We start from the raw sequence: 56575 nt of genomic DNA, 5'->3' as shown, positions 1-56575 counted from the left end.
TTTCCAGCAGGACTTTCAGCGACATCGGCAGCTTGTCGATATTGCCCAGGCTTTTGGCAGCATCCGGCAGGCTGAAATAGTGGTAAGTCTTGTCATCGACTTTGAGGGTTTTCAGAGAATTCAGACTATCGAGGGACGGCATTACGATCACTCCTTTGAATCCGCACGGCTACGGATTGAGGGGACGGGCAGAGCTATCAACGTAGCCCTGTTTTCAGTAGCTGGCTAATAACTGGACTCTATGGACAGAACCAAGGTTCCGACATGGGCTATCATGCGCCGGTTTTCGTGACAGGCTTTGCTTCAACGCAGGGTCTGGGCATCGCGCAGGGGATGAATGATCGCCCTCTGCCCAGGAGTAAGAATGAACACCCTATTCATGCATTGCCGGCCAGGCTTCGAAGGCGAAGTCTGCTCGGAGATTTCCGACCTCGCCGCTCAACTGAACGTGGCCGGCTACGCCAAGGCCAAACCGGCCACCGCTTGCGCCGAGTTTGTCTGCACCGAAGAAGACGGTGCCGAGCGCCTGATGCGCGGCCAGCGTTTCGCCGAGCTGATCTTCCCGCGCCAGTGGGCGCGCGGGTTTTTCATCGATCTGCCGGAAACCGACCGCATCAGCGTAATCCTCGCGCACATGGCCGAATTCCCGGTGTGTGGCAGCCTGTGGCTGGAAGTCGTCGACACCAACGACGGCAAGGAACTGTCGAACTTCTGCAAGAAGTTCGAAGGCCCACTGCGCAAGGCCCTGACCGGCGCCGGCAAACTGGTGGAAGACGCCAGCAAGCCGCGTCTGCTGCTGACCTTCAAGAGCGGTCGTGAGGTGTTCCTCGGTCTCGCCGATGCCGGTAACTCGGCGATGTGGCCGATGGGCATTCCGCGCCTGAAGTTCCCGCGCGAGGCGCCGAGCCGTTCGACCCTGAAACTGGAAGAGGCCTGGCACCACTTCATCCCCCGCGATCAGTGGGAAGATCGCCTGCACAGCGACATGACCGGCGTCGACCTCGGCGCGGCGCCGGGCGGCTGGACCTGGCAGCTGGTCAATCGCGGCATGCTGGTGACCGCCATCGACAACGGCCCGATGGCCGAAAGCCTTATGGATACCGGTCTGGTGCAGCACTTGATGGCTGACGGTTTCACCTTCAAACCGAAGCAACCGGTGGACTGGATGGTCTGCGACATCGTCGAGAAGCCGGCGCGCAACGCCGCGATGCTCGAAGAGTGGATCGGCGAGGGGCATTGCCGGGAAGCGGTGGTCAACCTCAAGTTGCCGATGAAGCAGCGTTACGCCGAAGTGAAGCGCTTGCTCGAACGCATCGCCGACGGTTTCAAGGCCCGCGGGATCAAGGTCGACATCGGCTGCAAGCAGCTGTACCACGACCGCGAGGAAGTGACCTGCCATTTGCGCCGCCATGACGTGAAGAAAGCCAAAGCCCGCTGAGCGCGCGACAGGTGACCGAACACCCGGCATTGGGCGACAATGCCGGCCAGTTTCAGGAGTGAATCATGAGTGAAATGATCAATACGCCGGTCGACGGCACCCTCGACGCTACGGGCCTCAACTGCCCGGAGCCGGTGATGATGCTGCACCAGCACATCCGTGACCTGGTGCCCGGCGGCCTGCTCAAGGTGATCGCCACCGACCCGTCGACCCGTCGCGACATCCCCAAGTTCTGCGTGTTTCTCGACCATGAACTGGTGGGGCAGCACGAAGAAGCCGGGACCTATCTGTACTGGATTCGCAAGAAGTCCGGTTGATCGGAAGGCAAAAAAAGACCTGCATGTGCAGGTCTTTTTTTATGGCCGGTCAGCCCATCGAACGGCTGATGCGAATGCGTTTGCGTGCACTGCGCGTCAGGCGGATCGACAGCATCAGCGCCGCGCAGCTCAGGCCGACGATCAGGCCTTCCCACAAGCCGCTCGGGCCGCGTGGCTCGCCGAGCCAGTCGGTCAGGCCGAGGGCGTAACCTACCGGCAGGCCGATGCCCCAATAGGCGAACAGGGTCAGAATCATCGTCACGCGAGTGTCCTGATAACCGCGCAGGGCGCCGGCGGCGGTGACCTGAATCGCGTCGGAAAACTGGAACAGCGCCGAATACACGATCAGCATCGCCGCGATGTGAATCACCATCGGATCCGACGTGTAGATCGCCGCAATGTGTTCGCGCATCAGCAGCATCATGCTCGCCGACAGGCAGGCGTAGGCCAGCGCGGTGCCCATGCCGACACCCGCGGCGAAACGTGCTTCGCGCGGTTCTTCACGGCCCAGGGCCTGGCCGACGCGCACGGTCACGGCCATGCCCAGCGAATACGGAATCATGAACACCAGCGAGCTGACGTTCAGCGCGATCTGATGCCCGGCCACCACCGTGGCGCCAAGGCTGCCGATCAGCAGCGCAATCACCGCGAAGATGCTCGACTCGGCAAACACCGCGACGCCGATCGGCAGACCGATGGCCAGCAAACGCTTGATCACTGCCCATTGCGGCCAGTCGAAACGGCTGAACAGTTCGCTCGACTTGTAGGCCGGCGCCCAGCGCTCGTAACCGGCCAGACCCAGTGCCATCACCCACATCACGATGGCTGTAGCCCAGCCGCAGCCGACGCCGCCCATGGCCGGCACGCCAAAGTGGCCATAAATGAACACGTAGTTGAGCGGAATGTTCAGCGCCAGGCCGCACAGGCCCAGCACCATCGCCGGGCGGGTACGACCGAGGCCGTCACTGGTGCAGCGCAGCACATGGTAGAAGGCCACCGCTGGCAGGCCGCTGGCGATACCGTGCAGGTATTGCATGCACGGGCCGATCAGCTCCGGATCGACTTTCATCAGGTGCAGGATCGGTTCGGCGCTGAACAGCATGGTGGTCGCCATCAGGCCCACCACCAGTGCCAGCCACAAGGCCTGGCGCACGATCGGGCCGATTTCGCTGTGGGTGCCGGCGCCGAAGCGTTGGGCGACTTTCGGCGTGGTGGCCAACAGGGTGCCGGTCATCAGCAGGAACACCGGCACCCAGATCGAGTTGCCCAGCGCCACGGCCGCGAGATCCTTCGGCCCGACGCGCCCGGCCATCACCGCATCGACGAAGCCCATGGCGGTGGTCGCCAGTTGCGCGATCATGATCGGCAGGGCCAGGCCGAGCAGATTCTTCAGCTCCAGGCGAACCCGGGCAGGGCGGTTGAGGGAAACGGCAGCGGGGCGGTCAGTCACGGAATTCACAGGCAAAGCGTCCACAGGGGTTGATGCGCAAGGCCGGGCATTCTACGCCGCTGACGTTGTGGTCAGGAAAAATCCTCTGTTGCGGATTTGTAATCGCCTTCGACCGATCAAGAAAGAACAGCCTGCTGGCTCATCGCAGTCCCAGCGCCTACACTGCCGATCCGTCCAAGGAGCCCCGCCATGCTGATTGTTGCCGACGAAAATATCCCGCTGCTCGATGCCTTTTTTGCCGGTTTCGGTGAGATTCGCCGGGTACCGGGCCGTTCCATCGACCGGGCCACGGTCGAACAGGCCGATGTATTGCTGGTGCGCTCGGTGACCAACGTCAACCGCGCACTGCTTGAAGGCAGCAAGGTGCGTTTTGTCGGCACCTGCACCATCGGCACCGATCATCTGGATCTCGATTACTTCAATGAGGCCGGGATCACCTGGTCCAGCGCGCCCGGCTGCAATGCCCGGGGCGTGGTCGATTACGTGCTCGGCAGCCTGATGACCCTGGCTGAAATCGAAGGCGTCGATTTGCGTGAGCGCACTTACGGTGTGATCGGCGCCGGTGAAGTCGGTGGTCGCCTGATCAAGGTGCTCAAAGGCCTGGGCTGGAACGTGAAAGTCTGCGATCCGCCACGTCAGGCGGTCGAGGGCGGCGACTATGTCAGTCTGGAGCAGGTCATCGCGCAGTGCGACGTGATCAGCCTGCACACCCCGCTGACCCGCAGCGGCGACGGGGCGACCTGGCATTTGTTCGACGAGCAGCGTTTGCAGCAGCTCAAGCCCGGCGCCTGGCTGATCAACGCGGCTCGCGGTCCGGTGGTGGATAACACCGCGCTGCGCGAAGTGCTGCTGGAGCGTGAAGACTTGCAAGCGGTGCTCGATGTCTGGGAAGCCGAGCCGCAAGTCGATGTCGCGCTGGCCGAACTCTGCGTGCTGGCAACGCCGCACATTGCCGGTTACAGCCTCGACGGCAAACAGCGCGGCACCGCGCAGATCTATCAGGCGTACTGCGAATTTATCGGTGAGCCCGCCAGCATTCAGCTCGGTGATCTGCTGCCGGCACCATGGTTGTCGGAAGTTTCCCTGCATGCCGACAGCGATCCGGCCTGGGCGCTGGCGATGTTGTGCCGTGGCGTGTACGACCCGCGCCGGGACGACGCGGATTTCCGTCGCACGCTGCTGGGCAGCGTCGGTGAGCAACGTGCCGCGTTTGATTTGCTGCGCAAACAGTATCCGTCGCGACGCGAGATCGAAGGTTTGAAAGTGCGGATCGACGGTGATTCGCCGGCCTTGCGCCAGATCGTGACTGCGTTGGGCGCTGTGGCCGTATAAACAGCGGGCAGAAAAAACCCGGCCTGCAGGGGCCGGGTCAGGAAGACGGTGGCGATATCACTCTTGTTCGGCAGGCTTGACCAATCGCTTCTCCAGTTCGCGGCAGGCGTCCTGGATCATGTCTTCAGTGATTGGCACTTCGCGCCCATCCTTATCGATGATCGAGCAACCCAGAGGTTGGCCGGGCTTGGTGCGGATCACTTCAATTTTGTCATCGCTGCTGTTTTGCAAGGACATGGCCTGTCTCCTCATCAGGTTGTGTGCCTAGATTAAAACCGTCAGGTGACCAGGCTGTGACAACTCCCTGCGGTCGGTCCGGAACGGCATCTCCACTCAAACAGAAATGACCGTCTGTCTCAACCCGGACCTTAGACCAATAGCATCTAGGGAGTAGTCGGACCGGTCATATTTAACCTGACTCATTGTGATTTACAGAGTTCCACCCCATTTGAGTCTGTAGGCTGGCCCTATCCATCAGCACACGACGTGAATCTGAATGATCCCGATGCTTTCCTCGCGCCACCGCCGGGCCTTGCGCCTGACCAGTCATTTCCTTGCTCCCTATCGCTGGCCGGCCTTCGGCGCACTGCTCGCGCTGATCGTCACGGCCGGCATTACCCTGTCGATGGGGCAGGGCATCAAGTTGCTGGTCGATCGAGGGTTTATGACCCAGTCGCCGCACCTGCTCAATCAATCCATAGGCCTGTTCATGCTTTTGGTATTCGGCTTGGCGGTCGGCACGTTTGCGCGGTTTTATCTGGTGTCGTGGATCGGTGAGCGCGTGGTGGCGGACATCCGTCGACAGGTATTCAACCATCTGGTGTACCTGCATCCCGGGTTTTACGAGGACAACCGCAGTTCGGAAATCCAGTCGCGGCTGACCGCTGACACCACGCTGCTGCAATCGGTGATCGGCTCGTCGCTGTCGCTGTTCCTGCGCAATTTGCTGATGGTCATCGGCGGTGTGGTGCTGCTGTTCATCACCAACCCCAAGCTCACCAGCATCGTGGTGATCGCACTGCCGCTGGTGATTGCGCCGATCCTGATTTTCGGCCGCCGCGTGCGTAACCTCTCCCGGCTGAGTCAGGACCGGATCGCCGACATTGGCAGCTATGTTTCGGAGACTCTTGGCCAGATCAAGACCGTACAGGCCTACAACCATCAGGTGCAGGATGAAGAGCGTTTCGCCAGTACCGTCGAGCAGGCGTTCGAGACCGCGCGCAAACGGATTTTCCAGCGGGCCTGGCTGATCACGCTGGTGATCGTGCTGGTGCTCGGCGCCGTCGCGGTGATGTTGTGGGTTGGCGGCATGGACGTGATTGCCGGGCGGATTTCGGCGGGGGAACTGGCGGCGTTCGTGTTTTACAGCCTGATTGTTGGCAGTGCGTTCGGCACGTTGAGCGAAGTGATTGGCGAGTTGCAGCGAGCAGCCGGCGCCGCCGAGCGCATCGCCGAACTGCTGCGTTCGGAGAACATCATCCAGCCACCGACCACGGGATTGGTGACTCTTCCGGAACGGGTCAAAGGCGAGCTGGAACTGCAGGAAGTGCGTTTTTCCTACCCTTCGCGTCCCGAAAGCCTCGCCGTCGATGGCTTGAGTCTGACGATCAACGCCGGCGAAACCCTCGCGCTCGTAGGGCCGTCCGGCGCGGGCAAGTCCACGGTGTATGACTTGTTGCTGCGTTTCTACGATCCCCGGGAAGGACGGATCCTGATCGATGGCGTGCCGCTGACGAGCCTTGATCCGCTGGACCTGCGTCGCTGCTTCGCGCTGGTCTCGCAAACTCCGGCGCTGTTCTTCGGCAGTGTCGAAGAGAACATCCGTTATGGCTGCCCGACCGCCACGCTGGAGCAGGTGCGGGAAGCTGCGAAAATTGCCCACGCCCACGACTTCATCGAACAGATGCCCGACGGCTACCAGACCCACCTGGGCGACGGCGGCCTCGGCCTGTCAGGCGGTCAACGCCAGCGCCTGGCCATTGCCCGGGCGCTACTGGTTGACGCGCCGATCCTGCTGCTCGACGAAGCCACCAGCGCCCTCGACGCCCAGAGCGAACACCTGATCCAGCAAGCGCTGCCGAGCCTGATGCAAAACCGCACCACACTGGTGATCGCCCACCGGTTGGCCACGGTGAAAAACGCCGACCGGATCGCGGTGATGGATCAGGGCAAACTGGTTGCGATCGGCACGCATCAGGAGCTGATTGCGAGTAATCCGTTGTATGCGCGGTTGGCGGCGTTGCAGTTCAGTGATGGTCGTCAGGTTTCAACCGACCCTGTAACCGACTAAGTAACCGACCTAGTAGAACGCCATAAAAATGCCCGCATCTCTCGATGCGGGCATTTTTGTTTACGTCGATCTATCGGCGAAACACGCCCCGATCACTGATCGTCGAAATACCGCTCATGCCAATCCACCAGCGGTTGCGGCGAGTTGAGTTTCTGGCCGTAGATCACCGAGTAGGACAGCACGTTCTGTACGTACTGGCGGGTTTCGTCGAACGGGATGCTTTCCACCCACACGTCGAAGCTCAGGTGGTCGGCGCCACGCAGCCACTGGCGCACGCGGCCGGGGCCGGCGTTGTAGGCGGCGGAGGCGAGCACGCGGTTACCGTTGAACTGGCTGTGCACCTGGCTCAGGTAAGCGGCGCCGAGCTGGATGTTTTTATCCGGATCGAGCACCTGCTGTGGCGAGGCCAATGGAATGCTGAACTTGCGCGCGGTTTCCTTGGCGGTGCCGGGCATCAGTTGCATCAGGCCGCTGGCGCCGACGCTGGAGCGGGCGTCGTCCATGAATGCACTTTCCTGACGGGTGATGGCGAACACCCAGCTCGAATGCAGGCCGCGCACCTTGGCTTCGCGCACCAGAGTGTCGCGGTGGGCCATCGGGAAGCGGATGTCCAGATCATCCCAGTACTGCGCCTGACTGATGGTGCGGATCGCCGGGAAATACCATTTCAGGTCGTAGGCCAGTTTCGCCTGGGCAACCATTTCGTCGCGGCTGAAATGCCGGCTGACGTGATACCACTCGCGGCGGCCGTCGACGATCTGCCCACGGGCGTGGAACTCCAGCGCACGACGCACGCCTGGGGTGTTGCGCACCTTGTTGATCAGCGCCTGACTGAGCACCAGCGGCTTGTTGTTCAGCGAGTACGGCGATTGTGAGCGGTCAGCGGCGAGGAAACCGTAGAAATCCCGTTCCCGCGACAGATTTTTGTACAGCGTCTGCGCTTCCGGGTTTTGCGGTTGTGCCAGTTCCAGACTGCGGGCCTGCCAGTAGCGCCAGCGGTTGGTGGTGGCCAGATCCTGCGGCAGACGGCGGGTCAGTTGATAGGCGTCGTCCCAGCGCGCCAGGCGCAGCAGCAGTCGCAGGCGCCATTCGGACACGGTGTTGTCGCGCAGTTCCGGATCGTATTTGGTCATCACGTCCAGCGCGCGGCTGTCGAAGCGGCGGGCGAGGGTCAGGCCGATTTCCCGGGCGATCGCGACTTTTTCATCGCGGGAGAAATGCATGCTGCTGGCATAACCGTCGAGCAGGGCCATGGCCTTGTCCGGGTCTTGACGCGCGAGGCGGCGCAGGCCGAGGCTGACCACGTCCGACATCGGTTCATCGGCCGGCGTGAACCGCGAAGGCTGATTGAGCAGTTCCGGTTTCTGCGCCACGTCCACCAGCAGGCGGCCGCGCGGGGCGAGGGTGGTCAGGCCGTTGACCAGGCTGTTGGCCAGTGGGTAGTTGCGGTGCTGGGCGGCGAGTTTGGCGCGTTCCCAGCGTTTCTGTTCGGTCAACTGACCTTCGGCGGCCCACATGCCGAACAGCGCATCGCAGGCGGCGGGCTGGGATTTGCCGGTCAGCCAAAGCTTCTCGGCATTGGCGTAGCCCTCGGCCTTCTTGTTGTGGCTGATCTGGTACTGCGCGTTCAGGCAGTCGAGTTCGGTGAAATTCAGCTTAGGGTCGTAATACTTGACGAACGTCGCCCAGTCGCCGCGATCGGCCAGCCAGCGCAGCCAACGCAACTTCATCCAGTTGGCCTGGGGCAGGTCACCGTGTTCGGCGAGGAATTTTTCGATCTCCGCGTTGCTCGCGGTTTTCAGCCGGGCGGTCAGCTCGTCGTAAGCCAGGTATGGTTCCAGCGGATAATCGGCGAGGGCCTGGCTGTAACGGAAATACGGGCCGGTGTCGCCCTTGGCCAGGGCGCGCTTGGCTTCATCGTAATACTGGCGTTGGGTGGACAGGTCCACCGCCTGGGCGGATTGAACGGCAGCGGCGGAAAGCAGCAAACATGACAAAACACTGAAGAGGCGACTGCGCATGAGACATCCGGGCAGAGAAATCATGACAAGTGCCGGCCCAAAACCCGCACTGAATTGTCTGTAGCTTAGCCTTTTGCCAGCAGGCGGCGAAAGCTTTGCCGGCCTTGCAGCACAAGTTCGCAACAATTGTTGTGCAGAGTGCGTCAGCGGCGAAATTGCCGGCCTGCTCGGGCCCCGATTCAGGTAGAATGCGCGCCCGGTTTTTGGAGAAGCTCATGACCCTGCTCAAATTCAGCGATGTGTCCCTTGCATTCGGCGCGATGCCGTTGTTGGACAAGGTGTCCTGGCAGATCGCCCGTGGTGAGCGGGTGTGCATCATCGGCCGCAACGGCACTGGCAAATCCAGCATGATGAAACTGGTCAAGGGCGACCAGAAGCCTGATGACGGCTCGGTGTGGCGTGCCCCCGGTCTGAAAATCGGTGAATTGCCACAGGAATTGCCGGTGGCCGACGAGCGGACAGTGTTCGACGTGGTTGCCGAAGGCCTCGACGGCGTCGGCGCCTTGCTCGCCGAATACCATCACCTGAGCCAGAACATCGTCACCGATGCCGATCTGGACAAGCTGATGCACGTTCAGCACGACCTCGAAGCCCGCGATGGCTGGCGCTTGCAGACCCTGGTCGACAGCACCCTGAGCCGCCTGCAATTGCCGGCCGACAAGACCCTCGCCGAACTGTCCGGTGGCTGGCGTCGTCGCGTCCTGCTGGCGCAGGCGCTGGTGTCCGAGCCGGATCTGCTGCTGCTCGACGAACCGACCAACCACCTGGACATCGGTGCGATTGCCTGGCTTGAAGAAGCGCTGAAGGATTTCCAGGGCGCCGTGCTGTTCATCACGCACGACCGTTCCTTCCTGCAAAACCTTGCCACCCGTATCCTCGAGCTGGATCGCGGTGGCCTGATCGACTGGAACGGCGACTACGCCAGTTTCCTCGTCCATAAAGAAGCCGCACTGGCGGCCGAAGAAACCGCCAACGCGCTGTTCGACAAGCGTCTGGCCCAGGAAGAAGTGTGGATTCGCCAGGGCATCAAGGCCCGCCGCACCCGTAACGAAGGTCGCGTACGTGCCCTGAAAGCATTGCGCGTGGAGCGCAGCGAGCGTCGCGAGCGCACCGGCAAGGCCAACATCCAGCTGGAAACAGCGGAGAAGTCCGGCAAGCAGGTGATGGTGCTGGATAACGTGAGCTTCGCGCATCCTGGCGGTCCGTTCCTGATCCGTGATTTCTCCATGGTGCTGCAGCGTGGCGACCGGATCGGTCTGCTCGGCGCCAATGGTACCGGCAAGACCACCCTGCTGAAACTGATGCTCAGCGGTCTGCAACCGACCAGCGGCAAAGTGGAAGAGGGCACCAAGATCGATGTGGCCTACTTCGACCAGTTGCGCCATCAGCTGGATCTGGAAAAGACCGTGATCGACAACGTCGCCGAAGGTCGCGACTTCATCGATATCGACGGCCAGAGCCGCCACGTGCTGAGCTACCTCGGCGACTTCCTGTTCAGCCCGCAGCGTGCCCGCACGCCGGTGAAGGCGTTGTCCGGTGGCGAGCGTGCGCGTCTGTTGCTGGCCAAATTGTTCAGCAAGCCGGCGAACCTGCTGGTACTCGACGAACCCACCAACGACCTCGACGTGGAAACCCTCGAGCTGCTCGAAGAAGTGCTGCTGACCTTCAACGGCACTGTGCTGATGGTCAGCCACGACCGGGCATTCCTCGACAACGTGGTCACCAGCACCCTGGTATTCGAAGGTGAAGGCAAGGTTCGCGAATACGTCGGTGGCTATCAGGACTGGATCCGTCAGGGCGGTTCGCCGCGACTGCTGGGCGTGACCGAAAGCAAATCCGGCAAGGCCGACCTGAATTCGGCGGTGGTCACTGCCGAACCGGCTCCGGTCGCTGCGCCGGTTGCTGCGGCCCCGGCTGCGAAGAAGAAGTTGAGCTACAAGCTTCAGCGCGAGCTGGAAGCGCTGCCGGGCGACATCGACGCTAAAGAACAGCAGATTGCTGCTGTCGAGGCTGAAATGGCCGAGGCCGGCTTCTATCAGCGTCCGCCGGCCGAGACGGCCAAGGTGATCGCTTCTCTGGAGCAGTTGCAGGCCGAGCTGGATGCACTGGTGGAGCGTTGGGCCGAGCTGGACGCCTGATTGTTTCAAGGCATGAAAAAGCCCGGCGTCCAGTGATGGGCGTCGGGCTTTTTTAGCTTTTCACAAGTGCCTGGGATCAGCGCTTGACCAGATGCACCGCCAGCACATCGCAAGGTGCGCCGTGCAGCACGTCGTTGGCGGTCGAGCCCAGCAACAGCGCCAGACCATGCCGGCCATGGCTGCCGACCACGATCAGGTCGCATTCCTGTTCCTTGGCGAAATGGTGGATTTCCTGACGCGGCTGGCCGTAGGTCAGGTGGCAGTTGGCGCCTTCGAGCTCGGTGTACTTGTGCTTCAGGCGTTCAAGGCGTTCCTTGGCCTGATCGAATTGCTGTTGTTGCAGTTGTGACAGATCCATCGGTACGTCACCGCCGAAGGCCATGGCCATCGGTTCGACGATATGCACCAGCGACAGCTTGGCGCCATTGCTCACCGACAGCTCTCGGGCGCGGTGGATCACAGGGTCGCACTCTTCGGTCAGATCTACGGCGACCAGGATATGGTGGTAGGGCATGAGGTGCTCCTCGTGAGGGATCAATATTGTTAAGTATGGCTGGTTTCAAGCGCATTGGTTCCAAAGTGACGCAATGGGCTCATGACAAAACGGGAGTAGAGATATGACGGTCTGGCTGGTGGTGTCAATCCTGCTGGTGGTGTTGAGTCCGCTGGCGTGGTTGCGTCCGTCACGTGCACAGAGTGGCCGGATAGCCTTGCGCACCGAGGCCCGGCGCATCGGTCTGGCCATGCAGCTGGCGCCTCAGGAGTGGCCGCACTGGATGTCTCAGGAGCCGCCAAACCCGTGCGCTCAATACCATCGGCCACGCCGAGGCAAGCAGCCGGCGTGCTGGACGTATTGGCAGAAATCCCCGGGGGTTTGGGTGAATCAGTGGCAGGAAGTCTGTGACGATCCGCTGTTGCTCAATCATTTCGAAAAATTGCCGGGCAACGTTTTCAAGGTCGACGCCGACAAGCAGATGATCGCCCTCTATTGGGGCGAGAAGGGGGATGCGTCGGTTTTGCTGGATATTGATGCCACGCTGAAAGCGCTGGCATGACTTGCGGACTTTTCGCGCTGCAACGGTGCGAAACGTCCGGCAGACGCGCAATAAAAAGCCCGACATGATTCATCGGGCGGGGTTGGCCAGGCAGGCCGGAAATTCTTTTTGGCGTTGAACCGACGTCATCCGGTCAGCAAATCTGCGCCTGTTTTCCTTCGTAGTCCAGCCAGCGTAGCCTGTTAAACAAGGCTTGCGGCGAATTAGGGCGACTTTTCTAACTATTAATCTTATGAATGCCCTCACATGCAAGCGTGTGTGGCCGGGCTGCGTCCTACAGAAATGACCGCAAAGTCGAATTTCAACCCGTATTTAGGGCGATTGACAATTGTCGGAAATTCCGTGAAGGTGGCGTACCCAAATCAAACGGGCGTATGAATTGAGCGTTTGTATTGCAGACTGCTCCTACAGAATCCCGACTATCGCGTTGGCGGGTGTGCCGGGTGGATGAGTGTCAGCATCGACGAAAAAACGTCCTGCCGAGCCATTTGCCTGCGTCCGACGTGTACTGTTCAGCTTCCATATCGTGGAGATCAGTTGATGATTTACGAAGGTAAAGCCATCACGGTTAAAGCTCTTGAAAGTGGCATCGTCGAATTGAAATTCGACCTCAAGGGTGAGTCCGTCAACAAGTTCAACCGTCTTACCCTGAACGAACTGCGTCAGGCCGTAGACACCATCAAGGCAGATGCTTCGATCAAGGGCGTGATCGTCAGCAGTGGCAAGGACGTATTCATCGTCGGCGCCGACATCACCGAATTTGTCGACAACTTCAAGCTGCCGGATGCCGAGCTGGTTGCTGGCAATCTCGAAGCCAACAAGATCTTCAGCGATTTCGAAGACCTCAACGTTCCGACCGTCGCCGCGATCAACGGCATCGCCCTGGGCGGCGGTCTGGAAATGTGCCTGGCAGCGGACTACCGCGTCATGTCGACCAAGGCCAAGATCGGTCTGCCGGAAGTCAAACTGGGCATCTACCCGGGCTTCGGCGGTACCGTGCGTCTGCCGCGCCTGATCGGTGCCGACAACGCCATCGAGTGGATCGCCGCCGGCAAGGAAAACCGTCCTGAAGACGCGCTGAAAGTCGGCGCCGTCGATGCCGTGGTTGCCCCTGAAAAACTGCAGGATGCCGCCCTTGAGCTGATCAAGCGCGCCGTCTCCGGCGAGTTCGACTACAAGGCCAAGCGCCAGCCTAAGCTGGAAAAGCTCAAGCTGAACGCCATTGAACAAATGATGGCTTTCGAAACCGCCAAAGGTTTCGTGGCTGGCCAGGCCGGCCCGAACTACCCGGCCCCGGTTGAAGCGATCAAGACCATCCAGAAAGCCGCGAACTTCGGTCGTGACAAGGCGCTGGAAGTCGAAGCCGCAGGTTTCGTGAAACTGGCCAAGACCTCTGCCGCGCAGAGCTTGATCGGTCTGTTCCTGAACGATCAGGAACTGAAGAAAAAGGCCAAGGCCTATGACGAAATCGCCAAAGACGTGAAGCAGGCTGCCGTACTGGGCGCCGGCATCATGGGTGGCGGTATCGCCTATCAGTCGGCTTCCAAAGGTACGCCGATCCTGATGAAGGACATCAACGAGCACGGCATCGAGCAAGGTCTGGCTGAAGCCGCCAAGCTGCTGGTCGGTCGCGTTGATAAAGGCCGCATGACCGCCGCGAAAATGGCTGAAGTGCTCAACGGCATTCGTCCTACGCTGTCCTACGGCGATTTCGGTCACGTCGACCTGGTCGTTGAGGCCGTGGTCGAGAACCCGAAAGTCAAGCAAGCCGTTCTGGCGGAAGTCGAAGACAAGGTCAAAGAGGACACCATCCTCGCGTCCAACACCTCGACCATTTCCATCAGCCTGCTGGCCAAGGCCCTCAAGCGTCCGGAAAACTTTGTCGGCATGCACTTCTTCAACCCGGTGCACATGATGCCGCTGGTGGAAGTGATCCGTGGCGAGAAGTCCAGCGAGCTGGCCATCGCCACCACCGTTGCCTACGCCAAGAAAATGGGCAAGAACCCGATCGTCGTCAACGACTGCCCGGGCTTCCTGGTCAACCGCGTACTGTTCCCGTACTTCGGCGGTTTCGCCAAACTGGTCAGCGCCGGTGTGGACTTCGTCCGTATCGACAAGATCATGGAAAAATTCGGCTGGCCGATGGGCCCGGCGTACCTGATGGACGTGGTCGGCATCGACACCGGCCACCACGGTCGCGACGTAATGGCTGAAGGCTTCCCGGACCGGATGAAGGACGACCGTCGTTCGGCCATCGACGTGCTTTACGAAGCCAAGCGTCTGGGTCAGAAGAACGGCAAGGGCTTCTACGCCTACGAGGCCGACAAGAAAGGCAAGCAGAAGAAAGTCGCCGATCCGTCGGTACTGGAAGTGCTCAAGCCGATCATCTACGAGCAGCGCGAAGTCACTGACGAAGACATCATCAACTGGATGATGATCCCGCTGTGCCTGGAAACCGTGCGTTGCCTGGAAGACGGCATCGTCGAAACCGCCGCCGAAGCCGACATGGGTCTGGTCTACGGTATTGGTTTCCCTCCATTCCGTGGCGGTGCGCTGCGCTACATCGACTCGATCGGTGTTGCCGAGTTCGTTGCCCTGGCCGACCAGTACGCTGATTTGGGCGCGCTGTACCACCCGACCGCGAAGCTGCGCGAAATGGCCAAGAACGGCCAGAGCTTCTTCGGTTAAGCGCCCCCAACTAGAGTGAGAGTGAACTTATGAGCTTGAATCCTAGAGACGTCGTGATTGTCGACTTCGGTCGTACTCCGATGGGCCGCTCCAAGGGCGGCATGCACCGCAACACCCGCGCCGAAGACATGTCGGCGCACCTGATCAGCAAACTGCTGGAACGCAACACCAAGGTCGATCCTGCCGAAGTCGAGGACGTGATCTGGGGCTGCGTCAACCAGACCCTGGAGCAAGGCTGGAACATCGCGCGCATGGCGTCGCTGATGACCCAGATCCCGCACACCTCGGCCGGCCAGACCGTCAGCCGTCTGTGCGGCTCGTCGATGAGCGCGCTGCACACTGCTGCGCAAGCGATCATGACCGGTAACGGTGACGTGTTCGTGGTTGGCGGCGTCGAGCATATGGGTCACGTAAGCATGATGCACGGTGTCGATCCGAACCCGCACATGTCCCTGTACGCGGCGAAAGCCTCGGGCATGATGGGCCTGACCGCTGAAATGCTGGGCAAAATGCACGGCATCACCCGCGAACAGCAGGACGCCTTTGGCGTGCGTTCCCACCAGTTGGCCCACAAGGCGACTGTGGAAGGCAAGTTCAAGGACGAAATCATCCCGATGCAGGGTTACGACGAGAACGGTTTCCTGAAAACCTTCGACTACGACGAAACCATTCGTCCGGAAACCACCCTGGAAAGTCTGGCGGCTCTGAAGCCGGCGTTCAATCCAAAGGGCGGCACCGTAACGGCCGGTACTTCGTCGCAGATCACCGATGGTGCTTCGTGCATGATCGTGATGTCGGCACAGCGTGCGCAAGACCTGGGCATCCAGCCTCTGGCCGTGATTCGCTCGATGGCGGTAGCGGGTGTGGACCCGGCCATCATGGGCTATGGTCCGGTACCGGCTACTCAGAAAGCACTGAAACGTGCCGGCCTGGGTATCAACGATATCGACTACTTCGAGCTCAATGAAGCGTTCGCCGCACAGGCCCTGCCAGTGCTGAAAGACCTGAAAGTGCTCGACAAGATGAATGAGAAGGTTAACCTGCACGGCGGCGCGATCGCCCTGGGTCACCCGTTCGGTTGCTCCGGTGCCCGTATTTCCGGCACTTTGCTGAACGTGATGAAGCAGAATGGCGGCACCTTCGGGGTGGCCACCATGTGCATTGGCCTCGGCCAAGGCATCTCCACCGTCTTCGAACGCGTTTAAGCGTCTCGTCGATGGAAGCCGGGGCCAAGTGCCCCGGTTTTTGTTTTTGCGGATTTATTTTTGTTTTTATTTTGAAAAAATTTGAGTGAGGGCCGAAGCATGCCGATACAACCTGGGCTCTACCAACATTACAAAGGTCCGCAGTACCGCGTATTCAGTGTTGCGCGGCATTCCGAGACCGAAGAAGAAGTGGTCTTTTACCAAGCCCTGTATGGCGATTACGGCTTTTGGGTGCGTCCCTTGAGCATGTTCCTGGAGTCCGTCGAGGTTGACGGGGAGCAGGTCCCACGCTTTGCTTTGGTGCAAGCCGAACCGAGCCTTTTTTCGAAGCCGTAAGGCGAGTGCGCGCAAAACCCTGCGCTTGACCTCACCTTGTAGCCACTATATATAGCGGTGCCGCGTCAGGCGCCAACCGCCTTTCACTTCTAGAATTCAGGAATTTTCTGATCCATGGGCAAATCGCTGGTCATTGTGGAATCCCCGGCTAAGGCCAAGACCATCAACAAGTATCTGGGCAACCAATACGTGGTGAAGTCGAGTATCGGCCATATCCGAGACCTGCCCACCAGCGGTTCGGCTAGCGCCAGCAAGGAGCCTGCCGCCAAGCGCGGCAAGGCTGCTGCGGGCGAAGCGCCAGCGCTGTCGCCGAAAGAGAAGGCGCGCAAGCAGTTGGTCTCGCGCATGGGTGTCGATCCCGAGCATGGCTGGAAAGCCAAGTACGAGATCCTCCCGGGCAAGGAAAAGGTCATCGAAGAGCTGCGCCGGCTCGCCAAGGATGCTGACACCATCTATCTCGCAACCGACTTGGATCGCGAGGGGGAAGCCATTGCCTGGCACCTGCGCGAAGCCATCGGTGGTGATGACAGCCGCTACAAGCGCGTTGTGTTCAACGAAATCACCAAGAAGGCGATTCAGGAAGCCTTCTCGGAGCCGGGCGAACTCGACATTGATCGAGTGAACGCGCAGCAGGCCCGTCGTTTCCTCGACCGCGTCGTCGGCTACATGGTCTCGCCGCTGCTGTGGGCCAAGATCGCTCGTGGCCTGTCTGCCGGTCGCGTGCAATCGGTTGCCGTGAAACTGGTGGTGGAGCGTGAGCGTGAGATTCGTGCGTTCAACCCGGAAGAGTACTGGGAAGTGCATGCCGATCTCGGCACCGCCAAAGGTTCGACCGTGCGTTTCGAAGTGGCTCGCGAGAAAGGCGAAGCCTTCAAACCACTGAACGAAGCGCAGGCCACGGCCGCGCTGGAGAAGCTAAAATCCTCCAGCTACAGCATCGTCAAGCGTGAAGACAAGCCGACCAGCAGCAAGCCGTCGGCACCGTTCATCACCTCCACGCTGCAACAGGCCGCGAGCAACCGCCTGGGCTTCGGTGTGAAGAAAACCATGATGATGGCCCAGCGTCTCTACGAAGCCGGCTACATCACTTATATGCGTACCGACTCGACCAACCTCTCGGCTGATGCCGTGGCGATGGCGCGCGATTACATCGAAACCGAATTCGGCAAGAAGTACCTGCCAGAGTCGCCGAACGTCTACAGCAGCAAGGAAGGCGCACAAGAGGCTCACGAAGCGATTCGTCCGTCTGACGCCAACACCACGCCAGCCAAGCTGGCCGGCATGGAGCGCGACGCTGAGCGCCTCTACGAGCTGATCTGGCGCCAGTTCCTGGCTTGCCAGATGCTGCCGGCGCAGTACCTGTCGACTACCGTCAGCGTCGCTGCCGGCGACTTCGAGCTGCGCGCCAAGGGCCGCATTCTGAAGTTCGACGGTTACACCCGCGTGCTGCCGCAAATCACCAAGCCTGGCGATGACGACGTTTTGCCCGACATGGCGCAGGGCGACGTGATGAAGCTGATCAAGCTCGATCCGTCCCAGCACTTCACCAAGCCGCCGGCCCGTTATTCGGAAGCCAGCCTGGTGAAGGAAATGGAAAAGCGCGGCATCGGTCGTCCTTCGACCTACGCAGCGATCATCTCGACCATTCAGGATCGCGGCTACGTGACCCTGCACAACCGTCGTTTCTATTCGGAAAAGATGGGCGACATCGTTACCGAGCGTCTGTCGGAAAGCTTCTCGAATCTCATGGACTACGGCTTCACCGCCGGCATGGAAGAGAATCTCGATGACGTGGCTCAGGGCGAGCGCGACTGGAAAAACGTGCTGGACGAGTTCTATGGCGACTTCAAGAAAAAACTCGAAGTGGCGGAGAATCCGGAAGCCGGCATGCGTGCCAACCAGCCGGTGATGACCGATATTCCATGCACCACTTGTGGCCGTCCAATGCAGATCCGTACTGCATCGACCGGCGTGTTCCTCGGCTGCTCGGGCTACAGCCTGCCGCCGAAAGAGCGCTGCAAGGCCACCGTCAACCTGGTGCCGGGCGACGAAATCGCGGCGGATGACGAGGGTGAGTCGGAATCCCTGGTACTGCGCGGCAAGCATCGCTGCCCGATCTGCAGCACAGCGATGGACGCCTACCTGCTCGACGAGAAGCGCAAGCTGCACATCTGCGGTAACAACCCGGATTGTGCCGGCTACGAAATCGAAGAAGGCAGCTACCGAATCAAGGGCTACGAAGGTCCGAGCCTGGAATGCGACAAGTGCGGCAGCGAGATGCAGCTCAAGACCGGCCGTTTCGGCAAGTTCTTCGGTTGCACCAACCCGACGTGCAAGAACACCCGCAAGCTGCTGAAGAGCGGTGATGCGGCGCCGCCGAAGATGGATCCGGTGAAGATGCCTGAGCTGAAATGCGAGAAGGTCAACGACACCTACATCCTGCGTGACGGTGCGTCCGGCCTGTTCCTGGCGGCCAGTCAGTTCCCGAAAAACCGCGAGACCCGTGCTCCGCTGGTGATCGAGATTCTGCCGCACAAGGACGAGATCGATCCGAAGTATCACTTCCTGTGTGAAGCGCCGCAGAAGGATCCGGATGGTCTGCCAGCCGTGATCCGCTACAGCCGCAAGACCAAGGAGCAATACGTTCAGACCGAAGTCGACGGCAAGCCGACAGGCTGGAAAGCGTTCTTTGACGGTGGCAAGTGGACGGTTGAAGACAAGCGTCCGGCGAAAGCCAAGGCTTGAGCAGGCGTTGATCTGAAGGTGTCCTGACTGGGCATCTTCAACACAAAAGGCCGCATGACAACCTTCGGGTTTTCATGCGGCCTTTTTGTTTAATGCTTGCGGTCGGATCGGCTGATCCATGACACTGTCCGGCCTGTGTGAAGCAATTATTTCGTTGTGGAGAGTGCCGACATGGCCCACGAGCTCTATACCCGTACCAATCAGAAGATCTATTTCGCGGGTTTGTCGCTGGAAGCGCTGGCCAGGGCCGAAGAGGGGCGGGCGATGAATTCGCTGGCGCTGATTCAGGCCGGGCGCGAATCCGCACTGTTTCATCTCTACGGTGCGTTGTTGGGGCTGTGTCATGAAATCGCCGGCTTCTACCGTCTGCCGCAAGCCAATGCGTCGCGGGCGGAAGCCTTGCTGACCCGCGAAGTGCTGGAGTCGATTGCCATTCCAGAGCTGGCGGAAATGATTGAGCTGGCAGGCAACCCGGAGACTTGGCTGGCTAAATTGCTGGCTGCGCACTCGGCGCTGTTTCAGCCACCACGGGTGCCACACAAACCGAAGGGCGATGTGACGCAGCCGTTGATTCAGACCGTGAATCTGGATGAAGAAGAGGTGGTTGAAGAGCTGAGCCGCGAAGAGCTCGAGAGCTGGCGGCAGAACCTCAAAGGGCTGGCGATTCGCTTCCGTGAAGGCTTGAACGAGTGCTGAGGAACTTTGGACTGGCGGCGACGAGAGGCGTGCTGCTGGTCAAGATCCCGAGCGAAGCCTGAATGATGTCTATATAATCCCTGCCTTTCGTGGAGAACAGACCTATATGCCAACGTCCTTTCTAGAAATTGTCGAGCTACCAGACGGCCGAATCGAACTGCGCAGGGCCGAGGACGAGGGTTCTCTGGTGACTCTGGATTTCTCCGAGGATGCCAAGGCGTTTCTGCAGGGCCAGCACGTTGAAATTGCCAAAGCGATGTTGAGCGTCGGCGTGCAAATGGCGGGGCGTATGGTTGAAGGCGAATTCGATAAGGATGAGGGGCCGCGGGTTCTTCATTGATCCGCTGTCTGTCAGTTACTGCTCCAGATCGGCTTCTCTATCCCTGGAGAAGCCCTGCGCTTTACATGGCGCGCATTGTTGCTGAATCACCCCAAACGAATGTTCAGGCTTTGAGCGTCCCCGGTGCGGGCGGCGCTGATCAGCTGTTGCCGTGACCCTGCGCTCAGTGTGTTCAGCCACGTGACGACCGTGTGGCTGCGGCCCAGGCGTAATGCTTCGCAGGCCAGTTGCTGGGCGCTTTGAGCGCCGCGCGGTTGTAACAGCAGGATGCGTTCGCGATTCAATCCTGCGTCCCGTAGCCAGGTCTGGGTCAGGCTGGCAGGCGGTGCAATCAGGGTCAGCCAGCGTGCGTCCTGATCCTCGCTCAGTTCGCGAAGAATCGGTGCCAGCAGGCTCAGGCAGTTCCCGGTCGCGCCGCGCAGTGACAGCTCGCTGAACGCTTCAGGTTCGGTATTCCACGGACGCTCGACGACATCTTTGAGGATGGGGGCGAGGGGCTGCGCCAGAAATGCCTCGAACAACGGCAGTTGTGTTTGCTGAGGTACGTGTGGGAACTGCATAAAGCCTCCTTTAGCGGCGGATTACGCCGACACTCAAGCCTTCGATCACCAGTTCCTGGTCTTTCAGGTTGACTTCGATAGGGGCGAACTCGGGGTTTTCGGCAATCAGCCAGACTTTGCTGCCGTCACGCTTGAAGCGTTTGACGGTAACTTCGTCGCCGATCCGCGCAACCACGATCTGACCGTTGCGCGCCTCGCGGGTGGTGTGAACCGCCAGCAGGTCGCCGTCGAAAATGCCGATGTCCTTCATGCTCATGCCGTGGACGCGCAACAGATAGTCGGCGCGTGGATGGAAGAAGGCGGGGTTGATGTTGCAGGACTCTTCGATGTGCTGCTGGGCGAGAATCGGCGCGCCGGCAGCCACTCGACCGATGATCGGCAGGGTGGATTCGTCGACCTTGGCTTCGAAGCCTGGGATGCGAATGCCGCGAGAGGCACCGGGAGTCATCTCGATTGCGCCTTTGCGAGCGAGCGCCTTGAGGTGCTCTTCGGCCGCGTTGGGCGATTTGAAACCCAGTTCCTGAGCGATTTCCGCACGGGTCGGCGGGTAGCCGTTGTCTTCGAGGCAGCGTTTGATAAAGGCCAGAATCTCGGCTTGGCGTGGCGTCAGCTTAAGCATATTGATCGCTCTGTCTTTTTATACAGTGACTGGGATTATATACAGTGAAGCAGTCTTGGCAATGATCGTTTTTTGCCATGCCGCCGGACGGTCAGTGACGACGCTGATTAATGTGGCGTCCTTGTTGTGGTTAAATAACTGACCGACCATTCCCAAAACGAACTGGCAGGCTTGACAAGGCATAGGCTGAAACGTATGTTTCAAACAAGTGTTTGTCAGGCGGAGTAGCCATGGCCCAGTCGGAAACCGTTGAACGCATTCTTGATGCTGCAGAACAGCTGTTCGCGGAAAAAGGTTTCGCTGAAACCTCATTGCGTCTGATCACCAGCAAGGCAGGGGTCAACCTCGCTGCGGTGAACTATCACTTCGGCTCGAAGAAGGCGCTGATCCAGGCGGTTTTCTCGCGCTTCCTCGGTCCGTTCTGCATCAGCCTCGACAAAGAGCTGGAGCGCCGCCAGGCCAAGCCAGAGAACAAGCCTTCGCTCGAAGAGCTGCTGGAAATCCTCGTCGAGCAAGCGCTGGTGGTTCAGCCACGCAGCGGCAACGATCTGTCGATTTTCATGCGCCTGCTCGGTCTGGCATTCAGTCAGAGCCAGGGCCACTTGCGCCGTTATCTGGAAGACATGTACGGCAAGGTGTTCCGTCGCTACATGCTCTTGGTGAACGAAGCCGCCCCGCGCATTCCTCCGATCGAACTGTTCTGGCGCGTGCACTTCATGCTCGGTGCCGCAGCATTCAGCATGTCGGGTATCAAAGCCCTGCGCGCGATTGCCGAGACCGACTTCGGCGTCAACACCTCCATTGAGCAGGTGATGCGTCTGATGGTGCCGTTTCTGGCTGCCGGCATGCGTGCCGAAACCGGCGTCACCGACACGGCCATGGCCACCGCGCAGTTGCGACCACGCAGCAAGTCCGCACCGGCACCTGCCAAGGTTTAACCGTCCATGGGTGGGCGCGGCAGCTGACATCCGCTAAGCTAGCCGCCCATGTCGACTCTCGTTCTGAGCCCGTTTCTCATTGAAATCACCGACCCGCCGGGCAATGCCTCAGGTGGTGATTTCGTGGGCGACGGGTTTTTCGTTTTCAAGGAATCTCTATGACTGCTGGCCTGCAAGGCTCGTTGATGGTGGACGTCGCCGGTACCTGGCTGACGGCCGAAGATCGCCAATTGTTGCGCCAGCCCGAAGTGGGCGGCCTGATCATCTTTGCCCGCAACATCGAGCATCCGCGCCAGGTGCGCGAACTGAGCGCGGCGATCCGTGCCATTCGTCCGGACTTGCTGTTGGCTGTCGACCAGGAGGGCGGTCGCGTCCAGCGCCTACGTCAGGGCTTCGTCCGTTTGCCGGCCATGCGCGCCATTGCTGATAACCCGAACGCCGAGTATCTGGCCGAGCAGTGCGGCTGGATCATGGCCACCGAAGTGCTGGCGGTCGGCCTCGACCTGAGCTTCGCGCCGGTGCTGGATCTGGATTACCAGCGCAGCGCCGTCGTCGGCACCCGTTCGTTCGAAGGCGACCCGGAGCGCGCCGCGCTACTCGCCGGCGCATTCATCAAAGGCATGAACAGCGCCGGCATGGCCGCCACCGGCAAGCATTTCCCTGGCCATGGCTGGGCGGAAGCCGACTCCCACGTCGCAATCCCCAACGACGAGCGCAGCCTCGAAGAGATCCGCGCCAACGACCTCGTGCCGTTCGCCAGACTCAGCAGGCAACTGGCCGCCGTCATGCCGGCTCACGTGATTTATCCGCAAGTCGACGCACAGCCCGCCGGTTTCTCCCGGCGCTGGTTGCAGGACATCCTGCGCGGCGAGCTGCAGTTCGACGGCGTTATCTTCAGCGATGACCTGTCGATGGCCGGCGCGCACGTAGTTGGCGACGCCGCCAGCCGTATCGAAGCGGCACTCAGTGCCGGTTGTGACATGGGCCTGGTGTGCAACGATCGCGCGGCCGCCGAACTGGCCCTGAGCGCCGCGCAGCGCATGAAGGTCAAGCCGTCGCCGCGCATCGCACGCATGCGCGGTCAGGCATTCGCCAATACCGAATACCGTCAGGATCCGCGCTGGCTGACCGCTGTCGGCGCGCTCAAAGACGCTCAACTGATCGATTAAGGATTTTTCGCTATGACGGTTTACGCAATCATCGGCGGCACCGGCCTGACCCAGCTGGAAGGCTTGAGCATTCGTCAGTCGCTGGCGGTGGACACGCCTTATGGCGCGCCATCGGCCGAGGTTCAGATTGGCGAATACGCCGGCAAGGAAGTGCTGTTCCTCGCTCGTCACGGTCACCCGCATCGCTTCCCGCCGCACAAGGTCAACTACCGCGCCAACCTGTGGGCGTTGAAGCAGGCCGGAGCCGAAGCGATCATCGCGGTCAACGCCGTGGGTGGGATTCATCCTGCAATGGGCACCGGACATTTCTGCGTGCCGCATCAGATCGTGGACTACACCAGCGGTCGCGAGCACACCTATTTCGCCGATGACCTGGAACATGTCACACACATCGACTTCAGCTTTCCCTACAGCGAACCGCTGCGTCAGCAACTGATTGCTGCATTGGCCGCTGAAGGTTGCGAGTACAGCGATCAGGGCGTTTACGCCTGCACACAGGGCCCGCGTCTGGAAACCGTGGCCGAGATCGTGCGTCTGGAGCGTGACGGCTGCGACATCGTCGGCATGACCGGCATGCCGGAAGCGGCGCTGGCCCGTGAGCTGGATCTGGATTACGCCTGCCTGTCTCTGGTGGTGAACCCGGCGGCGGGCAAGACCACTGAAGTGATCACCATGACCGAGATCGAGCAGGCATTGCACGATGGCATGGGCAAGGTGAAGTCGACGCTGGCGCGCGTACTCAAGGGCTGATTCTGGCTCCGCAATGACTTGAATGAAAAGCGCTGAGGATCTCAGCGCTTTTCAAACTTGTCCGGCAACGGCGCAAACAGTGCCTCGATATCATCACTCTGCAGCTTCCAGTCCCCGGCCTTGCGCCCATCCAGCACGCCGGCCGCCAGGTCGGACTTTTCCTTCTGCAGAAGCTGAATTTTCTCCTCGACCGTGCCCCGGGCAATCATCTTGTAGACAAACACCGGCTTCTCCTGACCAATACGATACGCGCGGTCGGTTGCCTGATTCTCGGTCGCCGGGTTCCACCACGGGTCGTAGTGAATCACCGTATCCGCTTCCGTCAGGTTTAGACCCACACCACCAGCCTTCAGGCTGATGAGAAAGATCTGACGCTTGCCGCTCTGGAATTCCTTCACAGGCGTTCGCCGATCCCGAGTCTGTCCCGTCAGCAGCGCATAGGCGACATTGCGTTTTTTCAGCTCGTCCTCGATCAGTGACAACATCGACGTGAACTGCGAGAACAGCAGAATCCGCCGGCCTTCCTCAAACAACTCCTCGAGCATTTCCATCAGGCTGTCGAGCTTGCCCGATGTGCTGCCGCGAGCGGGCAGGGTGGCGTCGTTGACCAGGCGCAAGTCGCAGCAGACCTGCCGCAGCTTGAGCAATGCCTCGAGAATGATGATCTGGCTGCGCGCCACACCTTTGCGAGTGATCTCGTCGCGAACCTTCTTATCCATCGCCAGACGCATGGTTTCGTATACGTCGCGCTGGGCCTCGTTGAGCTCGACCCAATGGATGATCTCGGTTTTCGGCGGCAGCTCGGTCGCAACCTGTTCCTTGGTGCGGCGTAGCAGGAATGGTTTGATCCGGCCGTTGAGGTGCTGAAGTCTGACTTCGCTCGCGCGCTTTTCGATCGGCACGCGGTAATCGGCGTTGAAGCTTTTGACGTCGCCGAGCCAGCCGGGCAGCAGGAAGTGAAACAGCGACCACAGTTCGCCCAGGTGATTTTCCAGTGGCGTCCCGCTCAGGCACAGGCGCTGACGAGCATTGAGTTCACGGGCAGCCTGGGCGGCTTTGCTGTTCGGGTTCTTGATGTACTGCGCTTCGTCGAGCACCAGTACGTGCAGCGGCTGCTGGGCCAGACGCTCGACATCCTTGGGCAGCAGCGCATAGGTCGTGAGGATCAGGTCGTAGTCGGCCAGATGCTCGAAATGCTTTTTACGGCTGGCACCGTACAGTGCGACAACCTTGAGCTGTGGCGTGAAGTGCGCCGCTTCGTCGAGCCAGTTGGGAATCAGGCTGGTGGGCATTACCACCATGCACGGCCGATCCAGACGCCCGGCGTTCTTTTCGCTGAGAATATGCGCCAGTGTCTGTAGGGTTTTGCCCAGGCCCATGTCGTCCGCGAGAATCCCGCCGACTTCAAGTTGTCGCAGCGACTGCATCCAGCTCAAGCCTTCGAGCTGATAAGGACGCAGCGTCGCATTCAACCCCTTCGGTGCTTTGGCACTGTAATCGCGGATATCACGCAAGCGCTGGGCGAAGCTGCGAATCTGCTCGCCACCCTCCCACAGCAGCGGAATACCTTCCAGCGAATTCAGGCGCGTGGCGTCGGCCTTGCTCAGGCGCAGGGTGGTTTCGCCCGGCTCCTGCAGATAGAACTCGCCAAGGGTCGCCAGTACCGGTTTCAGCCGGCCGAGGGGCAGGGCGACTTGCAACGGTCCGTGCTCGCTGTTGCGTTGCGGGATGTTCACCAGAATCAGCTCATCGTCGCGACGGCGGGCGAGACGTTCCGGATTAAGTATTTCCGTGTGCGAGCGCATCAGGTTGAGCAGGATCGGCAGCAGGCTCAGGCGCTCACCGTTGACGATGATCCCCAGCTCCAGATCGAACCAGTCGCGTTCCGGCGTCTGCTCGACAGTGGCGTACCAGTCGTCGACGGCGGTCAGGTCGAAACCGAATTCATCGTCGACCAACAGCTCCCAGCCTTGGGTGCGCAGTTTCGGCAGATCGTTGAGGGTGAACGTCAGCCACGCGCTGTCGTTGACCATCTCGTAGAGTTCGCCGGCGCTTTCCGGCAGGGCCTTGCTCTGCCGGGTGGCGATGCGGAAGCCGAGAATTCGCAGCTGCTCGCGGTAGCTTTGTTCGACGTCCGGGTGGCGTTTGACCCGCAAGGTCTGGGCTTCCTGGCGAATCAGAATGTCGCTGTTCTTCTGGCCGCTGACGTATTCGTCGAGATAGCTGAAGGACAGCGCCGCACGGTGCTGGATGTAGCGCTGCATCTTGCCGTTGCGCGGTTCGAACGCGCTGAATTCGACGCTGGCCAGCCACAGGCGCGGTACCGGTTGCACATTGTCCACCAGCACTTGCGGTGGCGCCTTCGGGCTGCGGTTTTCCAGGACGGCCTGGAGTTTTTCCAGCAGTTCGGCGTCTTTGGCGGCGGCGGGGTATTCGAGGGTTTCCTGCACTTGCAGCAATACCGCCGCACAGTGTTTGCAGTTGCTGTGGACTGGGCAGGTGCAGGTGGCGTCGACCATCAGCAGCGTGCCTTTGGCTGACTCGCGCAGATGAATCGTCTGACGGTAGACGTTACCGCCAGAGCCTTCGCAGCTGGCGGTAATGGTCGCGTCGCCGACCTGTACGAATCGCACCCGGTTTTCCAGCGCGTAGCGGCGGCCACGCTCCAGGCTTTGTTCCTTGAATCGGCTGACCCAGGAGGAGGCCAGCGGTTTACTCAGTGGCGGGGGCATAAGGACTTCGATCAGTCCGGAACGACTTCAGGCGCTTCCCGAGGCGCGGGCGCCGTCAGTGAAGTGATCTTGATCAGCAGGGCCAGGTGGCCGTTGTCGAGGTAGTTGAGTTGGCCGTTCTTGGTGTGGCTGTCCTGTTTCAGGCGCTCGCTGGCGGTGACCATGCCGTTGGCGTCGATCTGATTGACCCAGAAGTCGGCGTTCACGTCGGTGAAGCGCCCGAGCTTCATTTCAATCGTGCCTTCGATGGGGAACTGGCCGAATTGCTCCTGACCTTCGCTGACTGCAACCTTCGCCGGTGTCTCGCCCAGCGTCTGTTGCCAGGCTTTGTGCATCAGCACGCTGTACTCGCCGCTGGCGGTGAGTTTGGTCACAACATCGTTCAGCGCCGGGGTGCGTTTGCTGTCATCGCCCAAACGCTGAGCGCCGGCCGCCCAGTCTTCCGGTGCAGCGCGGCTGACAATCGCCGGCACGGCGTTCTGGCGCACCAGAATCATTTCGACCTGATACAGGTCATCGGCAAACGCCGTAGGTGCCACCAGAGTCAGTAGCAAAGTCAGAGAGCGAAACAGGCGCATGCGGCGTCCTTCAAGCAGTTTTCGGGATGAGGCGCTCGAACAGCGCCTCCACAGTATTAAAGCGCTCTTCCGGGCGCTCCATCGGCACCTGGAACTTGAACATCGTGGCGCCTTCGAATTTGTAGCGTTTTGGCTGGCTCTGGATCAGTTTGATCAGGGTCATCGGATCGACCGGCGTCTGCGCCGCGAACTCGATGCGCCCACCTTGCGGGCCGCCATCGACTTTCTTGATGCCCAGCTGTTCTGCCTGCAATTTCAGCGCCGTGATGCGCACCAGATTCTTGGTCGGCTCCGGCAGCAGACCGAAGCGGTCGATCATCTCCACTTGCAGATCTTTCAGGCCTTCCTCGTCGGTGGCCGAAGCGATGCGCTTGTACAGGATCAGGCGTGCATGCACGTCCGGCAGATAATCTTCCGGAATCAGCGCCGGCACCCGCAGGTTGACCTCCGGGCCACCGCCGAGCGGTTGATCGAGGTTCGGCTGTTCGCCCTTGCGGATCGATTTCACCGCGCGCTCGAGCATTTCCATGTACAGCGTGAAACCCACGGCCTGAATCTGACCGCTCTGGCCGTCGCCCAGCAGTTCGCCGGCGCCACGGATTTCCAGGTCGTTGGTGGCCAGCACGAAGCCAGCGCCCAGATCCTGAGTATTGGCAATCGCCTCCAGGCGTTTTTCCGCATCGCCAGTGATTTGCTGGCGCGGCGGGGTCAGGAGGTAGGCGTAAGCCTGGTGGTGGCTACGACCAACGCGACCGCGCAGCTGGTGCAACTGCGCCAGACCGAACTTGTCGGCACGCTCGATGATGATGGTGTTGGCGCTCGGCACGTCGATGCCGGTCTCGATGATGGTCGAGGCGATCAGCACGTTGAAGCGCTTGTGGTAGAAGTCGCTCATCACCTGTTCGAGTTCGCGTTCACGCATCTGCCCGTGGCCGATGCCGATCCGCGCTTCCGGCACCAGTTCGGCCAGTTCGGCGGCGCACTTCTCGATGGTCTTCACGTCGTTGTGCAGGTAATAGACTTGACCGCCGCGCAACAGCTCACGCAGCAAGGCTTCTTTGACCGTGCTCTTGTTCTGCTCCATGACGAAGGTGCGCACCGACAGGCGTCGTGCTGGCGGTGTAGCGATGATCGACAGGTCGCGCATGCCCGAGACCGCCATGTTCAGCGTGCGCGGAATCGGCGTGGCGGTCAGTGTAAGAATGTCGACTTCGCTGCGCAGGGCCTTGAGCTGTTCCTTCTGACGGACGCCGAAACGGTGCTCTTCGTCGATGATTACCAGCCCGAGGTTTTTGATTTTGACGTCGTCCTGCAGCAGCTTGTGCGTGCCGATGACGATGTCGATATTGCCTTCGGCCAGTTGGGCCACCGCAGCGTTCACTTCCTTGGCCGACTTGAAGCGGCTCATCACTTCCACGGTCACCGGCCAGTCGGCGAAGCGGTCGCGGAAGCTGTTGTAATGCTGCTGGGCGAGCAAGGTGGTCGGCACCAGAATCGCCACTTGCTTACCACCATGCACCGCGATGAACGCGGCGCGCATGGCCACTTCGGTCTTGCCGAAACCGACGTCGCCGCAGACCAGTCGGTCCATCGGTTTCGGCGCGAGCATGTCTTCGCGCACGGCTTCGATGGTGGATTGCTGGTCCGGGGTTTCTTCGAACGGGAAACCGGCGCTGAAGGTTGCGTAATCGGCCTTCGGATCGGCAAACGCATAACCTTCGCGGGCGGCGCGACGGGCGTAGATGTCGAGCAATTCGGCAGCCACGTCACGCACTTGCTCGGCGGCCTTGCGCTTGGCTTTCTGCCAGGTCTCGGAGCCGAGGCGGTGCAACGGGGCCAGCGCATCGTCGCTGCCGGTGTAACGGGCGATCAAATGCAGGTTGGCCACCGGCACGTAAAGCTTGGCGTTCTCGGCGTATTCGAGGGTCAGGAATTCGGCAGCCTGATTGTCGATTTCCAGAATCGTCAGGCCGAGATAGCGACCGACGCCGTGGTCGATGTGCACCACCGGCGCGCCTTCACGCAGTTCGGTGAGGTTCTTGATCACCGCATCGTTGTTGGCGTCGGCGCGTTTTTCGCGGCGACGACGCTGCATCACGCGTTGGCCGAACAGCGGACTTTCCGCGACCAGTGCCAACGCCGGCTCGTCCAGCATCAGGCCTTCGTCGAGCGGGGCGATGGTGATCGCCAGGCGATCCTTGCTCGCGACAAAGTCCGGCCAGCTGTCGACGGTTTTCGGCCGCAGCTTCAGGCGATCCAGCAACTCCAGCAGCACTTCGCGACGACCGGCGGATTCGGCGGTGAACAGCACGCGTCCCGGGAATTCGTCGAGAAATGCCGAGAGCGCGGCCAGCGGCTGGGTGGCCTTGGCTTCGATCGCCAGATTCGGCAAGGCCTGCGCCGGGAAGCGCTCACGACCGACGCCGGATTCAACGTCCTGCTGACTGGCGACCACGCGCGGCCAGTTCTTCAGGCGGGCGAAGCAGTCTTCCACCGGCAGGAACAGTTCGGCCGGCGGCAATAAAGGACGCGAAGGATCGACGCGGCGCTCTTCATAACGATTGCGCACATCGTTCCAGAAGTTTTCTGCCGCCTGCTCGATACCCGGCAGCGAAAACACTTGCGTGTCCTGCGGCAGATAATCGAACAGGGTCGAGGTTTCTTCGAAGAACAGCGGCAGGTAGTACTCGATACCCGCCGGCGTGATGCCGCTGCTCAGGTCCTGAAAGATCGGGCAGCGACGGAAGTCGACGTCGAAACGCTCGCGAAAGCGCGCCTTGAAGCGGGTGACCGCGTCTTTCTGCAGCGGGAATTCCTTGGCCGGCAGCAGCTTGACCGAATCGACCTTGTCGATGGAACGCTGGTTTTCCGGATCAAAGGTGCGCAGAGTTTCGATTTCGTCGTCGAACAGATCGATGCGATACGGCAGTTTGCTGCCCATCGGGAACAGGTCGATCAGCGCGCCGCGCACGGTGAACTCGCCGTGTTCGTAAACCGTGTCGACGTAGCGATAGCCGCTGGCTTCAAGCCGCGCGCGCATTTGCTCGACATCGAGTTTCTGCCCGACATCCAGCACCAGGCTGCTGCCGAGCAGGAATTTGGTCGGCGCCAGACGGTGCAGGGCGGTGGTGATCGGCACCACCAGCACGCCATGTTCCAGCTCCGGCAGTCTATAAAGGCTGGCGATCCTCTGGGAAATGATGTCCTGGTGCGGCGAAAACAGGTCGTAGGGCAGGGTTTCCCAGTCGGGGAAATGCAGCACCGGCAAATCCGGGGCGAAGAAACTCAGCTCCTGCTCCAGCCGTTCGGCACTTTGGCTGTCGGCGGTCAAAAGCAGCGTGAAGCGCTTGGCAGCGCTGGCAGCCTCGGCAATCGCCAGGCTCAGGGCGGCACCGGGGAGGTTGCCCCAGTGCTGTTTACCTGCCGCGGCAGGGAGAAGCGGTAGACGCAGAACAGGCACGGAAGGTTGAGCTCCAGGCGTTGCGACAAAGTCGGTAATTGTAGCGGCGTCCGGTGCCGCCTGTCAGTTGCAGGATGCGTCTATCTGCGCTGTTTCGAAAAAATGTAGTGGTAACCATAAAAACCAGCGCTTTTTTTACGGTTATGTAGTGCCAAATGTTGGTGGTGTTACGGAGGGTTACAGACATCGTCTAACAGTCGTCGAAAAAATGGCTGCGCTGGAAGCCCCGGTTTTACTGGGCTGGCGGGGAGCGTTATTTTTTTGGACGGATTTTTGTTACCGATTGCGCGACAAGCGCGCATTGCTACAAGAGGTTCTCGGCGGCATAATGTAGCCCCTTTTTTCTGCCCCTACATGTGGAAGGTTACCGTGACTCAGAAGCCCGACCAGTGTCTTGGTGAATGGATCGACCGTGAAGCACTCGCAGAAGCGATGATTCCGCTTATCGGTCAGCTCTACCGCAACAACAACGTGGTGAGCTCGATCTATGGCCGCAGCCTGATCAACCAGTCTGTCATCGCGATTCTCAAAGCTCACCGCTTTGCTCGCCACCGTTCTGCCGACGACAGCGAACTCTCCGTCCACGAAACATTCCCACTGCTCAAGGCCATGAGCGAGCTCAAGCTCGGCGCGGCCTCGGTAGATCTGGGCAAGCTGGCGTACAAATTCCGCAACGAAGGCAACGGTCGTACCGCCGAGCAGTTCGTTCGCGAAGAAATGGCTGACGTGGTTGGCCAGCAAAACGCTTCGGCACGCAAGGGCACCGACGTTGTTCTGTACGGCTTCGGTCGTATTGGCCGTCTGCTGGCGCGTATCCTGATCGAGAAAACCGGTGGCGGCGACGGCCTGCGTCTGCGTGCCATCGTGGTGCGCAAGGGCGCCGAAAACGACCTGACCAAACGCGCCAGCCTGCTGCGTCGCGATTCGGTACATGGTTCGTTCAACGGCACCATCACCATCGATGAAGAAAACAACACCATCACCGCCAACGGCAACCTGATCCAGGTTATCTACGCGAAGAACCCTACCGAAGTGGATTACACCCAGTACGGCATCAAAGATGCGCTGCTGGTGGATAACACCGGTGTATGGCGTGACGCCGATGGTCTGGGTCAGCACCTGGCGTGCCCGGGTATCGATCGCGTTGTTCTGACCGCGCCTGGCAAAGGCAAGCTGAAGAACATCGTTCACGGTATCAACCACAACGAAATCACTGCTGACGACAAGATCGTGTCCGCCGCTTCCTGCACCACCAACGCCATCGTGCCGGTGCTGAAAGCCGTGAATGACAAGTTCGGCATCATCAACGGTCACGTCGAAACCGTTCACTCGTACACCAACGACCAGAACCTGATCGACAACTTCCACAAGGGCGATCGCCGTGGCCGTAGCGCCGCGCTGAACATGGTGATCACCGAGACCGGTGCTGCCACCGCTGCTGCCAAGGCCCTGCCTGAGCTGGCCGGCAAGCTGACCGGTAACGCGATCCGTGTTCCGACGCCGAACGTGTCGATGGCCATTCTCAACCTGAACCTTGAGAAAGCCGCCTCCCGTGAAGAGATGAACGAGTACCTGCGCTACATGGCGCTGCACTCCGATCTGCACAAGCAGATCGACTTCGTCAATTCGCAGGAAGTGGTTTCGACCGACTTCGTGGGCTCGCGTCACGCCGGTGTGGTCGACGCTGAAGCGACCATCGTTCAGGACAACCGCGTTGTTCTGTACGTCTGGTACGACAACGAGTTCGGCTACAGCTGCCAGGTGATCCGCGTGATGGAAGACATGGCCGGTGTAAACCCGCCAGCGTTCCCGCGCTAAGCTTTAGCTGCAAATGAAAACGCCCCGACTTAAGTCGGGGCGTTTTTGTTTGTGCGCGATTTGTCTCAGCGGGGGATGGCGGCTTGTGCCGTTCGCAGTTCGTGCTTGTTGCCACGGAAGAGCACCAGCGTAGCGATCAGGCCCAATACGGCTGCGCCACTGAGCCAGATCCCCGGTGCCGCCTTGTTGTCCAGCACATGGATCAGGTAAGTGCAGGCCGCCGGCGTAAAGCCACCGAAGGTTGCGGTCGCCAGGCTGTAGGCCAGCGAGAAACCGGTCGTACGAACTTCCACCGGCATGATCTCGGTGAGGGCAACCACCATCGCCCCGTTGTACGAGCCGTACAGGAACGACAGCCACAACTCGACGATCAGCAAGTGACTGAAGCTCGGGTTCGCCGCCAGCCACGACAACGCCGGATAAGCGGTCAGGATCGCCAGAATCGTCGCCGCCAGCAGTAGGGGTTTACGTCCAACCTTGTCGGACACCGCGCCCATCACCGGCAGCCAGAAGAAGTTCGACAGGCCGATGCACACGGTCACTAGAAGCGCATCGAAGTCCGACAGGTGCAGTTCCGCCTTGCCGAACGTCGGTGTGTAGGCAGTGATCAGGTAGAACGACACAGTCGTCATGACCACCAGCGCCATGCCGGCGATGACGATGCCAAAGTTCTGACCGATCGAGCGGACGATTTCCTGCAGGGTAGGGCGATGTTTGCGCGCCTGGAACTCCGGAGTTTCCTCCAGCGAGCGGCGGATGACGAAGATCACCGGGACGATCATGCAGCCGATCAGGAACGGCACGCGCCAGCCCCATTCGCCCATCTGTTCCGGGCTCAGCCAGTGGTTGAGGCCGACACCGAGCAGCCCGGCGAATACCACCGCCGCTTGCTGGCTGGCTGACTGCCAACTGACGAAAAAGCCCTTGCGGCCGGGCGTGGCGATTTCCGCCAGATACACCGACACACCGCCCAATTCCACGCCGGCCGAGAAGCCTTGCAGCAATCGGCCGAACAGCACGATCAACGGCGCGGCAACCCCAAGGGTGGCGTAGCCCGGCACGCAGGCAATCAGCACGGTGCCGGCCGCCATCAGGGCCAACGTGATGATCAGGCCCTGGCGGCGGCCGTGACGGTCGATGTAGGCGCCGAGAAAAATCGCCCCCAACGGACGCATCAGGAAGCCGGCGCCGAAAGTGGCCAGGGAAAGCATCAGGGACGCGAAGGCGCTGTCGGTGGGAAAGAAGGTCTTGGCAATGGCCGTGGCGTAGAAGCCGTAGACCATGAAGTCGAACATCTCGAGAAAGTTGCCGCTGACAACGCGAAAAATCGCCTTGCCTTTGCCGGTCGTGGAGGACATGGGTAGGTACTCACTCTAAATCTTGTAAGAAAGCGTTGCGCTCGTAGCCCATAATGGCCGGCGCGGTTTTGCGGGGAGATGAAGAATTGTTAACTGGACGGTGGGGGATTCTCGTGCTGCTGACCGGCTTTTTGTCCGGCTGCGGCAACGGCGATTCTCTGGAGACTTTCGGCGGCCCGACGATGGGCAGCACCTATTCGATCAAGTACGTGCGCCACGCCCATCTGCCTGCCCCGCAGGAGGTGCGTGTCGAAGTGGAAAAAATCCTCGCGGACGTCGACCGGCAGATGTCGACTTACCGCGCAGACTCCGACATCTCGCGCTTCAATGCATTGCCGGCTGATCGCTGTCAGATCATGCCCGCACCGATCCTTGAATTGATCCGCGTGGGCGAGCAGCTGTCGCAACAAAGCGAAGGCTCCTACGATCTCACGGTTGAGCCGCTGATGAATCTATGGGGATTCGGCCCGCAAGGGCGTGAAGAAAAAGTCCCGGATACGTCGGCGCTGGCCGAAGTGCGCCAGCGAGTCGGTCATCAACACCTGTACATCGACGGCGACCGGTTGTGCAAGGATGCGGCGGTCGAGGTGGATTTCAACAGCATCGCCGCCGGTTACGCGGTCGACACCATTGCTGCGCGGCTTGAGGCCCTGGGCATTCATGATTACCTTGCCGAAGCCACCGGCGAGCTAAAGGCATCCGGCAAGAAACTCGATGGTTCGCCATGGCGTATCGCTCTGGAAGAGCCGCGTGACGATCAGCAAGTGGCAGAGCGCGTCATTAATGTCGATGGCTACGGCCTGTCCACGTCCGGCGACTACCGCAACTATTTTCAGCAGGGTGGCCGGCGCTATTCCCACACCTTCGATGCCCGGACCGGTGCGCCCGTCCTACACGATCTGGCGTCGGTCACGGTAATTCATCCTTCAGCGCTGATGGCCGATGGACTATCGACGCTGTTGCTGATTCTCGGGCCTGAAAGGGCCTGGGACTATGCCGAAAAACACGACATTGGTGCATTCTTTGTGATTCGTGCCGATACAGGTTTCGTCACACGCACCAGTCACGCTTTCGAACGGCTCAGTGGCGCAAAAGTTGACTGAGAACAGTACGAAAGCTGGCGTTGTAGTGCAGGCAAAAGTAGCCTACGACGCGACCAAGGGTTAATGTGCGCGGCGTTGACGCTTCTATAGACTGTGTCCGGGTTTTCTACTGGCCCCCAATTGTTCCTTCGCGCCGTCGTTCGGCGTGATTTAGCCGCCGGTGCTGCTGGCACCGCGGCCTGTTCTGAGGAGTACGCATGGCTGTCTACAACTACGACGTGGTGGTGCTGGGTTCCGGCCCGGCGGGAGAAGGCGCGGCAATGAACGCCGCCAAAGCAGGGCGCAAGGTGGCGATGGTCGACAGCCGTCGCCAGGTCGGCGGCAACTGCACCCACCTGGGCACCATCCCGTCCAAGGCCCTGCGTCACTCTGTTCGGCAGATCATGCAGTTCAACACCAACCCGATGTTCCGTGCGATCGGCGAGCCGCGCTGGTTCTCCTTCCCGGACGTGTTGAAAAGCGCCGAGAAAGTCATCTCCAAACAAGTCGCTTCGCGTACCGGCTACTACGCCCGTAACCGCGTCGACGTGTTCTTCGGTACCGGCAGCTTCGCCGACGAGCAAACCATCGAAGTGGTCTGCGCCAACGGCGTGGTCGAGAAACTGGTGGCCAAGCACATCATCATCGCCACCGGTTCGCGTCCTTATCGCCCGGCGGACATCGATTTCCACCACCCGCGTATCTACGATAGCGACACCATCCTCAGCCTCGGCCACACCCCGCGCAAACTGATCGTTTACGGCGCCGGCGTGATCGGCTGTGAATACGCTTCGATCTTCAGCGGTCTGGGTGTGCTGGTCGAACTGGTGGACAACCGCGGTCAGCTGCTGAGCTTCCTCGACTCGGAAATCTCCCAGGCGTTGAGCTACCACTTCAGCAACAACAACATCACCGTGCGTCACAACGAAGAGTATGACCGCGTCGAAGGCGTGGACAACGGCGTGATCCTGCACCTGAAGTCCGGCAAGAAGATCAAGGCCGACGCCTTGCTCTGGTGCAACGGCCGTACCGGTAACACCGACCAGCTGGGTCTGGAAAACATCGGGGTCAAGGTCAACAGCCGTGGTCAGATCGAAGTCGACGAGAACTACCGCACCTGCGTGCAGAACATCTATGGCGCCGGTGACGTGATCGGCTGGCCGAGTCTGGCCAGTGCCGCCCACGACCAGGGCCGTTCGGCCGCCGGCAGCATCGTCGACAATGGCAGCTGGCGTTTCGTGAATGACGTGCCGACCGGCATCTACACCATTCCGGAAATCAGCTCGATCGGCAAGAACGAGCAGGAGCTGACCCAGGCCAAAGTGCCGTACGAAGTGGGCAAGGCGTTCTTCAAGAGCATGGCGCGTGCACAGATCGCCGGCGAGCCGCAAGGCATGCTGAAGATCCTGTTCCACCGTGAAACCCTGGAAGTGCTGGGCGTTCACTGCTTCGGTTATCAGGCGTCGGAGATCGTGCACATCGGTCAGGCGATCATGAACCAGCCGGGCGAACTGAATACCCTGAAGTACTTCGTCAACACGACGTTCAACTACCCGACCATGGCCGAAGCCTATCGGGTAGCGGCGTACGACGGCCTCAATCGGCTTTTTTGACGGGCTCCGGCCGGTGGCCTGAGCCGGCCGGGGAGACCGATTTCAGCAATTCCCGAGGGTGGCAGTGGCCAAACCGGGAAAGTCTGTAATCAGGCTGTCAACGCCGAAGTCGGCGAGTCTGCGCATCAGCGCAGGCTCGTTGACGGTCCACACCGACACATGCAGCCCCTGACGCTGCGCCTTTTGCAGGCGTTCCGGCGTACACAGCGTCCAGTTCAACGCCAGAATCTCGCAACCGTAACTTTGCGCGACCTTCAATGGGTCGAGCCAGGCATATTCGGCCACCAGGCCGCGTGACACGTCGGGCACCAGATCCAGCGCAGCCTTCAATACTTCCCGCGAACTCGAGGTGATTGTCACCTTGTCGAGCAGCCCGTGTCTGACCGCCATTTCACGGATCGCCAGCACGGTGGTCGCGGCGCGGGTGCGCGAAGCGCTTTTGACTTCCAGCTGCCAGTGCTCGAAATCGCACTTTTCGAACAGTTCTTCCAGCGTCGGGATAGGGCAGGGCTTGATCCAGCCCGGGCCGCCCTTGCGCGCGTCGTAGGTCACAAGATCGGCGGCGGTGTGCTCGACCACCTTGCCGCGCCTGTCGGTGGTGCGCTTGAGGGTCGGGTCGTGGATGACCATCAGCTCGCCGTCCTTGGACAGGTGCAGGTCCAGCTCGCAGCGGCGCACGCCGTGCTTGAGACATTCCTGAAAACTGCTCAGGGTGTTTTCCGGTGCTTCGCCCTTGGCGCCGCGGTGGCCGTAGATAAGGGTCACGGTTCTTCCTTAATTTAGATGCCTGATTCGTTCTGTTCGCGGGCCAGACGTCGTTCCTGGGCCTGCTTCTGCAAGATATAGCGGGCGAGCAACTGGCGCTGGGCGTCGGTCAGGTGTTCGAACTCGGTGCCGACGTCGTAGCCGTCGCCCTTGCGGTCGCAATGGGTGACGCGGGCGCGCAGCAACAGGCCAAGCGCCTGGGGCATCAGCACCAGTTTCACCGACAGGTGGGCGCCGGTGGCGATCGGGGTCGGGTGCTGGAAGTCGATGCCGCCCTCGGAAATGATCACCGGTTGCGGCTCGCCGATATGGCCGAGCACGGTCAGGGCGACCACCTGGCTGAGCAGGTCGATGCGTTTGTTCTGGGATTTCAGGAACGCCGCGATGGCGCGGTCGCGTTCGCTGATCTGGCGCAGCAGGTGCTGCGACTCGAATTCGCTCAGGTGCAATTCGCTGAGCAGGTTGAACAGTGGAGAAGCATCCTGCAACACTTCCTGGCCTGCGGCTTCGGGAGCGGACAGGGGCCGAATTTCCAGTGCGATCGTGTCCTCGATACGGTAGTATTCGCGGCGATCTTCTTCATCTAATGTCGACATGGCGAACCCATGGTAGCGGCGGTGGTCTGAGTGTAAAGCTGGTTATCGACCCCCGCCACAAGGACGTTCCTTTTCCCTCCGAACAAGCCCCGACATGTTCAGACCTCTCTTCGTATTTATCGGCACGCGTTATACCCGTGCAAAGCGTCGCAATCATTTTGTGTCATTCATTTCCCTGACTTCGATGATCGGGCTCGCCCTTGGCGTGGTCGTGATGATCGTGGTGCTGTCGGTGATGAACGGCTTCGATCATGAGATGCGCACCCGCGTGCTGGGCATGGTGCCCCACGCGACCATCGAGTCCGGTGAAGCCATCAACGACTGGCCGAGCCTTGCCGCCAAGGTCAAGCAGAACCCGCAGGTGGCGGCCGTCGCGCCGTTCACCCAGATGCAGGGGTTGCTGACCAACAACGGCCAGGTGTCCAAGGTGTTGCTCAATGCCATCGACCCGGCGCTGGAGCGCAACGTCTCGATCATCGACAACTTCATGAAGCAGGGCAAACTCGACGATCTGACGCCGGGCAGCTTCGGCATCGTGATCGGCGACAAGGCCGCGACCAAGCTCGGCGTGGGCCTCGGTGACAAGATCACCTTCGTCGCGCCGGAGGTCAGCGTGACCCCGGCCGGGATGTTCCCGCGCATGAAGCGCTTCACCGTGGTCGGCATCTTCCATGTCGGCGCCGGTGAGCTGGACGGCTACCTGGGCGTCACCAACCTGCAGGATCTGGCGAAGATGCACCGCTGGAAGCCTGATCAGGTACAGGGCCTGCGCCTGAAGTTCGACGATCTGTTCCAGGCGCCGCGTGAGGCGTGGAACATCGCCCAACGCCTCGGCGAAGACCGTTACTACGCCCGCGACTGGACCCGTACCCACGGCAATCTGTATCAGGCGATCCGCATGGAAAAAGCCATGATTGGCCTGCTGTTGCTGCTGATCGTCGCCGTAGCCGCGTTCAACATCATTTCCACGCTGGTGATGGTGGTGAACGACAAGAAGGGCGACATCGCCATTCTGCGCACACTGGGCGCCACACCGGGCACGATCATGCGCACGTTCATGGTGCAGGGCACGGTGATCGGCGTGGTCGGCACGGCCATCGGCGCCGTGGTCGGGATCTTCGCCGCGCTCAACGTCAGCGCCGCGATTTCGGCCCTCGAAGGCGTGATCGGACACAAATTCCTCAACGCCGACGTGTATTTCATCGATTACCTGCCGTCGCAGGTGCAGAGCCAGGACGTGGTCATGGTCTGCGCCGCTGCGTTGGTCCTGAGTTTCCTCGCCACCCTGTATCCAGCCTGGCGTGCCGCGCGCACCCAGCCGGCGGAGGCGCTACGTTATGAGTGAGTCGGGCATGAGTGAAAAAGCAATCTTGAGCTGCCGCAACCTGGGCAAATCCTACGAGGAAGGCCCGGAGTCGGTGGAAGTGCTGGCCAACCTGCAACTGGAGCTGCATCCGGGTGAGCGGGTGGCGATCGTCGGCAAGTCCGGTTCGGGCAAAAGTACCTTGCTCAACCTGCTGGGCGGTCTCGACACGCCGACCAAGGGCGGAGTCTGGCTCGACGGTGAAGAACTGTCGGCGCTGAGCGAGAAGAAGCGTGGCCTGCTGCGTAACCGCGCCCTCGGGTTCGTGTACCAGTTCCACCACCTGCTGCCGGAATTCACCGCGCTGGAAAACGTCTGCATGCCGCTGCTGATCGGCAAGACCGCTATCCCGGAAGCGCGTCAGCGTGCGACGGCGTTGCTGGAGCGGGTCGGTCTGGGCCATCGCCTGGAACACAAACCGGCGGAACTGTCCGGTGGCGAACGCCAGCGTGTGGCCATCGCCCGTGCGCTGGTGAACAATCCAGGGCTGGTGATGCTCGACGAGCCGACCGGCAACCTCGACTCCCATACCGCCGAAGGCATTCAGGATCTGATGCTGGAACTCAGCACTTCGATGCGCACGGCGTTTCTGGTGGTGACTCACGACATGAACCTGGCTCGCCAGATGGACCGCGTCCTGCAGCTGCAGGAAGGTTGCCTGACCCCCATCTGACGGCTTGAAACCCGGTGCCTGAAAAGGCATCGGGTCTTTTATTTTTATACGGTGCCCCAGCGAATGTTCAGACCGTTATCGATCTTTATCGGCACGCGCTATACCCGCGCCAAGCGCCGCAATCGCTTTGTTTCATTCATTTCGATGACCTCGATGATCGGTCTCGCCCTCGGCGTGCTGGCGATGATCGTGGTGCTGTCGGTGATGAACGGCTTCCAGCGTGAAATGAGCTCGCGCATCCTCGGCATGGTGCCCCACGCGACCATCGTTGGCGTCAAGCCGATCGACGACTGGCAGCCAGTGGCCGCCGCCGCGATGAAGAACCCGGAAGTGACGGCCGCCGTGCCGTTCACCGAGATGGAAGGCATGCTGTCCTACAAGGGCATGATGCAGCCGATCCAGATCAGCGGCGTCGATCCGGCCCAGGAAGGCAAGGTGTCGATCGTTGCCCAGCACATTGTTCAGGGCCGTCTCGATGCCTTGAAGCCGGGTGAATTCGGCGTAGTGCTGGGTGAAATCACTGCCCGGCGTTTCCGCCTCAACGTCGGCGACAAGATTACCCTGATCGTGCCGGAAGTCAGCACCGCACCGGGCGGCATCACCCCGCGCATGCAGCGTCTGAACGTGGTCGGCGTGTTCAAGGTCGGTGCCGAACTCGACGGTTCCATGGGCCTGATCCACGTCTCCGACGCCGCGACCATGCAGCACTGGGAGCCGAATCAGGTGCAGAGCGTGCGTCTGGCGGTGAAGGATCTGTACGCCGCGCCGAAGGTTTCGTCGGACATCGCCAGCGGCCTCGGCGCCGACTTCAAGGCTGACGACTGGACCCACACCCAGGGCAGCCTGTTCAGCGCGATGAAGATGGAAAAAACCATGATCGGCTTGTTGCTGTTGATGATCGTCGCGGTGGCGGCGTTCAACATCATCGCGACCCTGATCATGGTGGTGAACGACAAGGGCGCGGACATCGCGATCCTGCGCACTATCGGCGCCACGCCACGACAGATCATGGCGATCTTCATGGTGCAGGGCACGGTGATCGGGATCGTCGGCACCATCATCGGCGGCGTGCTGGGCGTGATTGCCGCGCTGAATGTCAGTGAGATGGTGGGCTGGGTCGAGCGAGTGACCGGGCAGCACATCTTCAGTTCGGACGTGTACTTCGTCAGCAACCTGCCATCGGAATTGCAGGGCGGCGACGTGCTGTTGATCTGCTCGGCGGGCTTCATCCTCAGCTTCCTGGCCACCGTTTACCCGGCCTGGCGAGCGGCGAAGATCGAACCGGCGCACGCGTTGCGCTATTCGTAAGTTCACGCGATGCTCGTTCCCACGCTCCGCGTGGGAATGCATCAACGGACGCTCCGCGTTCGGCTCTTAAGGGGCGCAGAGCGCCCCGGGCTGCATTCCCACGCAGAGCGTGGGAACGATCAGCTTCGAGGCAACTCAATCACAAACCGCGTCCAGCCCTGAGCCGATTCGCAATGAATCTGCCCGCCATGGGCCCGGATGATCGACTGAGTAATCGCCAGCCCCAATCCCGCATGCTCGCTGCTGCCTTCCTGGCGCGCCGGATCCGCCCGGTAGAAGCGGTCGAACAAGCGCGGCAGCAACTCAGCAGAAATCCCTTCGCCACTGTTCTCCACGGTCACCCTCAAGGACTTTGCCTGCTCGGTTACCCGCACGCGCAGCTCGCCATTAGCAGGGGTAAAGCGCAACGCGTTATCCAGCAGGTTCGACAGCGCCCGGCGCAACATCGCGCGATCACCCGCAAACCGCCCATAACCGTCACGGCTCAGGCTGACCTGAGCGTCTTCGGCCAGCGGCGCAAAAAACTCCAGCAACGCATCGGCTTCTTCCGCCAGCTCCAGCGGTTCACGCTTGGGCACCAGCAAGCCGTGGTCGGCCTTGGCCAGATAAAGCATGTCGTTGACCAGTTGCGCCATCCATTGCAGCTCTTCCAGGTTGCTGTGCAGCGCTTCGCGATAGTCTTCGAGGGGGCGAGGGCGGGTGAGAGTGACCTGCGTGTGGGTCAGCAGGTTCGACAATGGGGTGCGCAGCTCATGGGCGATGTCGGCGGAGAACGCTGACAGTCGCTGAAAGGAGTCATCGAGGCGTCCGAGCATGGCGTTGAAGCTGTGGGCCAGTTCCGCGAGTTCTGCGGGCATCCGGGATTCCGGCAATCGGGCATTCAGCGATTGCGCCGAAATCCCACGGGCCACCGCACTCATGCGGCGTAACGGGCGAAGACCGCTGCGGGCCGCCCAGGCGCCGAGCAGCGCAGTAGCCAGCGCCGACAGGCCGACGGTCAGCCAGATCAGATGCTGCATGCGTTGCAGAAAGTGCTGGTGGTGGGTGATGTCCAGCAGCAAGGTCAATTGCGGGGAATCCGGTTTTTCCGGTTCAAGCGCGGCGTTGAGCAGGCGATAGTCGGTGCCGTTGTCGCTGATGGTGGCCAGACCGGGTTGCTGCGGCAGATTCGCCGGCGTATGCAACGAACGGCCGAACCAGCGTTGTCCCTCAGGGCTGCTGATGCGCAGCGAGACATCGCCCTGTTGGCTCAACTCATCGGTGATGTGCGCGGCGTCGCTACCACTCAGCAGTGTCTGACGTACGCTGAGCAGTTTTCCTTCGAGCAGTTGCTGGTCGAGCTCGATGAAGTGACCCTCGCTGGCCCGATTGAAAACGACCCCGGCGACCAGCGAAACCACGGCGGTGCAGCCGGCGAACAAAAGCGCCAGCCGACCGCTCAAGGACAGTCGGCGCATCAGTCGGCACGCTCTTCAAGGACGTAACCCATGCCGCGTACGGTGTGAATCAGCTTGTGGGGGTAGTCGTCATCAATCTTCAGACGCAGTCGACGAATCGCCACTTCGATCACATTGGTGTCGCTGTCGAAGTTCATGTCCCAGACCTGCGAGGCGATCAGCGATTTGGGCAGCACTTCGCCCTGGCGGCGCAAAAGCATTTCCAGCAGAGCGAACTCTTTGGCGGTGAGGTCGATGCGTTGACCGCTGCGTTCGACCCGGCGGCGGATCAGGTCCAGGCTCAGATCGGCCAGGCGCAGACTGGTTTCCTGGGGCGTGGAACTGCCGCGGCGCAACAGGCTGCGCACCCGCGCCAGCAATTCGGAGAAGGCGAACGGTTTGACCAGGTAGTCGTCGGCGCCCAGTTCGAGGCCGTGAACCCGGTCTTCAACGGTGTCCTTGGCGGTCAAAAACAGGATCGGCGTTTCCAGACCGGCGCTGCGCACCGCTTGCAGAATCTGCCAGCCATTGCGACCGGGCAGCATCACGTCGAGGATCAGCAGCGCATAGTCGCCGCTCAACGCCAATTGCTGGCCGGTGGTGCCGTCGGCCACCAGTTCGGTGTTGAAACCGGCCTCGGTCAGGCCCTGGCGCAGGTACTGGCCGGTTTTGGGTTGGTCTTCGACGATGAGCAGTTTCATGGGCGACTCGGGTTGCGGGAACGAGGACGTTATACCGTGGGCTCACGCGGTGCGCGCCAACCTGACAAAGTTGTAATCTCCCTGTCAGGTCGCTGCCAGCGCAGGCGGGCTAGAGTTTCCCACAGGCTGAACCTTGATTTGTTGGAGTACGACTATGTATTTGCGCAATCGTCTGGCCCTTGCCGCGTGTCTGCTGGCGCTCAGTTCGCCGCTGTGGGCATCGCCGGCGCACACCTATGACTTCGGCCAGCCGGCTCCGGCGGCCAAGGCCACCCGCAGCATCGAAGTGGTGATGGGCGACATGAGCTTTGATCCGAAGGCGATCGAGATCAAGGCCGGTGAGACCGTTCGTTTCGTGCTGGTGAATAAAGGCCAGTTGCTGCACGAATTCAACCTCGGCGACGCGGCGATGCATGCAAAACATCAGCAGGAAATGTTACAGATGCAGCAAAGCGGCATGCTCACGCCGACCGGCATGAAGGAAATGTCCCACGACATGGCGGGCATGGATCACAGCTCGATGGGCCACGGCATGAAGCATGACGACCCCAACAGCGTGCTGGTGGAGCCGGGCAAGACCGCCGAGTTGACCTGGACCTTCAGCAAAGCGGTAAACCTGGAATTTGCCTGCAACATTCCCGGGCATTACCAGGCCGGAATGGTCGGCAAACTGACAGTCAGTCAGTAAGCACTCAAAGGCGGGAGCAAAGGCTGGTAGAATCCGCTGATTCTTCAGTCAGGTTTCCGCCATGCATCCCGCAGCCGAACATTCGCCGCTGGGCAAATCCAGCGAATACATCGCCACGTACACGCCGTCCCTGCTGTTCCCGATCCCGCGCACCGCGAAATGGGCCGAGCTGGGCCTGACCGCCGAAACCCTGCCGTATAAAGGCGTGGATTTCTGGAACTGCTTCGAACTGTCGTGGCTGCTGCCGTCGGGCAAACCGGTGGTGGCGATCGGTGAATTCAGCATTCCGGCGGATTCGCCGAACATCATTGAATCCAAGTCGTTCAAGCTCTACCTGAACTCGCTGAACCAGACGCCTTTCGCCGACATCGCGAGCCTTGAAGCGACGCTGGTCAAGGACTTGTCCGCTGCTGCCGGCAAACCGGTGGGCGTGCGGGTTCGCAGCCTGAAAGACGTCGAAGCCGAAGGCGTTGTCGCGCTGCCGGGCGTGTGCATCGACGATCTGGATATCAGCGTCAGCAACTACGAACACCCGCGTCCTGAACTGCTGCGCTGCGACGATTCGCGGGTGGTGGAGGAGAGCGTGCACAGCCATCTGCTCAAATCCAACTGCCCGGTGACCAGTCAGCCCGACTGGGGCAGCGTGGTGGTGGAATACCGTGGCGCGGCGCTGGATCACGCCAGCCTGCTGGAGTACATCGTCAGCTTCCGTCAGCACTCGGACTTCCACGAGCAGTGCGTGGAGCGGATCTTCCTCGACCTGCAGCGCCTTTTGAAACCGGAAAAACTCACGGTGTTCGCGCGTTATGTGCGCCGGGGCGGGCTGGACATCAACCCTTATCGCAGCACTGAAAGCGTGCAACTGCCGAACCATCGTCTGGTTCGTCAGTAACCCGCATCGCGGACATGAAAAAGCCCTGCCAGTGATGGCAGGGCTTTTTTGCATTCGCGGGTTTCAGATGCCCATGCTGACCAGGGAATTCATGATGTTGCGCAGTGTGCCGGCGATGGTGGGGTGATCAACTTCAAAGCGCTCAACGGCAAGGTTTACGCCATCGGCAATGTTGGAGTCCTTGGTTTTGGTTTCCAGTTCAAGTTCCAGTTCGATCTGTTCCATCAGGGCATGTAGATCAGCGCGCTCGGCTTCGGTCAGCGGAGGATTTTGATCCAGTTGCTCGCGCAGGGCATTGAGCTGTTTCTGCAGTTCTTGAGCGGGCATGGTTGTTTCCTTTTATCGAGAGGCACTGGCATAGACCGCAGCCGTGCGCCAAAGGTCTATGTCTCTCCTTAAGACTAATCCACTCTTGGCCAACCTGCATGATCCCGGTCAGGGCTTTTCGCCTTTGAGACGGCGCAGGCTGATGTCCGCCAGACAAGTGTCGAGTTCGCCCAGATGATCGATCACCGAGTGCACGCCGAGGCCGAACAGCTGCACCGTCGCCTTGCCGCGCAGCTGTTCGCGCTCCTTCTGGCTCAGGGCTTGCCATTCGCCCGGCGCCAGGCCGCACAGCGAGCCGCACGACGCCAGGCCAATGGTCCAAAGCCCCGCGTTCAGACCCGATTGCAGCAGGCGCGGTTCGCCGCTGACCAGCACGCAACCGTCGAGGCGATCGACATTCAAGCCCATCAACGCTTGCCAGCAGGCATCGGGCGCCGGCCACGGATTGATTGTTGCCGAATGTTGCGACGGTTTGATCCAGTCAGGTAGCGCCGATGAGAGTACCTGAGTGCAGGCCGTGGACAGCTCATCAAGCCAGGCGCAGGGGATTTGCTGGCGTTGCAGGCTGCGCAGGCTGTCGAGGGCGCCGGGTGTGACGTCGGCGTGTTCCGGGCCGACGCTGGTGTGATGACGAGCGCGAGCGCCGAAGTCCACCAGACAACCACTGAGTCCGAACAGCACGGCGGTCAGCGTCGGTGCCGTGAGGGGCAAGGCTTCGGCTTGAGGCATGGAAAACGTCCCTGAAATAGCGATCAGGCTAGGCAATGTCGGTGACAGTTGCATGACAGGCCAATGACGAAGCGTCCTACAGTGGGTTTCACCGGGGGAACTGCCTAAAACGCCGTTTCCGTCTTATACTGACGCACTAATCGCCGCGGCCCAGGTGCTGCGTCCGTACTATCCAAGGAGTTTTCTATGCGCTGGAGCCATCCTCTTGCTCAGCTTTGTGTATGTGCCAGCGTGATGCTGGTGCCGTTCGCCGCGCAGGCCGCAACGGAAGAAGACCCTTGGGAAAGCGTCAACCGTCCGATCTTCCAGTTCAACGATTTCGTCGACACCTATGCGCTGAAGCCTCTGGCGCAGGGGTACGAATTTGTTACTCCGCAATTCCTGGAAGACGGCATCCACAACATGTTCCGCAACGTCGGTGATGTCACCAACCTGGCGAACAACATTCTTCAGGCCAAACCGGCCGCCGCTGGCGTCGACACCGCTCGCCTGATCTTCAACACCACTTTCGGCCTGCTCGGTTTCTTCGATGTCGGCACCAAAATGGGCCTGAACCGCAGCGACGAAGACTTCGGCCAGACCCTCGGCTATTGGGGCGTCGGCAGCGGCCCTTACGTGATGCTGCCGCTGATGGGCCCGAGCACCCTGCGCGACGCGCCGTCCAAGTACGTCGACAGCTTCACCGGCCCGTACCGCTACATCAACGATGTACCGGTACGTAACTCGATTTTCGGCCTGAACATCGTCGACACCCGCGCCAGCCTGCTGTCGAGCGAGAAGCTGATCAGCGGCGACAAGTACACCTTCATCCGCAACGCCTACCTGCAGAACCGCGAGTTCAAGGTCAAGGACGGGCAGGTCGAAGACGATTTCTGATCTCGATTGATCGGTACAAAAGGGCGACCGCGAGGTCGCCTTTTTTGTGGGCGCGTCCAATGATTGGGTTACGGTTGAAGCCGTTCTTATAACTGCGAGTGATTTGACAAACAAAGTCTCCAAGCGACCATCGGCGCATGCTTGAAACGCTCGAAGGATGGGAGTACCGTCTGCGCCTTAGAAGGGCACCTCTGGTGCAACCGTGTGCGGGACGAACGCTCCGAAGCGGTGCAGCAGAGAGGCTAGAAAGCGAATCCAGTAGTCTGTGCCGGGCCGTTGCCCCGCCTGCTACGCCAACCTAATTCTGGCGCCGTTTGCCCACATGCCAAAAACCAGTGCCACGCTGCTGATAATCGATGATGACGAAGTAGTGCGCGCGAGCCTCGCGGCCTATTTGGAAGACAGTGGTTTCAGCGTCTTGCAGGCCAGTAACGGCCAGCAGGGTCTTCAGGTATTCGAGCAAGACACGCCCGACTTGGTCATCTGCGATCTGCGCATGCCGCAGATGGGCGGTCTCGAACTCATCCGTCAGGTCACTGAGCGGTCACCGCAGACTCCGGTGATCGTTGTCTCGGGCGCCGGCGTGATGAACGACGCGGTCGAGGCCCTGCGCCTGGGCGCGGCGGACTACCTGATCAAGCCTCTCGAAGATCTGGCCGTGCTCGAGCACTCCGTGCGCCGGGCCCTGGATCGTGCGCGTCTGCTGCTGGAAAACCAGCGCTACCGCGAGAAACTGGAAAAGGCCAACCGCGAACTCGAAGCCAGCCTGAACCTGCTCCAGGAAGACCAGAACGCCGGTCGCCAGGTGCAGATGAACATGCTGCCGGAAAGTCCATGGGCCATCGACGAATTCAGGTTTGCGCACCAGATCATCCCGTCGCTGTACCTGTCGGGTGATTTTGTCGACTACTTCCGGGTCGACGAGCGCCGGGTAGCGTTCTATCTGGCGGATGTATCGGGTCATGGCGCCTCTTCGGCGTTCGTCACCGTGCTGCTGAAGTTCATGACTACGCGCCTGCTGTTCGAATCCAAGCGCAACGGCACGCTGCCGGAATTCAAGCCTTCGGAAGTCCTCGGTCATATCAACCGGGGGCTGATCAGTTGTAAGCTGGGTAAACACGTCACAATGGTCGGTGGAGTCATCGACGAGGAGACCGGTTTGTTGACCTATAGCATCGGCGGCCATCTGCCGTTGCCTGTGTTGTACACGCCTGACAGTGTTCGCTACCTCGAGGGGCGCGGTCTGCCCGTGGGGCTTTTCAATGAAGCCACCTACGAAGACCACGTGCTCGAACTGCCACCGACGTTCAGCCTGACGCTGATGTCTGATGGCATTCTGGATCTTTTGCCAGAGCCCACACTCAAAGAGAAAGAAGCCGCTTTACCGCAAAAGGTAAAGTCGGCGGGCGGCAGCCTGGATGGTCTGCGGCAGGTTTTTGGATTGGCCACGCTAGGGGAGATGCCGGATGATATCGCCCTGTTGGTGTTGAGCAGGAATCTTTGATGAGTACCGGTAGAATCCAGTTCGCCGAGCAGGACGGCACCTTCGTCCTGAAGTTCGTCGGTGAAGTTCGCCTGACCCTGTGTTCGGCGTTGGATGCGACTATTGAAAAAATCTTCACCGCGCTGAATTTCAACGCGATCGTGATCGATTTGACCGAAACCCGCAGCATCGACAGCACCACCTTGGGCCTGTTGGCCAAGCTGTCGATCCTGTCGCGGCAGAAGGTCGGCCTGCTGCCGACCGTGGTCACCACCCACGAGGACATTACCCGTCTGTTGCAGTCGATGGGTTTCGAGCAGGTGTTCAATATCGTCAACCATCCCGTGCCGTGCCCGGAATGCCTCGATGACCTGCCGGATCAGGATCAGTCGGAAGAGGTGGTGCGGATCAAGGTGCTCGAAGCGCACAAGATCCTCATGGGCCTGAACGACTCCAACCGCGAAGCCTTCCATGACCTGGTGAATGCCCTCGAACGGCACTGATCAGCCAGAACGCGAGGCACAAAAAAGGGCGAACCTGTGAGGGTTCGCCCTTTTTGCGTCTGTGCTCGGCCGATTACAGCTTGGCTTGCAGCAGCGCCTCGAGTTTTTCCTGGTCGCGGGCAAACTGACGGATGCCTTCGGCCAGTTTCTCGGTGGCCATCGCGTCTTCGTTGGACAACCAGCGGAATTGCGATTCGTTGAGGCTCAGGCGCGCTTCGCCGGCATGGCCCGGAGCGAGTTTGCGTTCCAGCTTACCGGTGTCGGCTGCCAGCTTGTCGATCAGGTCCGGGCTGATGGTCAGACGGTCGCAGCCGGCCAGTTGCTCGATCTGATTGAGGTTGCGGAAGCTCGCGCCCATGACCACGGTCTTGTAGTCATTGGCCTTGTAGTAATTGTAGATGCGCGTCACGGACTGCACGCCCGGATCGTCGGCACCGGTGTAGTCGTTGCCGTTGGCCTTCTTGTACCAGTCGTAGATGCGGCCCACGAACGGCGAGATCAGGAACACGCCGGCATCGGCGCAGGCAGCGGCCTGAGCGAAGGAGAACAGCAGGGTCAGGTTGGTCTGGATGCCTTCCTTCTCCAGGACTTCGGCGGCACGGATGCCTTCCCAGGTCGAGGCGATCTTGATCAGCACGCGGTCACGGCCGACGCCGGCCTTGTCGTACAGTTCGATCAGGCGATGGGCACGCTTGAGCATCGCGTCCTTGTCGAACGACAGGCGCGCATCCACTTCGGTGGAAATGCGGCCCGGAATGACCTTGAGGATTTCCTGACCGACTGCGACGCCGAAACGGTCGCTGGCCAGGCCGACATCGCCCTTGCAGTCGCGCACGCTGGCGTTCAGCAGTTCGGCGTAGGCCGGAATCGCGGCTGCCTTGAGCAGCAGGGAAGGGTTGGTGGTGGCGTCGACCGGTTTGACCCGGGCAATCGCTTCGAAGTCGCCGGTGTCGGCCACGACGGTGGTGAACTGTTTGAGTTGTTCCAGCTTGGAAGTCATGAGCGTGCTCTGTCCTATGGGTCTGGTGACATTACCCGAGCGCCGACAGCCACTCAAGGGCATGTCGGCGTATCGAGCGCCCCGGTGGCAACAACCTGAAAACGGCTGTTTGAAAGGCGGGGCGCGTTATCGATCAATACGATGCCAAAAAGAACCACAGGTTCAAAGCAACCGACCCGCTGTACGGCTTAATCGGCGTTCAAATGCGTCGAGACCGCCGCCTGTGCCGGTTTCGGCTGGCCATCGGAGGTCAGCAGGCCGAAATTCTTCTCCCGGTCGTTGCTCCCCGACTCGCTGTTCTTCCATTCATAAATCGACGTCAGCGGAATGTTGAGTTTTTTAACATCCGCGATGAACGCAGAGATTTTACTGGCTTGCCCTTCCGGCCCACCGTTTGAAGCGAGCGCCGAGATGCCCCATTCACTGATGACGCCCGGCAGACGGAAGTTTTGCTGAATGAAGTTCTGCGCGTTACTGATCTGTGTCGCGGTCATGCCGTAGGGGTGGTAGGAAATGGCGTCCAGGCACTCAGGATAGGTGCCGAGAATGCTGTTGAGTGCCACGGTCGAGGCGGAACCGGCCGTCGGCGGGCGGGCAAAACCGAAGCCTACCAGAGGCGTCGATTGCGGTTTGCCCTGCAGCGTCTTGCACATGGCCGTCATGAACGGCACGAAGGTGTTTTTGAAGTCTCCGGTGGGCCAGTAGGTGTCGAGATCCGGCTCGTTCCAGATTTCGATCCCCACCAGTTGTGTGCTCCATGCTTGCTCAAGCCCGCTCACCGCGTTGGCGAACGCTTCACCGGCGGTTGTCAGGTCGCCGGTCAACGGCTTGGTGGCGCGCACAGTCATCAAGACCGGCAAGCCGGCGGACCTCGCCGCCGCGAACGCATCGCTGATCTGTTTCTGATAGGCCTTGGCGCCGAGGCTGTCGCTCCACACGCCGAAGCGCACGAAACTGAATCCCGCCGCCTTGATCTGCTCGGCGTCGGCCGGGGTGAAGTTCTGGATCTTGACCTGAACGCCGATGGTTCTGGCGGGCAGTGACGGGAACAACGTGCTGGCGTGAACCTGCGCGGTAGCACTGAGCATCAACAGGGCGGCGGCACCAAGATGTTTGAGATGTGCTGATTTCATGTCTGCTCTCCTGATGAGAATGACATCTAGCCAATTGTTATCTCGTTGCCTGTATTTCGATGACGAAGAGGGCGCGAAGTGCACGAATGTTATTTTTTGTCGGAAAACTTTCGCCTGAAAATCACAGTTATTTTTAGTCCGGTAATTCTGGTTGGGGGACTTTTAGAGGCCGTGGTACTTAATGCATCGGTATTAAGGGTGAATCTATTTCCGAGTGAAGGAAGGTCTTGCGGGTTCATTCGAATGTGCAAGGCATGTTGGCCGATTGACATTACACGGGAAAGTAAACCTTGTTCAAAAAGATTCTTGTCGTTTGCGTAGGCAATATCTGCCGAAGTCCGACAGCGGAACTTCTGTTGCGCAATGCACTGACACCCTCGGCGATCAGCGTGACCTCCGCAGGCCTGTCTGCACGGGTCGGCGAAGGCATGGAGTCGACCGCGCGCCGAGTGCTGGAAGACCGTGGGCACAGTGCCGAAGGGTTCACGGCGCGGCAACTGACAGCGGACATCGTCAATGAATCAGACCTGATTCTGGTCATGGAAAAACAACATGTTAATCAAGTACTGAAGATTGCCTCTCACGCCAGGGGCAAAGTGTTTCTGCTGGGCAAGTGGCAGAGCGAACGAGAAATACAGGACCCGTATCGTCAGGGGCAAGCCGCTTTTATTCATGCCCATGCATTGATTGAAGATGCTGTTAGCTCATGGGCGCAACGCCTGGCGCGTTGATGAATATTCTTCAGTTCAGTGAATGGTAAGAAAGACTTATGCAGTTACCGTCAGTAATCGGCACCCGTGAAAATGATCAAGACAGTATTGATCTTCTCGGCATCTTCGGCAGCCTGATCGATCAGAAGTGGTTGATCGGTGCGTTCACCGGCGCGTTCATGATGACCGGTGTGGCCTATGCGATTTTGGCCACGCCGGTGTATCTGGCCAACGCGCTGGTGCAGGTCGAACCGAAAAAGAACGACATGCTCGGTTTTTCCGACCTCAACAGCATGCTCGGCGGGCAATCGCCGTCGGTGACCGAAATCGGCATCATCAAATCCCGCGCAGTGATCGGCAAGACGGTCGACGATCTGCGCCTGGATATCGACGTCACCCCCAACACCTTTCCACTGATCGGCGGCTTTCTCTCCCGGCGCTATCGCGGTGAGACCGAACTCAGCGTCGCGCCGCCGCGTTTCGGCCTGAGCAGCTACGCCTGGGGCGGTGAGCGTCTGGAGTTTGCGAAGCTCAATCTGCCCAAGGAACTGCTGGGCAAGAAACTCACCCTGATTGCCGGCGAACAACATCGCTTTCAGCTGTTGGACGACAACGACAACCTGTTGGTAGAAGGCGTGGCGGGCGAAGCCTTCGCCCAGGACGGCGTAGAAGGGCAGGTCGCGCAACTGTTGGCCAACCCCGGGACACGTTTCGAAGTGGTGCGCTACCCGCGCATCGTGACCATCCAGGGTTATCAGGACGCGCTGGACATCTCCGAGCAAGGCAAGGAGTCGGGCATCATCCGCCTGGCCCTGGCCAGCAGCGACGCCGCCGAAGCGGTGAAGATCCTCAACAAGATCGCTTCGCTGTACGTCGATCAGAACGTGCGCCGCACTTCGGCCGAAGCGGCGCAGAGCCTGGCCTTCCTGCAAAGCCAGTTGCCGCAGGTCAAACGCGATCTGGCCAAGGCCAGCGATGCGCTCAACGCCTACCAGACCCACGGCAAGACCGTGAACATCTCGCTGGAAACCCAATCGGTGCTCGGCCAGTCCGTGGCGCTCGAAACGCGGATTTCCGAGCTGAAACTGCAACAGGCGGAGATGGATCGCAAGTTCACCAAACAGCACCCGGCCTACCGCGCGCTGATGACCCAGATCGGTGAATTGACCCAGCAGCAGCGTTCGCTGGAAGGCAAGGTGCAGGACCTGCCGGCCACGCAGCAGGAACTGCTCAACCTGACCCGCGATGTCGAAGTCGCTTCGCAGATCTACACCCAGTTGCTCAACAAATCCCAGGAGCTGGACATCATTCGCGCCGGTGCCGTGGGTAACGTGCGCCTGGTGGATACGGCGGACGTCGACCTGACCAGCCCGGTCAAACCGAAAAAAGCCCTGATCGTGCTGATCGCCACCTTCCTCGGCGCCTTCGTCGGCGTGGCGCTGGTGCTGTTGCGTAAATCCCTGAGTAAGGGCCTGGAAGGGCCGGAAGCCATCGAGCAGCTTGGCTTGCCGGTCTACGCGTCGATTCCCTACAGCGCCCTGCAACAGGAAGAGGACAGCAGAAAAGTCCGGGCCAAAGTCGCGGCGGACACGCCGGCGTATCTGCTGGCCCTGCGCAACCCGACGGACCTGTCCATCGAATCGATCCGTAGCCTGCGCACCTGCCTGCACTTCGCCGCACTGGATTCGACCAACAACCGCATCATGATTTCCGGCCCGAGCCCGCAGGTCGGCAAGACCTTCGTCTCTTCCAACCTCGCGGCGGTCATGGCCCAGAGCGGGCAGCGCGTGGTGCTGATCGACGCCGACATGCGCAAGGGGCATCTGCACAAGACGCTGAACACGCCGATCACCAACGGCTTGTCGGATCTGCTGGTCAAGCGCTGCACCCTCGATCAGGCGATCAACAAGGTCGAGGTCGACAACCTGCACTTCATCAGCCGTGGCCAGGTTCCGCCCAACCCTTCCGAACTGTTGATGCACGCCAATTTCCGCGAACTGCTGGCGCAACTCAGCGAGCGCTATGACGTGGTGATCATCGACACGCCACCGCTGCTGGCCGTGACCGATGCGGCGATTGTCGGTCGCGAAGCCGGCATCAGCCTGATCGTCGCGCGGTTCGGGGTGAACCCGGCCAAGGAAATCGAAATGACGATCCGTCGTTTCGCCCAGAACGGTATCGAGTTGAAGGGCGCGGTGTTCAACGGCGTCGAGAAGCGTGCGGCCAGCTATTACGGCAACGGCAGCTATTACAACTACGAATACGCGTCCGACCAGTCCTGAAATTCAGCGACGGTCCTTACAGGCATGAAAGTGGGTGGGTTGTGAAAAAAATACTGCACGTGGCGGAAACGATCAAAGGTGGGGTGGCGACGGTCATCCGCACGATTTCGGCGGCTCCGGAAGACGGGCGCTATGAGCTGGTGTATCTGGTCCCGCTCGACCAGAAGAAAGAACTGCACGGCATCGATGCACAGCAGATCCGCACCTTCGCCCGAAGCGGGCGGAATGTGCCGTCGCTGCTGCGTTTTGCCTGGCAACTGGCGCGGGTCCTGCTCAAGGAAAAACCCGATGTGGTGCATCTGCACAGCACCTTTTCCGGGGTGATCGGCCGCTGCGTGTGCGTGCTCCTGCGGCCGTGGCGCAAGCCGAAAATCGTCTACTGCCCCCATGCGTTTTCGTTCCTGATGGAAAGCTCGCCGATCAAGCAGAAAGTCTATGCGGGGATCGAGCGCGTGCTGCAGAAGGTCACGGACAAGATCATTTGCGTCAGCCAGTTCGAACTGGACAAGGCCGCGAAGTTTGGCATCGAGCGCAAGCGCATGACGCTGATTTACAACGGCATCGATCACAAGCATGAAGAACGCAAGGCCAACGATCCGGCACCGATTCATCTGCTGTTCGTGGGTCGCCTCGACTACCAGAAAGGCTTCGACGTATTGCTCAAGGCCTACAGCGAAGCAAAACGCAGCGACCTGAAACTGACGGTGGTGGGCAGTGCGGTGAACGAGGACGTCGTCGAATGTCCGCCGCTGGACGGGGTGGAATACCTGCCCTGGGTGACGCCAACCGAAGTGCACGCGCTGTATCAGAAAGCCGATGCGCTGATCGTGCCGAGCCGCTGGGAAGGCTTTGCCATGGTGCCGCTGGAAGGCATGGCTCTGGGCCTGCCGGTGATTGCCAGCGACTGCACGTCGTTGCCCGAATTGGTCACCCATGGTGTGTCCGGTTACGTGTTCCCCGCCGGTGATCACCAGGCGCTGGCCGAGCGCCTGAAGAAAATCCAGAAGCCTGCGTTGTCGGCTCTCGGCATCGAAGGTCGGCGCATCGTCCGCGAGCGTTTCAGCGCCGCGTTGATGATCCGCCAGACCTACGACGTGTATTCCGCTCCCTCTTATTAAGTAGAACTCCGCTCATGAACGTAACGATTTTGCATGGCTACAGTGCCTCCAATTCCGGCGATGGTCTGCTGGTCGATCTGGCCATTGCGCTGGTGCAGCGCAACTTTGGCGAAGACACCGCGATCAGCGTCGTGGCGTCCGATCCGGACTCTTTCAAGTACCTGCCGCACCCGCGTTTCGACGCGCCGGTGATGGCGGCCAAGGGTTTGGGCCGAGTCAAACAGGCGGTGTTTCTCAATCAGTCCTACGCCGGGTTGGCGGATCTGTTGAAGAAAACCGATCTGATCGTCGGTGTCGGCGGCGGCTACATGCGCTCGAAAAGTGCCTTCGAGCACATCAAGCTGAAACTCGGCCACGCCAAGCAGCTGGAAACCGCGATCCTCAGCAAAGTGCCGTCGGTGTATCTGCCGCAAAGCATCGGGCCGTTCCACGGCGACAGCGACAAGATCGTCGGCCACTACGCCAGCGCCGACGCGGTGTTCGTGCGCGATAACCGTTCCTCGGCGCTGTTCGATGCTTGCGAGAATGTCTACCGCGCACCGGACCTCGCGGTGCAGGCGCTGGCCGGCAAGATCCTTCAGCAACCCAAGTTCACCCGCTGCGCCTCGACGCCGGCCACGGTGTGCGTGGTGCTGCGCAAACCACCGGCGTGGAGCAAGGAAAAGAAACTTGCTTACGTGGCCAACCTGAAAGTGCTGCTGCAGCGCTTGAAGAACAAAAGCAAAGTGGTCTGCGCCGTACAGAGCGCCGTGCGCGGTAACGATGACGGCGCGTTCTATCGCGAACTGGGCATCACCGAAGACTTGCTGCCGCTGAAAGCAACGCTGGCCAAATACCAACCGGACCTGGTGATTTCCGTGCGCCTGCACGGCGCGATCGAATCGCTGCTCTCGGGTGTGCCGGCGTACCACATCAGCTACGAACGCAAAGGCTTCGGCGCCTATCAGGACATGGGCGTCGAGGACTGGGTCATTAACGGCGGCGACATCAATGTCGACACCATCATCGACACGGTTTACGCGCCTGACGCGCTGTCGAATTTCGGCAAGCGCCTGACCGACACCTGCCGCGAGATCGAGGCGAAAACCGTGGCCATGGACGACATCATCAAGGGCGTCATTCGATGATATTCCGGCTGTTGCTGCGGGGCGGGGCACTGGGCGCGAAGTTCTTGCTGGTGCTCGCCATCACCCATTACCTCGGTTACGAGGCGCTGGGTTTTTACGGCGTGGTGGTCGCGGCGTCGTTGATCGCGTCGAAGTTC

Annotated in this window: 50 protein-coding genes (2 of these 50 cut by a window edge); 31 read left to right on the top strand and 19 right to left on the bottom strand. The window is 60.5% G+C overall.

The features are described 5' to 3' along the window. Positions 1 to 142, bottom strand: partial view of an aconitate hydratase AcnA gene (gene acnA, locus GQX66_RS12425; protein ID WP_240869444.1) — the beginning only. 2600 nt of this gene lie to the left of the window's left edge; 142 of the gene's 2742 nt are visible here — the first part of the coding sequence; its start codon is at positions 140 to 142; its stop codon lies beyond the left edge, outside the window. 222 nt (positions 143 to 364) lie between these two features. Here acnA and rlmM point away from each other — a divergent pair, with 222 nt between their 5' ends. Then, positions 365 to 1438: a 23S rRNA (cytidine(2498)-2'-O)-methyltransferase RlmM gene (gene rlmM, locus GQX66_RS12420; protein WP_240869441.1), complete on the top strand. Its 1074-nt coding sequence runs from the start codon at positions 365 to 367 to the stop codon at positions 1436 to 1438. Positions 1439 to 1503: 65 nt separating this feature from the next. Next, entirely contained in the window at positions 1504 to 1755 is a 252-nt protein-coding gene (gene tusA / locus GQX66_RS12415; protein WP_011335204.1) for a sulfurtransferase TusA, read from the top strand. A gap of 49 nt (positions 1756 to 1804) precedes the next feature. Here the strand turns inward: tusA and GQX66_RS12410 are convergent, their stop codons facing one another. Further along, positions 1805 to 3214, bottom strand: a complete 1410-nt coding sequence (locus tag GQX66_RS12410; protein ID WP_041475594.1) for an MATE family efflux transporter — start codon at positions 3212 to 3214, stop codon at positions 1805 to 1807. A gap of 180 nt (positions 3215 to 3394) precedes the next feature. Here GQX66_RS12410 and pdxB point away from each other — a divergent pair, with 180 nt between their 5' ends. Continuing rightward, entirely contained in the window at positions 3395 to 4537 is a 1143-nt protein-coding gene (gene pdxB / locus GQX66_RS12405) for a 4-phosphoerythronate dehydrogenase PdxB (protein WP_240869438.1), read from the top strand. A 57-nt stretch (positions 4538 to 4594) separates the two neighbouring features. Here pdxB and GQX66_RS12400 read toward each other — a convergent pair whose 3' ends face one another. Next, positions 4595 to 4774: a PA1571 family protein gene (locus GQX66_RS12400; protein ID WP_102688099.1), complete on the bottom strand. Its 180-nt coding sequence runs from the start codon at positions 4772 to 4774 to the stop codon at positions 4595 to 4597. 259 nt (positions 4775 to 5033) lie between these two features. On the opposite strand from GQX66_RS12400, the gene GQX66_RS12395 reads away from it, so the two are divergent. Next, a complete protein-coding gene (locus tag GQX66_RS12395; RefSeq protein ID WP_240869435.1) occupies positions 5034 to 6827 on the top strand; it encodes an ABC transporter transmembrane domain-containing protein in 1794 nt (597 codons plus the stop codon). Between the two features lie 92 nt (positions 6828 to 6919). Here GQX66_RS12395 and GQX66_RS12390 read toward each other — a convergent pair whose 3' ends face one another. Further along, positions 6920 to 8848, bottom strand: coding sequence for a transglycosylase SLT domain-containing protein (locus tag GQX66_RS12390; protein ID WP_007953066.1), 1929 nt, complete (start codon positions 8846 to 8848; stop codon positions 6920 to 6922). Between the two features lie 215 nt (positions 8849 to 9063). Here GQX66_RS12390 and GQX66_RS12385 point away from each other — a divergent pair, with 215 nt between their 5' ends. After that, on the top strand, positions 9064 to 10986 hold the full coding sequence (locus tag GQX66_RS12385) for an ATP-binding cassette domain-containing protein (protein ID WP_011335198.1): 1923 nt from the start codon (positions 9064 to 9066) through the stop codon (positions 10984 to 10986). A 76-nt stretch (positions 10987 to 11062) separates the two neighbouring features. Here the strand turns inward: GQX66_RS12385 and GQX66_RS12380 are convergent, their stop codons facing one another. Beyond that, complete coding sequence (locus GQX66_RS12380) at positions 11063 to 11500, bottom strand: universal stress protein (protein ID WP_007953063.1); 438 nt, start codon at positions 11498 to 11500, stop codon at positions 11063 to 11065. 103 nt (positions 11501 to 11603) lie between these two features. On the opposite strand from GQX66_RS12380, the gene GQX66_RS12375 reads away from it, so the two are divergent. The 7 genes from GQX66_RS12375 to GQX66_RS12345 all read left to right on the top strand — a co-directional run bounded on the left by GQX66_RS12375 (position 11604) and on the right by GQX66_RS12345 (position 20051). Beyond that, positions 11604 to 12041, top strand: coding sequence for a hypothetical protein (locus GQX66_RS12375; RefSeq protein WP_129973225.1), 438 nt, complete (start codon positions 11604 to 11606; stop codon positions 12039 to 12041). Positions 12042 to 12581: 540 nt separating this feature from the next. Beyond that, positions 12582 to 14729, top strand: a complete 2148-nt coding sequence (gene fadB / locus GQX66_RS12370; RefSeq protein WP_085748341.1) for a fatty acid oxidation complex subunit alpha FadB — start codon at positions 12582 to 12584, stop codon at positions 14727 to 14729. A 29-nt stretch (positions 14730 to 14758) separates the two neighbouring features. Beyond that, complete coding sequence (gene fadA, locus GQX66_RS12365; RefSeq protein ID WP_134022733.1) at positions 14759 to 15934, top strand: acetyl-CoA C-acyltransferase FadA; 1176 nt, start codon at positions 14759 to 14761, stop codon at positions 15932 to 15934. A 99-nt stretch (positions 15935 to 16033) separates the two neighbouring features. After that, positions 16034 to 16270, top strand: a complete 237-nt coding sequence (locus tag GQX66_RS12360; protein ID WP_007953059.1) for a DUF1653 domain-containing protein — start codon at positions 16034 to 16036, stop codon at positions 16268 to 16270. Positions 16271 to 16384: 114 nt separating this feature from the next. Further along, positions 16385 to 19015 (top strand): type I DNA topoisomerase, encoded by a 2631-nt coding sequence (gene topA / locus GQX66_RS12355; RefSeq protein WP_007953057.1) that lies wholly within the window; start codon positions 16385 to 16387, stop codon positions 19013 to 19015. A gap of 171 nt (positions 19016 to 19186) precedes the next feature. Next, complete coding sequence (locus GQX66_RS12350; protein ID WP_085748342.1) at positions 19187 to 19711, top strand: DUF6586 family protein; 525 nt, start codon at positions 19187 to 19189, stop codon at positions 19709 to 19711. A gap of 106 nt (positions 19712 to 19817) precedes the next feature. After that, positions 19818 to 20051, top strand: coding sequence for a hypothetical protein (locus GQX66_RS12345; RefSeq protein ID WP_007953047.1), 234 nt, complete (start codon positions 19818 to 19820; stop codon positions 20049 to 20051). 86 nt (positions 20052 to 20137) lie between these two features. On the opposite strand, the gene sulA is transcribed toward GQX66_RS12345, so the two are convergent. Further along, positions 20138 to 20611: an SOS-induced cell division inhibitor SulA gene (gene sulA, locus GQX66_RS12340; protein WP_085748343.1), complete on the bottom strand. Its 474-nt coding sequence runs from the start codon at positions 20609 to 20611 to the stop codon at positions 20138 to 20140. A 10-nt stretch (positions 20612 to 20621) separates the two neighbouring features. Beyond that, a complete protein-coding gene (lexA, locus tag GQX66_RS12335; RefSeq protein WP_007953044.1) occupies positions 20622 to 21230 on the bottom strand; it encodes a transcriptional repressor LexA in 609 nt (202 codons plus the stop codon). A 230-nt stretch (positions 21231 to 21460) separates the two neighbouring features. On the opposite strand from lexA, the gene GQX66_RS12330 reads away from it, so the two are divergent. The 3 genes from GQX66_RS12330 (at position 21461) to GQX66_RS12320 (ending at position 24087) form a co-directional block, all read left to right on the top strand. Further along, on the top strand, positions 21461 to 22168 hold the full coding sequence (locus GQX66_RS12330; protein ID WP_007953037.1) for a TetR/AcrR family transcriptional regulator: 708 nt from the start codon (positions 21461 to 21463) through the stop codon (positions 22166 to 22168). 170 nt (positions 22169 to 22338) lie between these two features. Continuing rightward, entirely contained in the window at positions 22339 to 23337 is a 999-nt protein-coding gene (nagZ, locus tag GQX66_RS12325) for a beta-N-acetylhexosaminidase (RefSeq protein ID WP_176240518.1), read from the top strand. A gap of 12 nt (positions 23338 to 23349) precedes the next feature. Next, complete coding sequence (locus GQX66_RS12320; protein ID WP_129973228.1) at positions 23350 to 24087, top strand: S-methyl-5'-thioinosine phosphorylase; 738 nt, start codon at positions 23350 to 23352, stop codon at positions 24085 to 24087. Between the two features lie 41 nt (positions 24088 to 24128). Here GQX66_RS12320 and GQX66_RS12315 read toward each other — a convergent pair whose 3' ends face one another. From GQX66_RS12315 to mfd, 3 genes are read right to left on the bottom strand one after another with little or no spacing between them, the layout of a single operon-like run. Continuing rightward, positions 24129 to 26819 (bottom strand): DEAD/DEAH box helicase, encoded by a 2691-nt coding sequence (locus GQX66_RS12315; RefSeq protein ID WP_134022739.1) that lies wholly within the window; start codon positions 26817 to 26819, stop codon positions 24129 to 24131. A gap of 11 nt (positions 26820 to 26830) precedes the next feature. Further along, positions 26831 to 27397, bottom strand: coding sequence for a CsiV family protein (locus tag GQX66_RS12310; protein WP_007953029.1), 567 nt, complete (start codon positions 27395 to 27397; stop codon positions 26831 to 26833). 10 nt (positions 27398 to 27407) lie between these two features. After that, complete coding sequence (gene mfd, locus GQX66_RS12305; protein ID WP_240869432.1) at positions 27408 to 30857, bottom strand: transcription-repair coupling factor; 3450 nt, start codon at positions 30855 to 30857, stop codon at positions 27408 to 27410. Between the two features lie 354 nt (positions 30858 to 31211). Here mfd and GQX66_RS12300 point away from each other — a divergent pair, with 354 nt between their 5' ends. Continuing rightward, positions 31212 to 32675, top strand: coding sequence for a glyceraldehyde-3-phosphate dehydrogenase (locus tag GQX66_RS12300; protein ID WP_085748347.1), 1464 nt, complete (start codon positions 31212 to 31214; stop codon positions 32673 to 32675). A gap of 65 nt (positions 32676 to 32740) precedes the next feature. Here GQX66_RS12300 and GQX66_RS12295 read toward each other — a convergent pair whose 3' ends face one another. Continuing rightward, positions 32741 to 34033 (bottom strand): MFS transporter, encoded by a 1293-nt coding sequence (locus GQX66_RS12295; protein WP_240869429.1) that lies wholly within the window; start codon positions 34031 to 34033, stop codon positions 32741 to 32743. Between the two features lie 53 nt (positions 34034 to 34086). On the opposite strand from GQX66_RS12295, the gene GQX66_RS12290 reads away from it, so the two are divergent. After that, on the top strand, positions 34087 to 35136 hold the full coding sequence (locus tag GQX66_RS12290; RefSeq protein ID WP_240869425.1) for an FAD:protein FMN transferase: 1050 nt from the start codon (positions 34087 to 34089) through the stop codon (positions 35134 to 35136). Positions 35137 to 35333: 197 nt separating this feature from the next. Then, positions 35334 to 36728, top strand: a complete 1395-nt coding sequence (gene sthA, locus GQX66_RS12285; RefSeq protein ID WP_007953019.1) for a Si-specific NAD(P)(+) transhydrogenase — start codon at positions 35334 to 35336, stop codon at positions 36726 to 36728. A 42-nt stretch (positions 36729 to 36770) separates the two neighbouring features. Here the strand turns inward: sthA and GQX66_RS12280 are convergent, their stop codons facing one another. Both GQX66_RS12280 and GQX66_RS12275 read right to left on the bottom strand, forming a co-directional pair. Next, the gene (locus GQX66_RS12280) at positions 36771 to 37493 is read right to left on the bottom strand and encodes a glycerophosphodiester phosphodiesterase (protein ID WP_007953017.1); all 723 of its coding nucleotides are present in this window, start codon (positions 37491 to 37493) and stop codon (positions 36771 to 36773) included. Between the two features lie 14 nt (positions 37494 to 37507). After that, complete coding sequence (locus GQX66_RS12275; protein ID WP_039772787.1) at positions 37508 to 38089, bottom strand: PilZ domain-containing protein; 582 nt, start codon at positions 38087 to 38089, stop codon at positions 37508 to 37510. Positions 38090 to 38183: 94 nt separating this feature from the next. On the opposite strand from GQX66_RS12275, the gene GQX66_RS12270 reads away from it, so the two are divergent. From GQX66_RS12270 to GQX66_RS12260, 3 genes are all read left to right on the top strand, one after another. Next, positions 38184 to 39434 carry a lipoprotein-releasing ABC transporter permease subunit gene (locus tag GQX66_RS12270; RefSeq protein WP_039772786.1) on the top strand — a complete coding sequence of 417 codons (1251 nt, stop codon included), beginning with the start codon at positions 38184 to 38186 and terminating at the stop codon, positions 39432 to 39434. A gap of 7 nt (positions 39435 to 39441) precedes the next feature. Then, positions 39442 to 40125, top strand: coding sequence for a lipoprotein-releasing ABC transporter ATP-binding protein LolD (gene lolD, locus GQX66_RS12265; protein WP_162831788.1), 684 nt, complete (start codon positions 39442 to 39444; stop codon positions 40123 to 40125). 63 nt (positions 40126 to 40188) lie between these two features. Continuing rightward, the gene (locus GQX66_RS12260; protein WP_011335181.1) at positions 40189 to 41433 is read left to right on the top strand and encodes a lipoprotein-releasing ABC transporter permease subunit; all 1245 of its coding nucleotides are present in this window, start codon (positions 40189 to 40191) and stop codon (positions 41431 to 41433) included. 119 nt (positions 41434 to 41552) lie between these two features. Here the strand turns inward: GQX66_RS12260 and GQX66_RS12255 are convergent, their stop codons facing one another. Next, a complete protein-coding gene (locus tag GQX66_RS12255; protein ID WP_134022743.1) occupies positions 41553 to 42890 on the bottom strand; it encodes a heavy metal sensor histidine kinase in 1338 nt (445 codons plus the stop codon). Next, on the bottom strand, positions 42890 to 43570 hold the full coding sequence (locus GQX66_RS12250; RefSeq protein WP_240869423.1) for a heavy metal response regulator transcription factor: 681 nt from the start codon (positions 43568 to 43570) through the stop codon (positions 42890 to 42892). Before GQX66_RS12250 ends, GQX66_RS12255 begins: the two co-directional genes overlap by 1 nt. Positions 43571 to 43724: 154 nt before the next feature. Between GQX66_RS12250 and GQX66_RS12245 the strand changes: the two genes are divergently transcribed. Then, the gene (locus GQX66_RS12245; RefSeq protein ID WP_240869420.1) at positions 43725 to 44258 is read left to right on the top strand and encodes a cupredoxin family protein; all 534 of its coding nucleotides are present in this window, start codon (positions 43725 to 43727) and stop codon (positions 44256 to 44258) included. Between the two features lie 61 nt (positions 44259 to 44319). Continuing rightward, on the top strand, positions 44320 to 45150 hold the full coding sequence (queF, locus tag GQX66_RS12240) for an NADPH-dependent 7-cyano-7-deazaguanine reductase QueF (RefSeq protein WP_085608218.1): 831 nt from the start codon (positions 44320 to 44322) through the stop codon (positions 45148 to 45150). 63 nt (positions 45151 to 45213) lie between these two features. Here queF and GQX66_RS12235 read toward each other — a convergent pair whose 3' ends face one another. Both GQX66_RS12235 and GQX66_RS12230 read right to left on the bottom strand, forming a co-directional pair. Beyond that, the gene (locus GQX66_RS12235; RefSeq protein ID WP_039772780.1) at positions 45214 to 45477 is read right to left on the bottom strand and encodes a DUF4404 family protein; all 264 of its coding nucleotides are present in this window, start codon (positions 45475 to 45477) and stop codon (positions 45214 to 45216) included. A 108-nt stretch (positions 45478 to 45585) separates the two neighbouring features. Then, a complete protein-coding gene (locus tag GQX66_RS12230) occupies positions 45586 to 46206 on the bottom strand; it encodes an HAD family phosphatase (RefSeq protein WP_240869418.1) in 621 nt (206 codons plus the stop codon). A 186-nt stretch (positions 46207 to 46392) separates the two neighbouring features. On the opposite strand from GQX66_RS12230, the gene GQX66_RS12225 reads away from it, so the two are divergent. The 3 genes from GQX66_RS12225 (at position 46393) to rssC (ending at position 49068) form a co-directional block, all read left to right on the top strand. Then, positions 46393 to 47082 (top strand): VacJ family lipoprotein, encoded by a 690-nt coding sequence (locus GQX66_RS12225; protein WP_011335174.1) that lies wholly within the window; start codon positions 46393 to 46395, stop codon positions 47080 to 47082. A 322-nt stretch (positions 47083 to 47404) separates the two neighbouring features. After that, positions 47405 to 48586, top strand: coding sequence for a two-component system response regulator RssB (gene rssB, locus GQX66_RS12220; RefSeq protein WP_041475374.1), 1182 nt, complete (start codon positions 47405 to 47407; stop codon positions 48584 to 48586). Next, a complete protein-coding gene (gene rssC / locus GQX66_RS12215) occupies positions 48586 to 49068 on the top strand; it encodes an anti-sigma factor antagonist RssC (protein WP_003226553.1) in 483 nt (160 codons plus the stop codon). Before rssB ends, rssC begins: the two co-directional genes overlap by 1 nt. A gap of 73 nt (positions 49069 to 49141) precedes the next feature. On the opposite strand, the gene tal is transcribed toward rssC, so the two are convergent. Together tal and GQX66_RS12205 are read right to left on the bottom strand one after the other, a co-directional pair. Next, positions 49142 to 50068 (bottom strand): transaldolase, encoded by a 927-nt coding sequence (tal, locus tag GQX66_RS12210; protein ID WP_102688112.1) that lies wholly within the window; start codon positions 50066 to 50068, stop codon positions 49142 to 49144. 188 nt (positions 50069 to 50256) lie between these two features. Further along, positions 50257 to 51201: a glycosyl hydrolase family 5 gene (locus tag GQX66_RS12205; protein WP_240869413.1), complete on the bottom strand. Its 945-nt coding sequence runs from the start codon at positions 51199 to 51201 to the stop codon at positions 50257 to 50259. A 290-nt stretch (positions 51202 to 51491) separates the two neighbouring features. Between GQX66_RS12205 and GQX66_RS12200 the strand changes: the two genes are divergently transcribed. The 5 genes in view from GQX66_RS12200 to GQX66_RS12180 are tightly spaced (at most 41 nt apart) and all read left to right on the top strand, a layout consistent with a single transcriptional unit that may run on beyond the window. Next, positions 51492 to 51932, top strand: coding sequence for a low molecular weight protein-tyrosine-phosphatase (locus tag GQX66_RS12200; protein ID WP_129973237.1), 441 nt, complete (start codon positions 51492 to 51494; stop codon positions 51930 to 51932). Between the two features lie 38 nt (positions 51933 to 51970). Then, positions 51971 to 54193, top strand: a complete 2223-nt coding sequence (locus GQX66_RS12195) for a polysaccharide biosynthesis tyrosine autokinase (RefSeq protein WP_240869412.1) — start codon at positions 51971 to 51973, stop codon at positions 54191 to 54193. 41 nt (positions 54194 to 54234) lie between these two features. Continuing rightward, positions 54235 to 55311, top strand: a complete 1077-nt coding sequence (locus GQX66_RS12190) for a glycosyltransferase (RefSeq protein WP_240869401.1) — start codon at positions 54235 to 54237, stop codon at positions 55309 to 55311. Positions 55312 to 55325: 14 nt separating this feature from the next. After that, the gene (locus GQX66_RS12185) at positions 55326 to 56438 is read left to right on the top strand and encodes a polysaccharide pyruvyl transferase family protein (protein WP_039772772.1); all 1113 of its coding nucleotides are present in this window, start codon (positions 55326 to 55328) and stop codon (positions 56436 to 56438) included. After that, positions 56435 to 56575: the beginning of a polysaccharide biosynthesis C-terminal domain-containing protein gene (locus GQX66_RS12180; protein WP_240869396.1), read on the top strand. Its footprint extends 1092 nt past the window's final position; 141 of the gene's 1233 nt are visible here — the first part of the coding sequence; the start codon lies at positions 56435 to 56437; the stop codon falls past the right edge of the window. The genes GQX66_RS12185 and GQX66_RS12180 overlap by 4 nt, the downstream gene beginning before the upstream one ends.

The sequence above is a fragment of the Pseudomonas sp. B707 genome, assembly GCF_022496685.1.
In the GTDB taxonomy this organism is placed as follows: Bacteria; Pseudomonadota; Gammaproteobacteria; order Pseudomonadales; family Pseudomonadaceae; genus Aquipseudomonas; species Aquipseudomonas paraglycinae.
Note: the sequence above shows the minus strand (reverse complement) of the source record. Positions and strands in the feature narration are given on the sequence as shown.

What these genes read in the sequence shown, in the direction of transcription:
- rssC (WP_003226553.1), top strand. Translation starts at nt 48,586, where the DNA reads ATGAGTACCGGTAGAATCCAGTTCGCCGAGCAGGACGGCACCTTCGTC.
- GQX66_RS12195 (WP_240869412.1), top strand. Translation starts at nt 51,971, where the DNA reads ATGCAGTTACCGTCAGTAATCGGCACCCGTGAAAATGATCAAGACAGT.
- fadB (WP_085748341.1), top strand. Translation starts at nt 12,582, where the DNA reads ATGATTTACGAAGGTAAAGCCATCACGGTTAAAGCTCTTGAAAGTGGC.
- GQX66_RS12380 (WP_007953063.1), bottom strand. Translation starts at nt 11,500, where the DNA reads ATGCCCTACCACCATATCCTGGTCGCCGTAGATCTGACCGAAGAGTGC.
- GQX66_RS12250 (WP_240869423.1), bottom strand. Translation starts at nt 43,570, where the DNA reads ATGAAACTGCTCATCGTCGAAGACCAACCCAAAACCGGCCAGTACCTG.
- rlmM (WP_240869441.1), top strand. Translation starts at nt 365, where the DNA reads ATGAACACCCTATTCATGCATTGCCGGCCAGGCTTCGAAGGCGAAGTC.
- GQX66_RS12225 (WP_011335174.1), top strand. Translation starts at nt 46,393, where the DNA reads ATGCGCTGGAGCCATCCTCTTGCTCAGCTTTGTGTATGTGCCAGCGTG.
- GQX66_RS12295 (WP_240869429.1), bottom strand. Translation starts at nt 34,033, where the DNA reads ATGTCCTCCACGACCGGCAAAGGCAAGGCGATTTTTCGCGTTGTCAGC.
- sulA (WP_085748343.1), bottom strand. Translation starts at nt 20,611, where the DNA reads ATGCAGTTCCCACACGTACCTCAGCAAACACAACTGCCGTTGTTCGAG.
- GQX66_RS12245 (WP_240869420.1), top strand. Translation starts at nt 43,725, where the DNA reads ATGTATTTGCGCAATCGTCTGGCCCTTGCCGCGTGTCTGCTGGCGCTC.
- GQX66_RS12395 (WP_240869435.1), top strand. Translation starts at nt 5,034, where the DNA reads ATGATCCCGATGCTTTCCTCGCGCCACCGCCGGGCCTTGCGCCTGACC.
- lexA (WP_007953044.1), bottom strand. Translation starts at nt 21,230, where the DNA reads ATGCTTAAGCTGACGCCACGCCAAGCCGAGATTCTGGCCTTTATCAAA.
- GQX66_RS12400 (WP_102688099.1), bottom strand. Translation starts at nt 4,774, where the DNA reads ATGTCCTTGCAAAACAGCAGCGATGACAAAATTGAAGTGATCCGCACC.
- tal (WP_102688112.1), bottom strand. Translation starts at nt 50,068, where the DNA reads ATGACTTCCAAGCTGGAACAACTCAAACAGTTCACCACCGTCGTGGCC.
- GQX66_RS12345 (WP_007953047.1), top strand. Translation starts at nt 19,818, where the DNA reads ATGCCAACGTCCTTTCTAGAAATTGTCGAGCTACCAGACGGCCGAATC.
- GQX66_RS12390 (WP_007953066.1), bottom strand. Translation starts at nt 8,848, where the DNA reads ATGCGCAGTCGCCTCTTCAGTGTTTTGTCATGTTTGCTGCTTTCCGCC.
- lolD (WP_162831788.1), top strand. Translation starts at nt 39,442, where the DNA reads ATGAGTGAAAAAGCAATCTTGAGCTGCCGCAACCTGGGCAAATCCTAC.
- GQX66_RS12310 (WP_007953029.1), bottom strand. Translation starts at nt 27,397, where the DNA reads ATGCGCCTGTTTCGCTCTCTGACTTTGCTACTGACTCTGGTGGCACCT.
- GQX66_RS12270 (WP_039772786.1), top strand. Translation starts at nt 38,184, where the DNA reads ATGTTCAGACCTCTCTTCGTATTTATCGGCACGCGTTATACCCGTGCA.
- GQX66_RS12260 (WP_011335181.1), top strand. Translation starts at nt 40,189, where the DNA reads ATGTTCAGACCGTTATCGATCTTTATCGGCACGCGCTATACCCGCGCC.
- GQX66_RS12300 (WP_085748347.1), top strand. Translation starts at nt 31,212, where the DNA reads ATGTGGAAGGTTACCGTGACTCAGAAGCCCGACCAGTGTCTTGGTGAA.
- GQX66_RS12290 (WP_240869425.1), top strand. Translation starts at nt 34,087, where the DNA reads ATGGCCGGCGCGGTTTTGCGGGGAGATGAAGAATTGTTAACTGGACGG.
- GQX66_RS12185 (WP_039772772.1), top strand. Translation starts at nt 55,326, where the DNA reads ATGAACGTAACGATTTTGCATGGCTACAGTGCCTCCAATTCCGGCGAT.
- GQX66_RS12275 (WP_039772787.1), bottom strand. Translation starts at nt 38,089, where the DNA reads ATGTCGACATTAGATGAAGAAGATCGCCGCGAATACTACCGTATCGAG.
- sthA (WP_007953019.1), top strand. Translation starts at nt 35,334, where the DNA reads ATGGCTGTCTACAACTACGACGTGGTGGTGCTGGGTTCCGGCCCGGCG.
- GQX66_RS12360 (WP_007953059.1), top strand. Translation starts at nt 16,034, where the DNA reads ATGCCGATACAACCTGGGCTCTACCAACATTACAAAGGTCCGCAGTAC.
- GQX66_RS12230 (WP_240869418.1), bottom strand. Translation starts at nt 46,206, where the DNA reads ATGCCTCAAGCCGAAGCCTTGCCCCTCACGGCACCGACGCTGACCGCC.
- GQX66_RS12205 (WP_240869413.1), bottom strand. Translation starts at nt 51,201, where the DNA reads ATGAAATCAGCACATCTCAAACATCTTGGTGCCGCCGCCCTGTTGATG.
- tusA (WP_011335204.1), top strand. Translation starts at nt 1,504, where the DNA reads ATGAGTGAAATGATCAATACGCCGGTCGACGGCACCCTCGACGCTACG.
- GQX66_RS12235 (WP_039772780.1), bottom strand. Translation starts at nt 45,477, where the DNA reads ATGCCCGCTCAAGAACTGCAGAAACAGCTCAATGCCCTGCGCGAGCAA.
- pdxB (WP_240869438.1), top strand. Translation starts at nt 3,395, where the DNA reads ATGCTGATTGTTGCCGACGAAAATATCCCGCTGCTCGATGCCTTTTTT.
- GQX66_RS12375 (WP_129973225.1), top strand. Translation starts at nt 11,604, where the DNA reads ATGACGGTCTGGCTGGTGGTGTCAATCCTGCTGGTGGTGTTGAGTCCG.
- fadA (WP_134022733.1), top strand. Translation starts at nt 14,759, where the DNA reads ATGAGCTTGAATCCTAGAGACGTCGTGATTGTCGACTTCGGTCGTACT.
- rssB (WP_041475374.1), top strand. Translation starts at nt 47,405, where the DNA reads ATGCCAAAAACCAGTGCCACGCTGCTGATAATCGATGATGACGAAGTA.
- GQX66_RS12320 (WP_129973228.1), top strand. Translation starts at nt 23,350, where the DNA reads ATGACGGTTTACGCAATCATCGGCGGCACCGGCCTGACCCAGCTGGAA.
- GQX66_RS12315 (WP_134022739.1), bottom strand. Translation starts at nt 26,819, where the DNA reads ATGCCCCCGCCACTGAGTAAACCGCTGGCCTCCTCCTGGGTCAGCCGA.
- queF (WP_085608218.1), top strand. Translation starts at nt 44,320, where the DNA reads ATGCATCCCGCAGCCGAACATTCGCCGCTGGGCAAATCCAGCGAATAC.
- topA (WP_007953057.1), top strand. Translation starts at nt 16,385, where the DNA reads ATGGGCAAATCGCTGGTCATTGTGGAATCCCCGGCTAAGGCCAAGACC.
- GQX66_RS12255 (WP_134022743.1), bottom strand. Translation starts at nt 42,890, where the DNA reads ATGCGCCGACTGTCCTTGAGCGGTCGGCTGGCGCTTTTGTTCGCCGGC.
- GQX66_RS12350 (WP_085748342.1), top strand. Translation starts at nt 19,187, where the DNA reads ATGGCCCACGAGCTCTATACCCGTACCAATCAGAAGATCTATTTCGCG.
- GQX66_RS12330 (WP_007953037.1), top strand. Translation starts at nt 21,461, where the DNA reads ATGGCCCAGTCGGAAACCGTTGAACGCATTCTTGATGCTGCAGAACAG.
- GQX66_RS12385 (WP_011335198.1), top strand. Translation starts at nt 9,064, where the DNA reads ATGACCCTGCTCAAATTCAGCGATGTGTCCCTTGCATTCGGCGCGATG.